The organism is Enterococcus infantis, assembly GCF_049166715.1.
Lineage (GTDB): Bacteria > Bacillota > Bacilli > Lactobacillales > Enterococcaceae > Enterococcus_C > Enterococcus_C leclercqii.
The window spans coordinates 230,686-288,356 of record NZ_JBMHFB010000001.1 but is presented as its reverse complement, the minus strand read 5'-3'; the positions used below and the strand labels follow the sequence as shown (position 1 = coordinate 288,356).

Annotated in this window: 59 protein-coding genes and 1 pseudogene (1 of these 60 running past the window's edge); 52 read left to right on the top strand and 8 right to left on the bottom strand. The window is 41.6% G+C overall.

Features of this window, described 5'->3' with window-relative positions; genetic code table 11:
• On the top strand, window positions 1-1,050 hold the 3' portion of the coding sequence (locus ACOMA8_RS01295; RefSeq protein WP_421367765.1) for an acyltransferase family protein. It extends 867 nt beyond the left edge of the window; the window shows 1,050 of its 1,917 coding nt (coding positions 868-1,917); its start codon lies beyond the left edge, outside the window; the stop codon is at window positions 1,048-1,050.
• A gap of 125 nt (window positions 1,051-1,175) precedes the next feature.
• On the opposite strand, the gene ACOMA8_RS01290 is transcribed toward ACOMA8_RS01295, so the two are convergent.
• Together ACOMA8_RS01290 and ACOMA8_RS01285 are read right to left on the bottom strand one after the other, a co-directional pair.
• Window positions 1,176-1,697, bottom strand: a complete 522-nt coding sequence (locus tag ACOMA8_RS01290) for a GNAT family N-acetyltransferase (RefSeq protein WP_421367762.1) — start codon at window positions 1,695-1,697, stop codon at window positions 1,176-1,178.
• A gap of 36 nt (window positions 1,698-1,733) precedes the next feature.
• Entirely contained in the window at window positions 1,734-2,594 is an 861-nt protein-coding gene (locus ACOMA8_RS01285; protein WP_421367760.1) for an NAD(P)H-hydrate dehydratase, read from the bottom strand.
• 314 nt (window positions 2,595-2,908) lie between these two features.
• On the opposite strand from ACOMA8_RS01285, the gene pepV reads away from it, so the two are divergent.
• Both pepV and ACOMA8_RS01275 read left to right on the top strand, forming a co-directional pair.
• Window positions 2,909-4,324 (top strand): dipeptidase PepV, encoded by a 1,416-nt coding sequence (gene pepV, locus ACOMA8_RS01280; protein WP_421367758.1) that lies wholly within the window; start codon window positions 2,909-2,911, stop codon window positions 4,322-4,324.
• 153 nt (window positions 4,325-4,477) lie between these two features.
• A complete protein-coding gene (locus ACOMA8_RS01275; RefSeq protein WP_421367755.1) occupies window positions 4,478-5,758 on the top strand; it encodes a YncE family protein in 1,281 nt (426 codons plus the stop codon).
• Window positions 5,759-5,984: 226 nt separating this feature from the next.
• On the opposite strand, the gene ACOMA8_RS01270 is transcribed toward ACOMA8_RS01275, so the two are convergent.
• Window positions 5,985-6,326 carry a hypothetical protein gene (locus ACOMA8_RS01270; protein WP_421367753.1) on the bottom strand — a complete coding sequence of 114 codons (342 nt, stop codon included), beginning with the start codon at window positions 6,324-6,326 and terminating at the stop codon, window positions 5,985-5,987.
• Between the two features lie 206 nt (window positions 6,327-6,532).
• Here ACOMA8_RS01270 and pepA point away from each other — a divergent pair, with 206 nt between their 5' ends.
• From pepA to ACOMA8_RS01255, 3 genes are read left to right on the top strand one after another with little or no spacing between them, the layout of a single operon-like run.
• Window positions 6,533-7,612: a glutamyl aminopeptidase gene (gene pepA, locus ACOMA8_RS01265; protein WP_161898077.1), complete on the top strand. Its 1,080-nt coding sequence runs from the start codon at window positions 6,533-6,535 to the stop codon at window positions 7,610-7,612.
• 59 nt (window positions 7,613-7,671) lie between these two features.
• Complete coding sequence (locus tag ACOMA8_RS01260) at window positions 7,672-8,175, top strand: Lrp/AsnC family transcriptional regulator (protein ID WP_421367750.1); 504 nt, start codon at window positions 7,672-7,674, stop codon at window positions 8,173-8,175.
• Window positions 8,172-9,359, top strand: coding sequence for an aminotransferase class I/II-fold pyridoxal phosphate-dependent enzyme (locus tag ACOMA8_RS01255; RefSeq protein ID WP_421367747.1), 1,188 nt, complete (start codon window positions 8,172-8,174; stop codon window positions 9,357-9,359). Before ACOMA8_RS01260 ends, ACOMA8_RS01255 begins: the two co-directional genes overlap by 4 nt.
• 406 nt (window positions 9,360-9,765) lie before the next feature.
• On the opposite strand, the gene ACOMA8_RS01250 is transcribed toward ACOMA8_RS01255, so the two are convergent.
• On the bottom strand, window positions 9,766-10,332 hold the full coding sequence (locus ACOMA8_RS01250; RefSeq protein ID WP_421367744.1) for a GNAT family N-acetyltransferase: 567 nt from the start codon (window positions 10,330-10,332) through the stop codon (window positions 9,766-9,768).
• Window positions 10,333-10,447: 115 nt separating this feature from the next.
• On the opposite strand from ACOMA8_RS01250, the gene ACOMA8_RS01245 reads away from it, so the two are divergent.
• The 3 genes from ACOMA8_RS01245 to ytpR all read left to right on the top strand — a co-directional run bounded on the left by ACOMA8_RS01245 (window position 10,448) and on the right by ytpR (window position 12,113).
• A complete protein-coding gene (locus ACOMA8_RS01245) occupies window positions 10,448-10,795 on the top strand; it encodes a thioredoxin family protein (RefSeq protein WP_420022067.1) in 348 nt (115 codons plus the stop codon).
• 42 nt (window positions 10,796-10,837) lie between these two features.
• The gene (locus ACOMA8_RS01240) at window positions 10,838-11,293 is read left to right on the top strand and encodes a universal stress protein (RefSeq protein WP_421367741.1); all 456 of its coding nucleotides are present in this window, start codon (window positions 10,838-10,840) and stop codon (window positions 11,291-11,293) included.
• 205 nt (window positions 11,294-11,498) lie between these two features.
• Complete coding sequence (ytpR, locus tag ACOMA8_RS01235) at window positions 11,499-12,113, top strand: YtpR family tRNA-binding protein (RefSeq protein ID WP_161898087.1); 615 nt, start codon at window positions 11,499-11,501, stop codon at window positions 12,111-12,113.
• 243 nt (window positions 12,114-12,356) lie between these two features.
• On the opposite strand, the gene ACOMA8_RS01230 is transcribed toward ytpR, so the two are convergent.
• A complete protein-coding gene (locus tag ACOMA8_RS01230; protein ID WP_421367737.1) occupies window positions 12,357-13,655 on the bottom strand; it encodes a S1C family serine protease in 1,299 nt (432 codons plus the stop codon).
• A gap of 982 nt (window positions 13,656-14,637) precedes the next feature.
• Here ACOMA8_RS01230 and ACOMA8_RS01225 point away from each other — a divergent pair.
• From ACOMA8_RS01225 to hxlB (ACOMA8_RS01195), 7 genes are read left to right on the top strand one after another with little or no spacing between them, the layout of a single operon-like run.
• Complete coding sequence (locus ACOMA8_RS01225) at window positions 14,638-16,581, top strand: BglG family transcription antiterminator (RefSeq protein ID WP_421367735.1); 1,944 nt, start codon at window positions 14,638-14,640, stop codon at window positions 16,579-16,581.
• A 1-nt stretch (window position 16,582) separates the two neighbouring features.
• A complete protein-coding gene (locus ACOMA8_RS01220; RefSeq protein ID WP_161898090.1) occupies window positions 16,583-17,038 on the top strand; it encodes a PTS sugar transporter subunit IIA in 456 nt (151 codons plus the stop codon).
• Between the two features lie 24 nt (window positions 17,039-17,062).
• On the top strand, window positions 17,063-18,415 hold the full coding sequence (locus tag ACOMA8_RS01215) for a PTS galactitol transporter subunit IIC (RefSeq protein ID WP_421367732.1): 1,353 nt from the start codon (window positions 17,063-17,065) through the stop codon (window positions 18,413-18,415).
• Between the two features lie 23 nt (window positions 18,416-18,438).
• Window positions 18,439-18,726 carry a PTS sugar transporter subunit IIB gene (locus ACOMA8_RS01210; RefSeq protein ID WP_161898092.1) on the top strand — a complete coding sequence of 96 codons (288 nt, stop codon included), beginning with the start codon at window positions 18,439-18,441 and terminating at the stop codon, window positions 18,724-18,726.
• A complete protein-coding gene (locus tag ACOMA8_RS01205; protein WP_161898093.1) occupies window positions 18,727-19,239 on the top strand; it encodes a YjbQ family protein in 513 nt (170 codons plus the stop codon). It begins immediately after the preceding gene.
• Window positions 19,240-19,242: 3 nt separating this feature from the next.
• On the top strand, window positions 19,243-19,920 hold the full coding sequence (rpe, locus tag ACOMA8_RS01200) for a ribulose-phosphate 3-epimerase (RefSeq protein WP_421367729.1): 678 nt from the start codon (window positions 19,243-19,245) through the stop codon (window positions 19,918-19,920).
• A gap of 11 nt (window positions 19,921-19,931) precedes the next feature.
• The gene (gene hxlB, locus ACOMA8_RS01195; protein WP_421367727.1) at window positions 19,932-20,483 is read left to right on the top strand and encodes a 6-phospho-3-hexuloisomerase; all 552 of its coding nucleotides are present in this window, start codon (window positions 19,932-19,934) and stop codon (window positions 20,481-20,483) included.
• Window positions 20,484-20,950: 467 nt separating this feature from the next.
• Here hxlB (ACOMA8_RS01195) and ACOMA8_RS01190 read toward each other — a convergent pair whose 3' ends face one another.
• Window positions 20,951-21,703, bottom strand: a complete 753-nt coding sequence (locus tag ACOMA8_RS01190) for a DeoR/GlpR family DNA-binding transcription regulator (protein WP_161898096.1) — start codon at window positions 21,701-21,703, stop codon at window positions 20,951-20,953.
• Window positions 21,704-21,949: 246 nt separating this feature from the next.
• On the opposite strand from ACOMA8_RS01190, the gene ACOMA8_RS01185 reads away from it, so the two are divergent.
• From ACOMA8_RS01185 to truA, 34 genes and pseudogenes are all read left to right on the top strand, one after another.
• Complete coding sequence (locus tag ACOMA8_RS01185) at window positions 21,950-22,474, top strand: RpiB/LacA/LacB family sugar-phosphate isomerase (protein WP_161898097.1); 525 nt, start codon at window positions 21,950-21,952, stop codon at window positions 22,472-22,474.
• Window positions 22,475-22,497: 23 nt separating this feature from the next.
• Window positions 22,498-23,862, top strand: a complete 1,365-nt coding sequence (locus ACOMA8_RS01180) for a PTS galactitol transporter subunit IIC (protein ID WP_421367724.1) — start codon at window positions 22,498-22,500, stop codon at window positions 23,860-23,862.
• Window positions 23,863-23,885: 23 nt separating this feature from the next.
• On the top strand, window positions 23,886-24,170 hold the full coding sequence (locus ACOMA8_RS01175) for a PTS sugar transporter subunit IIB (protein ID WP_161898099.1): 285 nt from the start codon (window positions 23,886-23,888) through the stop codon (window positions 24,168-24,170).
• Between the two features lie 15 nt (window positions 24,171-24,185).
• A complete protein-coding gene (locus tag ACOMA8_RS01170) occupies window positions 24,186-24,632 on the top strand; it encodes a PTS sugar transporter subunit IIA (protein WP_161898100.1) in 447 nt (148 codons plus the stop codon).
• 430 nt (window positions 24,633-25,062) lie between these two features.
• Complete coding sequence (locus ACOMA8_RS01165; protein ID WP_421367719.1) at window positions 25,063-27,111, top strand: BglG family transcription antiterminator; 2,049 nt, start codon at window positions 25,063-25,065, stop codon at window positions 27,109-27,111.
• Between the two features lie 3 nt (window positions 27,112-27,114).
• Window positions 27,115-27,576, top strand: coding sequence for a PTS sugar transporter subunit IIA (locus ACOMA8_RS01160; RefSeq protein WP_161898102.1), 462 nt, complete (start codon window positions 27,115-27,117; stop codon window positions 27,574-27,576).
• 28 nt (window positions 27,577-27,604) lie between these two features.
• Window positions 27,605-27,907, top strand: coding sequence for a PTS sugar transporter subunit IIB (locus tag ACOMA8_RS01155; protein WP_161898103.1), 303 nt, complete (start codon window positions 27,605-27,607; stop codon window positions 27,905-27,907).
• A 162-nt stretch (window positions 27,908-28,069) separates the two neighbouring features.
• Window positions 28,070-29,323 (top strand): PTS transporter subunit IIC, encoded by a 1,254-nt coding sequence (locus ACOMA8_RS01150; protein WP_161898104.1) that lies wholly within the window; start codon window positions 28,070-28,072, stop codon window positions 29,321-29,323.
• A gap of 91 nt (window positions 29,324-29,414) precedes the next feature.
• Window positions 29,415-30,059 (top strand): ribulose-phosphate 3-epimerase, encoded by a 645-nt coding sequence (gene rpe / locus ACOMA8_RS01145; RefSeq protein WP_161898105.1) that lies wholly within the window; start codon window positions 29,415-29,417, stop codon window positions 30,057-30,059.
• Between the two features lie 39 nt (window positions 30,060-30,098).
• Window positions 30,099-30,851 (top strand): SDR family NAD(P)-dependent oxidoreductase, encoded by a 753-nt coding sequence (locus ACOMA8_RS01140; protein WP_161898106.1) that lies wholly within the window; start codon window positions 30,099-30,101, stop codon window positions 30,849-30,851.
• 27 nt (window positions 30,852-30,878) lie between these two features.
• Window positions 30,879-31,433, top strand: coding sequence for a 6-phospho-3-hexuloisomerase (hxlB, locus tag ACOMA8_RS01135; RefSeq protein WP_421367713.1), 555 nt, complete (start codon window positions 30,879-30,881; stop codon window positions 31,431-31,433).
• 86 nt (window positions 31,434-31,519) lie between these two features.
• Window positions 31,520-32,185: an HAD family hydrolase gene (locus tag ACOMA8_RS01130; RefSeq protein ID WP_161898108.1), complete on the top strand. Its 666-nt coding sequence runs from the start codon at window positions 31,520-31,522 to the stop codon at window positions 32,183-32,185.
• A gap of 736 nt (window positions 32,186-32,921) precedes the next feature.
• On the top strand, window positions 32,922-33,335 hold the full coding sequence (locus ACOMA8_RS01125; RefSeq protein WP_161898109.1) for a MarR family winged helix-turn-helix transcriptional regulator: 414 nt from the start codon (window positions 32,922-32,924) through the stop codon (window positions 33,333-33,335).
• An 18-nt stretch (window positions 33,336-33,353) separates the two neighbouring features.
• Window positions 33,354-33,992 (top strand): nitroreductase family protein, encoded by a 639-nt coding sequence (locus ACOMA8_RS01120; RefSeq protein WP_161898110.1) that lies wholly within the window; start codon window positions 33,354-33,356, stop codon window positions 33,990-33,992.
• 256 nt (window positions 33,993-34,248) lie between these two features.
• Window positions 34,249-34,728 carry a 23S rRNA (pseudouridine(1915)-N(3))-methyltransferase RlmH gene (gene rlmH, locus ACOMA8_RS01115; RefSeq protein ID WP_161898111.1) on the top strand — a complete coding sequence of 160 codons (480 nt, stop codon included), beginning with the start codon at window positions 34,249-34,251 and terminating at the stop codon, window positions 34,726-34,728.
• Between the two features lie 123 nt (window positions 34,729-34,851).
• Window positions 34,852-35,304, top strand: coding sequence for a nucleoside deaminase (locus ACOMA8_RS01110; RefSeq protein WP_421367709.1), 453 nt, complete (start codon window positions 34,852-34,854; stop codon window positions 35,302-35,304).
• Between the two features lie 66 nt (window positions 35,305-35,370).
• A pseudogene (locus ACOMA8_RS01105) lies at window positions 35,371-35,574 on the top strand (DUF960 family protein); the annotation flags it as partial.
• 25 nt (window positions 35,575-35,599) lie between these two features.
• A complete protein-coding gene (locus ACOMA8_RS01100; protein ID WP_421367707.1) occupies window positions 35,600-35,860 on the top strand; it encodes a JAB domain-containing protein in 261 nt (86 codons plus the stop codon).
• Between the two features lie 19 nt (window positions 35,861-35,879).
• Entirely contained in the window at window positions 35,880-36,158 is a 279-nt protein-coding gene (locus tag ACOMA8_RS01095) for a 4'-phosphopantetheinyl transferase (protein WP_421367705.1), read from the top strand.
• Window positions 36,159-36,349: 191 nt separating this feature from the next.
• A complete protein-coding gene (locus tag ACOMA8_RS01090; protein ID WP_421367703.1) occupies window positions 36,350-36,907 on the top strand; it encodes a DUF1643 domain-containing protein in 558 nt (185 codons plus the stop codon).
• 69 nt (window positions 36,908-36,976) lie between these two features.
• On the top strand, window positions 36,977-37,339 hold the full coding sequence (locus tag ACOMA8_RS01085; RefSeq protein ID WP_421367701.1) for a Mor transcription activator family protein: 363 nt from the start codon (window positions 36,977-36,979) through the stop codon (window positions 37,337-37,339).
• 27 nt (window positions 37,340-37,366) lie between these two features.
• The gene (locus ACOMA8_RS01080; RefSeq protein WP_421367698.1) at window positions 37,367-37,663 is read left to right on the top strand and encodes a hypothetical protein; all 297 of its coding nucleotides are present in this window, start codon (window positions 37,367-37,369) and stop codon (window positions 37,661-37,663) included.
• Window positions 37,664-37,848: 185 nt separating this feature from the next.
• Window positions 37,849-38,799, top strand: a complete 951-nt coding sequence (locus ACOMA8_RS01075; protein WP_421367696.1) for a hypothetical protein — start codon at window positions 37,849-37,851, stop codon at window positions 38,797-38,799.
• A 962-nt stretch (window positions 38,800-39,761) separates the two neighbouring features.
• The gene (locus ACOMA8_RS01070; protein ID WP_421367694.1) at window positions 39,762-40,676 is read left to right on the top strand and encodes a replication initiation factor domain-containing protein; all 915 of its coding nucleotides are present in this window, start codon (window positions 39,762-39,764) and stop codon (window positions 40,674-40,676) included.
• 49 nt (window positions 40,677-40,725) lie between these two features.
• On the top strand, window positions 40,726-41,361 hold the full coding sequence (locus tag ACOMA8_RS01065; RefSeq protein ID WP_421367691.1) for a hypothetical protein: 636 nt from the start codon (window positions 40,726-40,728) through the stop codon (window positions 41,359-41,361).
• Between the two features lie 68 nt (window positions 41,362-41,429).
• Window positions 41,430-41,708, top strand: coding sequence for a hypothetical protein (locus ACOMA8_RS01060; RefSeq protein WP_421367689.1), 279 nt, complete (start codon window positions 41,430-41,432; stop codon window positions 41,706-41,708).
• A gap of 44 nt (window positions 41,709-41,752) precedes the next feature.
• Window positions 41,753-41,881 (top strand): hypothetical protein, encoded by a 129-nt coding sequence (locus ACOMA8_RS01055; protein ID WP_421367687.1) that lies wholly within the window; start codon window positions 41,753-41,755, stop codon window positions 41,879-41,881.
• Window positions 41,882-42,104: 223 nt separating this feature from the next.
• Entirely contained in the window at window positions 42,105-43,484 is a 1,380-nt protein-coding gene (locus ACOMA8_RS01050) for a recombinase family protein (protein ID WP_421367685.1), read from the top strand.
• Window positions 43,481-45,166, top strand: coding sequence for a recombinase family protein (locus ACOMA8_RS01045; protein ID WP_421367681.1), 1,686 nt, complete (start codon window positions 43,481-43,483; stop codon window positions 45,164-45,166). The genes ACOMA8_RS01050 and ACOMA8_RS01045 overlap by 4 nt, the downstream gene beginning before the upstream one ends.
• 375 nt (window positions 45,167-45,541) lie before the next feature.
• Entirely contained in the window at window positions 45,542-46,642 is a 1,101-nt protein-coding gene (locus ACOMA8_RS01040; protein WP_421367679.1) for an AAA family ATPase, read from the top strand.
• Window position 46,643: 1 nt separating this feature from the next.
• Entirely contained in the window at window positions 46,644-48,893 is a 2,250-nt protein-coding gene (locus tag ACOMA8_RS01035; protein WP_421367677.1) for a S8 family peptidase, read from the top strand.
• Window positions 48,894-49,571: 678 nt separating this feature from the next.
• Entirely contained in the window at window positions 49,572-50,078 is a 507-nt protein-coding gene (locus ACOMA8_RS01030) for a YehS family protein (RefSeq protein WP_161898112.1), read from the top strand.
• 505 nt (window positions 50,079-50,583) lie between these two features.
• Entirely contained in the window at window positions 50,584-51,573 is a 990-nt protein-coding gene (locus ACOMA8_RS01025) for an alcohol dehydrogenase catalytic domain-containing protein (RefSeq protein ID WP_421367675.1), read from the top strand.
• A 338-nt stretch (window positions 51,574-51,911) separates the two neighbouring features.
• Window positions 51,912-52,658, top strand: coding sequence for a tRNA pseudouridine(38-40) synthase TruA (gene truA, locus ACOMA8_RS01020; protein WP_161898114.1), 747 nt, complete (start codon window positions 51,912-51,914; stop codon window positions 52,656-52,658).
• A 375-nt stretch (window positions 52,659-53,033) separates the two neighbouring features.
• Here the strand turns inward: truA and pulA are convergent, their stop codons facing one another.
• Both pulA and ACOMA8_RS01010 read right to left on the bottom strand, forming a co-directional pair.
• Entirely contained in the window at window positions 53,034-55,028 is a 1,995-nt protein-coding gene (gene pulA, locus ACOMA8_RS01015; protein WP_421367671.1) for a type I pullulanase, read from the bottom strand.
• Window positions 55,029-55,056: 28 nt separating this feature from the next.
• Window positions 55,057-56,253 (bottom strand): iron-containing alcohol dehydrogenase, encoded by a 1,197-nt coding sequence (locus ACOMA8_RS01010; RefSeq protein ID WP_421367668.1) that lies wholly within the window; start codon window positions 56,251-56,253, stop codon window positions 55,057-55,059.
• Window positions 56,254-56,502: 249 nt separating this feature from the next.
• Between ACOMA8_RS01010 and ACOMA8_RS01005 the strand changes: the two genes are divergently transcribed.
• Window positions 56,503-57,174: an HI_0552 family protein gene (locus tag ACOMA8_RS01005; RefSeq protein WP_421367665.1), complete on the top strand. Its 672-nt coding sequence runs from the start codon at window positions 56,503-56,505 to the stop codon at window positions 57,172-57,174.
• 114 nt (window positions 57,175-57,288) lie between these two features.
• Window positions 57,289-57,663, top strand: a complete 375-nt coding sequence (locus ACOMA8_RS01000) for a pyridoxamine 5'-phosphate oxidase family protein (RefSeq protein WP_421367663.1) — start codon at window positions 57,289-57,291, stop codon at window positions 57,661-57,663.
• Window positions 57,664-57,671 lie beyond the last annotated feature (8 nt).

Sequence of the window (57,671 nt, the reverse complement as noted above, 5' to 3'; positions counted from 1 at the left end):
TTGAACAAGTGGCTGACTAATCCGGTATTCACTTATATCGGTAAGCGCAGCTATGGAATCTATCTGTACCAATATCCAGTCATGATCTTCTATGAAGCAAAAGTGAAAAACATCGCCGATCATCTCTGGCTGCATACACTAATCGAGATTATTCTGATTTTAGTCTGTGCGGAGATCTCCTATCGTTTGATTGATCGACCACTGCGGAATTTTGATTACTCGAAAACTTGGTCCACAGTCAAAGGCTGGTTTAAAAAACCAATTCTCTCTCGGCAAAAACCGTTTTTGATTCCAGGACTGTTATTAGTGTTAGTAGCTTTGACCGGCTTTGTCATCGCCCCTTCCAATCATGTAACTGCGGAACAAAAGCAAATGCAAGAACAAATTTTGAAAAATCGCGAAGTCTCTGAAGCAACGAAAAAAGAAGCGCAAAAAGCCAAAGAAACAGCAGACAGCGGTACTTCCGGGACTGCTGAAACAACTGATTCCAGCAGTGAAGAACTCGATCCACAACTGCAAGCGCAGCGAAAAGAGATGGAGAGCACTTACGGGTTATCAGAAGAACAAGTGGCAGCTGCTTATAAGCTGAAATTCACCGCATTTGGAGATTCCGTCATGCTGGGAGCAGCGCAAAACATGAAGGATCTCTTTCCTAAAGCTGTCGTTGATGCCAACGTCAATCGCCAAGTCTACAGCAGTGTGGACTTGGTAAAACAACTGGATACGCAGGGGCTTTTGAATGATCCGGTCATCGTTGGCCTGGGAACCAATGGTGATTTCAATGACTCTCAGTTTGCTGACTTTATGGCTGCGTTAGGAGATCGTAAAGTTTACTGGGTCAATGTTCATGCGCCGTCTGTACGAACCCAAAATGTCGTCAACAGTTCGCTGACAAATTTAGCGAAGAAATATGATAATTTGACGATTATCGATTGGCATACCTATGCTTCTAATGGCAATGCCAGCTGGTTTTATGATGATGGTGTCCATTTGACTCCAGAAGGAAGAATCGCGTATACCAAGTTATTGTTTGAAACGCTGACGAAATAATTACTGACAAAAAAACACCCTCTGCTGCCAAAAGACAGTCAAAAACTGTTTTTTGGTGCAAAAGGTGTTTTTTGATTTCTTAAAAGAAAGCATACTATGCTGTACCCCTCTTTGTACTCCAAAAATTACAAATTTTTGATTAAGAGCAGGTCGGTTTGAAGATCCGCACCCAGCTGAAACGTATGGCTACCGACTTGTCGAAACCCTAATTTGCGATAAAAGGCACGGGCATTTTGATTATGTTCCCAAACTCCAAGCCACAAGTGATTCTTGCCACTTTGGCGGGCAGTATCTAGAGCAAACTCCAGAAGGTATCGGCCCAACCCCTGCTTTTGAAAGCCTTGGCGAATGTAGATGCGTTCTACTTCCAAGGCATTGTCAGCCAGGACTTCGGTTTGGGCATTTCCCGCATTTAGCTTGAGGTAGCCGGCAGGTGTCCCTGCTTCTGTCAATAAGAGGTAGAAGGTGACGCCGGGTGTGGTCAGTTCTGTTTGTAATTTCTGGGGAGCATAGGCGACAGCTAGATACGCGGCCATATTTTCTGGTGTATTTTGCGGGGCGAAGGTATCGGTAAAAGTTTCGATGCCGATACTTCGGAGAATCTCCAGATCGGCTTCGGTGCATTTGCGAATGAGTGCATCAGACAATGTTTTTCCTCCTGTGAATAGTAAAGTTGACCAGCGTTAGTTTGTTTCAGAAGCAAAGCGGGCCATGTAACGAGGCAAGGCTGCGCTGATTGCTGTCGGCAGCACGACGTATTGCTTTTGTGCAAAATCATCGGCAATCAGGCTGTGGAGGGCAACGGCCGCAGCCACTGTGGTACCATTGCGGGGAAATTGCGCCAAAAAGCCGGTAATCATCCCTGCCAACGTATCTCCACTGCCGCCGGTGGCCATTGCCGGCGAACCATAGGGATTTTTAAAGGACAGACCGTCAGCCGTATAGATTTGAGTATGGTGACTTTTGATGACGACGGTTGCTGCTAATTTTGCGGCTGCTGCCCGATTTGCAGCTTCGTTCTGATCGGCAATCAAAATCCCGGACAAACGCTGCCATTCCATTTGATGAGGTGTAAAGACCACCGTTTCTGGCGAGTGGAGCTTGTAAGAAAGAGTCGTCAGAGTATAGCTTTCTGCCAAAAGTGTGATAGCCGAGCCGTCGATGACCAACCACTGATCTGGGCGCCGTTTTTCCAAGAAAAAATCTAAGAGCTTACGGGCTTTTTCGGAAGTACCTAAACCCGGTCCTACCAACAGCACATCGGCGGTTTCTATCGCAGCTTCAGTTGTGGCAAAATCCTGCCAATCGACTGCCATCGCTTCGGGACGCCGAGCCAGCAGTGGACTGTGATTTTCTTTGGCGGTGATGACAGTGGTGAGCCCGGCGCCTGCACAAATACAAGCCTCGGCAGCCATCAAAATGGCCCCTGCATAACGAGGCTCACCTCCAGCCAAAACGGCTCGACCAAAAGTACCTTTATACGAGTCGTTGGGACGCTTACGAATAACCTCTCGCAGCAATTCTTCCGTGATTTCCTGTAACATGAACAGCCACCTTCGATCCAGTTTTTTTAAGTATACCACGTAAACCAGGTTGTAAGAAAATGCTGCCCCAAAGTAAAGTAAAGAGCAGCACAGCCCTAGCAGTGACACATCATCTTTGCGAAGAGAAAGAAAGCTTGTCAAAAGGGGTATGTTTTTATTTCTCTCTATGTAATGATACGGTTCGGTGTCATTTTATGAAAAACAATGGTATCATAAAAGGCGGAAAAACACTGATCATCGTTGGTTTGACCGGCTCAGCAGCATAAAAAATTGCAAGAGTGGATCAGGCTGAACGAATTATTGGAGGGAACTTCATGACAACTATCGATTGGAAAAAAGAAGTAGCATCACGCAAAGACGATCTGCTAAATGACTTGGTAGAATTGTTAAAGGTTAAAAGTGAACGAGAAGATGACAAAGCCACAGCCGATGCACCTTTTGGCCCTGGTCCTAAAAATGCGCTGATTCACATGCTGGGTTACGGTGAACGGGACGGCTTTACTGTCAAAAATGTCGACAACTATGCCGGTCACATTGAATACGGAGAAGGCGACGAAACTCTGGGGATTTTCTGCCATATGGACGTGGTACCTGCCGGCGACGGTTGGGACACAGATCCTTATCAACCGGTAATCAAAGACAACAAGATTTATGCTCGTGGTTCCTCTGATGACAAAGGACCAAGTGTCGCTGCTTATTACGGTTTGAAAATCATCAAAGAATTGGGCCTGCCTTTGTCTAAAAAGATCCGCTTTGTTGTCGGTTCTGATGAAGAGTCTGGTTGGGGAGACATGGATTATTACTTCCAACATGAAGAAAAACCAAATTTCGGTTTCTCGCCAGATGCGGAGTTTCCCATCATCAATGGTGAAAAAGGCAATGTGACTGTCACTTTACACTTTGAAAATACTAATGACGGCGATTTTGAATTGCAAAGCTTTGACGCCGGCTTGCGAGTGAACATGGTGCCGGGAAATGCCACAGCAGTTTTCAAAGCTGCCGGTGATATCAGCTTAGAAGAGTTGGCAACTGCGTATACTGATTTTCTAAATGAAAATGGTCTGGCCGGTGAACTTGAAGCAGAAGGGGACCTGGTTAAAGTTGACCTGATTGGTAAGAGTGCCCACGGAGCCAGCCCTCAAAGCGGAGTCAATGCGGGTACTTTCTTGGCATTGTTCCTGGATCGCTATCCTTTTGGTGGCGGCGCAAAGAGCTTTTTGCACACAGCGGCGACTTACGTTCATGTGGATCATTACGGTGAAAAACTCGGCGTGGCTCACACTGATCCGCGCATGGGACAATTGACCATGAACGCTGGCTTGCTGAAATTCGGCGAAGATTTCGAGGACAATTATATTACCTTGAACTTCCGCTATCCGACTGGTGTAACAGCTGACGGCTTGGTGGAAAAAATCACTGAAACCGTCGGAGCAGACGGTGCCAAAGTGGATCGGGAAGAGCGGGATTCTGCTCCTCACTACGTACCGATGGAAGACCCATTGGTAGAAACTTTATTGGCAGTTTACGAAGACCACACCGGCGAAAAAGGTTATGAACAAGTAATCGGTGGCGGAACTTTTGGCCGCTTATTGGAACGTGGCGTAGCCTATGGGGCAATGTTCCCAGGTTATACCGACACCATGCACCAAGCCAATGAATTCATGAGCTTGGACGATCTGTTCAATGCCGCCGTAATTTATGCGGATGCTATCTACCGCTTGGCAAAATAACAAACAGCAAATCATAAGACCCGTTTGCCACCGTTTATTCGGGGCAGACAGGTCTTTTTTGTTCAGATTGATTGATGCAAACCTTGATTTACCGGCAATCGCTGCCAGTCATGCTACAATCAAAGCAGAAAACTTCAAAAAGGAGGAAGGACTGTGAAAAAGCGGAAAATCATCGGCATGGCTGTTGTGGGTATTTTAGCGATAGTATTGCTGGCCGTTTTGAGTGTTCGTCAACTGCGGACCAAAGCCTTTGAAAAGATTGCCGAAAGCCGACAGCTGGTAACAACGGTGGCAACGAAAAAGAATATTTCACAGCAATTGTCAGTCCTTGAAGATTATCCTGAGGTGGCTGTTGCTGTAGCTGCTTTACCAGAAGCTACCGATTACGATATGTTTGCGATTCCCGGCTTGTATCAGGCGGTTTCGTTGAACACTGAAACCGGGAAACTGGCTCGTTGTCATGAGATGACGCCGCAGGGAGTGACTGTCAATGATAATTACCTGTTCATCTCAGCCTATTGCCATGACCATCAGCACAATTCTGTGATCTACCAGTTGGACCGTAAAACCAAAATGTTACTCAAGACGATACCTGTTGCAGGGCAGCCGCATCTGGGGGGCATTTGGTACGATAAGGCAGATCAACAGCTGTTTTTAGCTACCGAAGAAGATCGGCGGGCGGCTGCGTCAACCCTCTCGCTGGCAACTATCCAGGATTACGAACTATATTCAGACCCCACCCCAGATCCGATAAAGTATACAGCCACGACTCAGCTGCAAAATGTGCGACGGACCTCCTTTTTGACCGGCTTGCCACCATTTTTGGTGGTTGGCTATTTTGATCGCGGACATCGGGGAACTCTTGCGATGTACCCCATTGATGACCAAGGACAGATCAGTTCATTGAAGGAGACCGCTGGCGGGACCTATGAGATAAGTGACGAAAAAACGGCGCAATCCAAGTCAGCCACTCAAGGGAATGCCACTCAAGGGACTGCCACTCAAGAAGCTACTACTCAGGAAACGACTACCCAAGAGAGCCATTTTCAAGAAGCGGGGGCTACTAGCGATTTTCGAAAGGATTTTGACCCTCAAAAAGCAGAGACAGCTGACACTAGCGGAGTGGTTAAAAAAGTTCAGGGGGTCGCCTATTATCAGGAGTACATGCTCCTGTCACAGTCCTTTGGTCATCACGATTCATCGCTGTTGCTATTTGATTTACAGGATACTGTCGGCGGGTTCACCGAAAAATCGGCAAAAATGAAGATTACCTTTCCGCCATATTTGGAACAGATTGCAGTCGACGGCGATCGATTGTTGGCAGTGTTTGAAAGTGGTGCCGCGGCCTATCGTCATAAGACCTCGCGGCAGATGGAATATGCATTACAACTCGACCTGAAAACCCTCTTAAAATCCGTGAAACAGTCAAAATAAACAGGAACAGGCTGTGACAATAGTTGAGTCACCGTCCTGTGAGGCGAACAATACCAAACGTGAGCCACAAGCAAAAGAGAAGTCACCTCCATTAAAAATAGTGGAAGTGACTTCTCTTTTCATTGCTAAAAATTTCAAACGCTGACTAACAGGCGTTTTCTTACTTAGATGATGAAACCTGCGCCAATTACTTCTTAAAACAAGTTCTGTCACAGTCCATCTGTTTTTAGTCTTTCAAGCGTTGGATATCCAAAACGGTACCAGTGTTGGCATCAGCCAAAAATTCGTAACTCACCAGTTTGCCGTCTTCCAATCGGGTAATTCCGCCGGTGTAGCCTTCGGAATGGACCGCAAATTTTCGCAAAGGTTGTTTTTCAAAATTAATCCAAGAACCTTCAATCGGACCTTCTTTCAAAAATGCGTCTTTGACTACATTCAATACCGCATCAGCACCCAGATGCTGCCGCTTTTTCACCCATAAGGCAGATGCGACACCACCGGCGAGACCGACACTCAGTCCCAATGCTAGTCCGCCTTTGAACAGACTCAATTGATTGTCGTTTTCCATCAGTGTCTCCTCCTTTAGGGAATCCTTCTTTTGCCGACTGATTCATTCTACTCAGCCATGCCACTATTCTACTGATAATTTTACCATAGTTTCGGAAAAATCGAACATCTTAAATACTCATTATCCGGTTAGTGGGGTATAATGGTACACGTAAATTCGGAAAAGACAGGTTTATCTGTTTTTTCCATAAAGAAGGAGCTTTACCCATGGAAGAAAAAACGTACCAACGAATCAAAACCCTGACAGAAATGCAGGCGACTTCCGGATTTGAAGGACCAATCCGGGAATTTATGCGAAACGAACTGACTCCCTTAGTGGATGATGTTCAACAAGACGGCTTAGGCGGAATCTTTGGCATCCGTAACCACGAAGATGCAGATGCCCCCCGTGTCATGGTAGCAGCTCACATGGATGAAGTCGGCTTTATGCTGACTGAAATCACTCCTCGTGGCTTGTTCAAAGTTGTTCCTTTAGGCGGTTGGAATCCGTATGTTGTTTCAGCCCAACGCTTCACATTGATCACAGCTTCTGGTAAAAATTATCCAGTGATTTCTTCTTCAGTGCCACCACATCTGTTGCGTGGAACTGGCGGCGGACAAACCAATGTCACCGTGGACAGCATTCTCTTTGATGCCGGCTTTGAATCTCAAGCAGAGGCCTTGGAATATGGCGTGCGCCCAGGAGATACAATTGTGCCACAGGTCGAAACTGTTAAAACTGCCAATGGCAAAAATATCATCTCTAAAGCTTGGGATAACCGCTACGGCTGTACAGTGGTTTTAGAAGCATTGGAAGCACTGAAAAATGAAAAACTGGGACATACTCTGATTGCCGGTGCCAATGTTCAAGAAGAAGTCGGCCTGCGGGGTTCAAAAGCCTCAACGACTAAATTCAAACCAGATCTTTTCTTTGCTGTGGATTGCTCGGCAGCAGATGATTTGACTACCACCACCGGTACGTTTGGACATCTCGGTGAAGGAACCTTGATGCGGATTTATGATCCAGGTCTGATCATGCTTCCTCGTTTGCGGGAATACTTGTTGGATACGGCTGAAAGCAACAACATTCCGTATCAATACTTTGTTTCCAAAGGTGGCACAGACGCTGGTGCAGCCCACACATCAAATGAAGGTATCCCTAGTACTGTCATCGGTGTTTGCGGACGCTACATCCACACGCACCAAACTATGTTTAATATTGCTGACTTTGATGCTGCTCGGGAAATGTTGATCCAAACACTGAAAGGTTTGGATAAATCAACAGTGGCCACTATCGTCAACGGTTGATTTTGTAACTTTTCCGGCTGCGGCCTACCCGTCGCAGCCGGTTTCTTTTTAGAAAAGGAGTGATCCCCATCGAACAGAAAAAACAAAAAGAACTGTTGCGCCTAATCGAAGAAAACTGTCGCTTGACCCCCACTGAATTGGCGGTCTTGGTTGATGAACCAGAGGCAGTCATCCAAGAAACTATTCGCTTTTTAGAGCAGGAAAAAATCATCTGCGGCTATCGTGGCCTCATCAACTGGGAAAAATTCGAAGATGATTGGGTGGAAGCCATCGTTGAGATTCGCGTCACAGCCCAAGGCACAGCCGGGTATCAATCCGTTGCCGAAGAAATCAAGCGGTTTCCGCAAGTGGAGACCGTCTATTTTCTCAGTGGACCCTATGATTTTCTGGTTATGCTGCGAGGCAAAAATATCAAAGAAATCTCCAATTTCATCTCCAATCATCTGGCACCTATTGATGTCGTGCAAAGTACCCGCACCCACTTTACTCTGAAGAAGTACAAAGACTGGGGCCTGGTGTTGGACGACCATGACCAGGACGAACGAATTAAGGTGAGCCCATGACTAGCGGTACAGAGCGATTCTTAGCTGACAATATCCAGTCGCTGGCGCCCAGCGGTATCCGTAAATTTTTTGATATCGTTTCAGAGCGGCCGGATGCGATTTCCCTTGGTGTGGGGGAACCGGATTTTGATACTCCTTGGAAAATGACCACAGAAGGGATCCGTTCTTTGCGAGAAGGGCGCACCTTTTATACCGCCAATGCTGGATTGATTGAACTGCGGCAAGCTATCAGCGCTTATTTGACTGAGCGAGTGGGAAACACCTACGACCCTAAAAATGAAATTATCGTGACTGTTGGTGGCAGTGAAGCCATTGATTTAGCCTTTCGCGTCCTGTTGAATCCTGGTGATGAAGTAATTATTCCTCAACCGGCTTTTGTCAGCTACGAGCCTTGTACCATCATGGCCGGTGGTGTACCAGTCACAGTTGACTTGAAAGCAGACAACGGCTTTGTTTTGACTCCAGAATTGTTAGAAGCGGCAATCACTCCCAAAACCAAAGTCTTGCTTTTGTCTTACCCTAATAATCCTACCGGTGCGACACTGACCTTTGAAGAAGCCGCCGCTATCGCCAAAGTGGTAGTTAAGCATGACTTGGTGGTGGTTTCAGATGAGATTTACACAGAGCTTTTATATGAAGGAGAACACGTTTCCGTTGCGTCATTGCCAGAGATGGCAGAGCGGACGATTTTGATCAACGGCTTTTCCAAAACCTTTGCTATGACCGGGTGGCGCATCGGTTATCTGGCTGCTCCACGGGTATTGACCGAGCAGATGCTGAAGCTGCACCAATACATTATCATGACCGCCCCCACTGTCAGCCAATATGCTGCGCTGGAAGGTCTGTCAGGCAACTGGCGGGAAATCGTTGAACCAATGCGGGAATCCTATCAGCAGCGGCGCAACTACCTTCATCATGCATTGACAAAAATGGGCATCCCCTGTTACAAAGCCAAAGGGGCCTTTTACCTCTTCCCTGACATTTCTCAGTTTGGCATGACGTCAGAAGAATTCGCTTTGAAACTTTTGGAAGAAGAAAAACTGGCCTGCGTCCCCGGCTCGGCCTTTGGTGCTGCTGGAGAAGGATATCTGCGCTTATCCTACGCCTATTCATTGGAAGAATTGAAAGAAGCAGTGGAGCGACTGGAACGATTTGTTGCGAGACTGGCTGCTGAAACTGAATAACTGAACGAATGCTGTCGAAGACCTTGATGATCAGATGATCATCAAGGTCTTGAGTTTGTACAATTATCAACATGCGCCCACTACAATCCGAATGGATGAGCGTGTCGATTTTTCGTTTAAAAGAAGATTGAAAAAAATGAGTAAGATGAATTTTGATTTTTATGCTTGTAAAGTGAACAAAATGTTTGTTGTAGGAGTAAACGATTGCTACTTATGAGCCAAATACTTTTTATAACAGAAAGTTATTTATTGCCTGGACCAATCGAGTTTCTGAGAGTTCGAAATACCTTGGACAGGTGATAAAGGAATGGTAATTTCCGCACTACTTGGTCTCATCGTGCTAAGAGACGGTGCTAAGATTGTTGTTCTAATATCTCTTTTGAATAGTGTTAATAGGTGCGTGGATTTACTGGCTCAGTGTATCTAAAAATTGATTTTTGGTGTTTGCCGAGCGCAATTCCTTCACCATATACAATACCAGCTCGTCATCGTTGCAGCACTCGCTGTAAGGAATGGCGGGCTGGTTTTGATACCATACCCCACTACCATCAGGAATGAAGCCGCGTTTGACATACATTCGCTGGGCAGGGCCGTAACCGGCGTGAAGGCCAACACCTAATGAAAGCTTATCTGCTGCTAAGGCAGTGACTGCCAAAGTTTCCACCGCATCAAAAAGTGCGCTACCAATGCCGTGTTCTTGATAGGCTTCCAGTACGTTGAAGTCCACTACTTCTGGCAAGACAGCGCGAAAAGGGCCCTCTGCAGCTAAAGGAACTAAGGTTACATAGCCGCAAGGGACGCCATTTACTTCGGCTACACGGACGTAGCGGGTCTTTTCTGTTTGTTCCTGCAAATATTTTTCAAAGAGCTCGGATGGCTTTGTCCAGCCCTGTTCTGCAAATAACTTTGGAAATAAAGTACAATCTGCTTCATTGATAGGGCGAATCTGTAGGTTCTTTTCTCGATAGGTCATGAGTATTGCCTCCGCTGTTTTTTTATTTTATTGGTGATTACGTGATGTCCATCGTTTTGAGTATATCATGCCGGTCTTTTGTCTCCCAGAAAAAAAGGTGTATAATCGAGTTAGAATACAGGAGAAAGTAGGAAAATATATGATTATACCGAATAGTTTGGAAGAGTTGGCAGGCTACGTGAATAAAGGCCGTAATGTCTTTTTCTTCACTGCAGGATGGTGTGGGGACTGTCATTTTATCAAACCATTTATGCCAGAGATTGCAGCTGATTTCCCCGAATTTACGTTTATCGAAGTCGATCGTGACAAGTATATCGACGTGGCCGCTGAATGGAGCATTTTTGGTATTCCCAGCTTTGTCGTTACCGAGGATGGCAAAGAATTGGGGCGTCTGGTGAACAAAGACCGTAAAACAAAAGAAGAAATTGAAGCATTTTTGAAAAGTTTGCCGGCAAATGCCTAGACTGGGACATCCGACAGTTCGTTATAGAAAGGAGCAGGTACAATGGAGTCACAGCAATATCGTAATATTTTAGTGGGAATTGACGGGTCAGAACAGGGACTGCAGGCTTTCGAAAAAGCTGTAGAAGTGGCTCGGCGAAATGCGGGGAAAGTCTATGTCGCCAACGTCATTGATCAGCAGATTACAGCTATCATGGGCTACAGTGGACTTAACCAAAATATCATCGATCAAGAAACCGAAAGTGCCAAAAAGTTAATCGAAGAATGTAAAAAATACGGTCGTGACCATGATTTTTCCGATATTGAGGGGGTTATTGCCTATGGTTCAGCCAAAGAAGCAATGGCGCACCAGCTACCGAAGAAGTATGGCATTGATCTAGTCATGGTTGGACAATCAGGCTTGAATGCTGTCGAGCGATTTATGACCGGCAGTGTTGCTAGCTATGTGATTCGACAAGCGCCTTGCGATGTACTAGTAGTGACTTATCAACAAAAATAAGTGTTGGGACAATCGTTAATCCCCATTAGTTCGCAGCCAAAGTGCCCGCAGGATTCTCGCTTTTTAAAGAAATCTTGCGGGTTGTTTTTTTTGAGATGAACTTGCCAGCTTTTTCTGATATGATACAAGTTGTGTGATTTTCAATAACATAAGAGGCCAGTGAAAAAGCTGCCTCGTGAAAGAATAATTCAGGAGGGTCATCATCATGATCTATTCATACAATCCCAAACACGTAGGTGATACGCTAATCGTTGTCACTGCTGATGATCAAGGATTGGATCAAACCGTTGAACGTAAATTCAATATCGCAGAAATTAAAAATAGTAAAGGAACAGTTGTGGGATATAATTTCTTTCATCTTTCAGAGTACTTAACGATTACTGATGAAGGACAAATTTATCCAACTCCAGAACAAATTGAAGTTCTTAATCAACAATTGCACTTATCTGGTTTTCACGAAGCTGTGCTACCAACAAATGAATCTTCAAAATTTGTTGTCGGGTATGTGAAAACTTGTGTGGAGCATCCTGACAGTGATCATCTTCATGTGACGGAGACGGAAGTAGATAATGGCGAAGTGCTGCAGATCGTCTGTGGTGCACCGAACATTGCGGCTGGGCAAAAAGTCGTTGTCGCAAAGCCAGGGGCAATGATGCCTGATGGAATGCTGATTTGGCCGGGAGTTTTACGAGGTGTGGAAAGTTATGGCATGATTTGTTCAGCACGCGAGCTGCATTTGCCAAATGCACCTGAGAAAAAAGGAATCTTGGTATTGCCGCAAGAAGCGACAGTTGGGGAAGCTTTTGCGGTAGGAAAATAGAAAATGAGGCTTCTCTGGAATTTAATATATTGATTCTAGAGGAGTTTTTTTGTGCAACTGAAGGAGTGACACAGGAGTTAAGACAAAAGCTGGCAGGCAAATCCGTTGAAGATAGTGGAGATATATTGTACCAATGTCAATTCCGTGCAGGATAGCAAAAAGTACCGCTCATTGTCAAGATCCAGACAGTGAGCGGTACTTTTTTATAGTTGGAGTAGTATTCAATTACCAAATAAGTTTTAGCTAACGGTTACTATTTGAGTTTTGTTGTTGCAAGACAGTGCTGTCGATTGTCAATTCAACTTTGGAGGTTTCTTCTTTGTCCCCGCGGTAGTAAGTCACAGTGATGCTGTCACCGACATTCTTGGTGTACAAGACAGACTGCAAATCAGTCGTGCTGGTGATTTCTTTGTCGTCGACTTTTGTGATGACATCGTATTGTTTCAAACCAGCTTTTTCAGCAGGTGTTGCAGTTACAACATTAGTAATCACAACGCCGCTCTTAACAGTAGCAGGAACACCCAAAATCTGTTCTTGTTGTTGGGAAGTCACTGAGCTCAAGTCTACCATGTTGATGCCCAATGCCGGACGTGTTACTTTGCCGTCTTTTTCCAGTTGGTTGATGATTTTTACGACATCGTTACTAGGAATCGCAAAACCCATCCCTTCAACCGAGATATTAGAGCTTTCAGTCTGAGTTGTTGCAATCTTGCTGGAGTTGATTCCGACGACTTGACCAGATACGTTTACCAATGGCCCGCCAGAGTTCCCTGGATTGATAGCTGCATCTGTTTGAATGGCGCTGATATTTACGCCGGTGCTGCTATCGGCAATTGGCCGGTTGACTGAGGAAATGATCCCAGAGGTGACGGAGTTTGCATATTGAGAGCCTAAAGGAGAACCAATCGCAATCGCAGGTTCGCCAACTTTCAAGGCATTGGAATCACCAAAAGTGGCCACATCTTTAACATCGTCAGAAGAGATTTTGATAACGGCCAAGTCAGTCACTGAGTCAGTTCCAACCAGTTCGCCTTTGACTTTAGTGCCGTCTTTCATGACAACTTCCAAGCCATTGGAGCCTTCAACTACGTGATTGTTAGTGACAACATAGGCATCTTTACCATCTTTTTTGTAGATGACACCAGAGCCTTCACTTGCTTCTACCAAGTCGCTGTCTTCAGAATCACTAGATCCCTGTGTATTTTCATCTTGAGATTGTCCAAACATATCCCCCCAAGGATTGCTGCTGGACTGTTGTTGCCGTTGCAAATTAATAACAGAAACCACCGCTCCTTGAACTTTTTCTACAGCCTTGGTGATATCGGAATCGACGTCGACTTTGACATTTGAAACTTGCGTTGTTTTTGTATCCGATGTGTTGCTGCTAGAATTGGCGTTGTTGCTAGTTGCCGGAGCTAAGCCGGAACCATTGGCCAGATAGAAGCCACCAATTACCAGAAAGCCGCCAACGACCCCACCCAGCAGACCAGTTAAAAACTTTTTAGCGGTCCCGCCGCCGTTATTTTTGTTTCGTTGTTCCATTATGATTTCCTCCTCAGATATCCGCCCTCTTTTATGATCGATAGACCAACAAAAAAGGGGGAACTTCATTATTCTTCAAGACTTTATTCAGGAATGATTGCTATGATATAAGTATAGTCTCAAATCCTGCTTTTAGTCTAACGAGAGACTTTGAAAAAAATATGAACGAACCGTGGCTAAAATCATAGTGAATCGTGAAAAATTGCCCGGCGCTTCCATAAATTTGATAAGAGAATGTCTATTTTTCTTACTGTAGGAGATTTATCAATCAAAGATTGTTGGTTGCAGCCGCTAATTCGAGAGAATAAAAGCATTGGAAAATAGATTTGCACAGCTCAGCTAATTTAATTCTATTACTATAGAAGCTAAATGTTTTCCGCAGCAAAAGATCCGGCAAATTTATTGAAAAACAGCACTTCACGAGCAGGCGTTTCTGTGGCAGCCTTCAGAGAAAGACTCGGTCTTGGGGAAAAGTATCCACAAACTTATCCACAGGTTGTGAATAATGTGTACAATTCTGTGGAGAACTATTGTTCGTATAGAAAATAGCGCCAGAAAAGCAACTTTTTTCAATAGAACTGTAGTCGAAAAGAAAACTGTGTGGATAATCCTTGTGACAAACTGCAATCCAGTTATTCACAGCTGAGGAAAACTCTTCTGAGGATGCGACGATAGAGTAAAATACGGAGTTTTTGCAGCCAAAAAGCACCCTATTGCACATCTGATTTGTGATGCCTTATAAGGGAGGTGACCACAAATCAGTTAATTTTACCTTTTTCCGAAAAAAGAATAAATTTCCATTGTAATTTTTATGTTTTTGATAATTGACATAGCTGATATTCTCAATAAACAAGTTGTAATTTTTCCTGGTGTCGGGAAAGTTCCACATTGATTATGGAACCTTATGTAATTGTGAGGGCTTTCATGCCATGCTACAATTTGTATGTAAAGAAGAACGTTAGCTAACAGAAAGGTGACTACCATGAACGAACGGCAAATCAAACTTGCGCGCTTGCTGATTGAACATGATACATTTTTACCGGCTTCTTTTTACAGTAAACAGTTGTCTGTTTCAACTAAGACGGTGTTTCAAGATCTGGAAATGTTGAATCTGCTTATGAAGCCCTATGATATCTCTATTGAAAGATTACCTTCCGTAGGGATTCGAATTTCTGGAGAACATGAGGCGAAGCTGAATTTCATGATTGAATTGGAAAATGAGTTGTCGCAAGACGCTTTTTCTCCAGTCAATCGCCGGATTGAAATCATTAAAAAAGTCTGTTTTGAAGAAGAAGTTCCGACGTTAGATCAACTTTCAGAGCTCTTCTTAGTCAGCAAAACATCACTTTATGGTGATTTGAAGCTTTTAAATCAGATCATCGCTCGAACCAACAGTGAAATTCAGTCAAACAATGACGGCTTAAAAATTTTGGGAAAAGAGTCTGAAATCCAAAATGCCGCCAATCAGTTGGTCAGTTATTTCCTGAATGTTCTGGAAGATCGGTCCTTTCGCAAAAAGATGAGTCATTTCTTTGATGAAGCATTGATTGCTCCGATCTTTGATTTCTTACTTACAGATTTCAAAGAATTGACTGAGGAAGTTTCAGAGTACTACATCCAATCGCTGATTATGAGCGTGTTGATTCAATGCCGGCGCCTTGAGTTGGCCAAACATTTACCCACTGAAGAAGATTACCTCTTCAGCAGTATCCGGTACATGGAGGCCTATGTGGTGGCCAATGAACTGGCAGAAAAGCTTGGCAAAACACTGGACATCGTTTTTGAAGAAGCAGATAAGGAGTATCTATCGCGGCAATTGTTTGCCCATCGTGTCACTACTGATTTGAAAAGCGGCGATGATTCTTATGCAGAAATTGTTCAACGATTGATTGCTCGCATGAGTGCCATTGAAAAAATTGATCTGACAAGTGATCAGCGGTTGTTTAATTCGCTACTTTACCATATTCCAGCGATGATTCTACGTTTGAAAAAAGGAATAAAGATTGAAAATCCGCTGCTATCCAGTATTCGTGACCAGTATTCTGAATTATTCAGCATCGTCTGGTATGCACTAGTCATTTTGGAACAGGAGTATGATGTGATCTTAAATGACGATGAGATTTCACTAATTCTCATTCATTTTCAGATTGCTTTGGAGCGCCAATCCAAGACGAACAACATCATTATTGTTTGTCAATACGGAATCTCTTCGGCACAATTCATCTACTCGAAGGTTCGTAAATTTATTCCAGCTCATGATAACGTGGAGATTTCCACAATTGACAAGTTTGAAAAAAGCGACAAAGAGAATATCGATTTAATCATCAGCTCCATCGATATTCCCCAATCGAAAATTCCTTTTGTGAAAGTAACACCACTGGTCAACAATCAGGATTACATCAAGCTGATGGAGGCCTATACCAAGTATCTAATCCAAGGGGAGCCCTTTGAAATCAGTCATTCGCTCTCTGAAAAAGTACCTTCTCAGATTTTGGGCAACTATTTGTCAACGGACCTGATCAGCTTACAAAACCAGTATGATGACAAAGAAAGTTGCTTAGATGCGATAATTGGCGAACTGGAAAGAAGAAAGCTAGTCAATAAGAACTTCCGAAAATCGGTTTTTGACAGAGAGAAGATTGGCAATACAAATTTGGATAGTGGGGTAGCATTGCCCCATGCGGATCCGGCTACCATTATTGTTTCACATATTTATTTTGTGACCTTGGCTAAGCCTGTCAACTGGGGAGATGGCAATGTCAAATTGATCGTGATGGTGAACTTGGGGGAAGCTGATTTACAGAAGATCCGTGAAGTAGTTGAGGAATTATATCAGTTTATTGATGAAAAGAAGAAGGTCGACGAGTTAGTTAAGATAACCGACAAAACGTCACTATTGCAAATCTTTAATAATGGAGGAACATGACATGTTTTTTGATCAAGAGTTAGGGTTGTTTCAGATAAGTCCTGTAAGTCAGACAGAGTTGTTCGAAGAAATGTTTCAAAAATTGTATCAAGCAGGCTGTGTCAAAGAAAGCTATTTGGAAGGAATCACTAGCCGGGAAGCGGAATACCCCACCGGCTTGGAATTCAACGGTGTAGGATTTGCAATCCCCCATACGGATTCAGCTCATGTGAACAAATCCCAAATCTGCTTTGCTTCGTTACAAGAACCAGTGGTCTTTCAAGACATGACGGATAAAAGTCGGGAGATTGAAGTGAAATTGGTCTTCATGTTAGCGATGGCTAGTCCTCATGAACAGGTAGAGACATTACAAAATTTAATGACACTTTTTACAGATGAGGACAAGGTACAACAGTTGCAAAAATTGACGACACAGGCAGAATTGATGACACTTTTGAATGCGTCAGGCGTACAGTAACTACAATCGAGGGGGAAAAAGAAAATGGATATGTTTATGAATGGGATTGAATGGTTTATCGGATTGGGATCAACAGTTTTCTTACCGGTAATCATTTTTGTAATCGGATTGTTCTTTGGCTTGAAGCCTAGTAAAGCGTTCATTTCCGGGATCACCGTCGGAATTGGTAATATCGGGCTTGGCTTGGTATTGGATTTGTTGTCTAGCGGCTTAGGCAGTGCCATTCAACAAATGGGTGAAAAATATGGCACCTCACTGAATGTGTTGGATATCGGCGTTGGGGTCGGCGGACCGCTGGCTTACTCAACATCTTTGGGCATTTTGATGATTCCTATCTCGCTGATTCTGAATTTCATCCTAGTTATCTTGGGTCTGACAAAGACGCTGAACGTGGATATTTGGAACTTCTGGTTTCCGATCTTCTTGGGGATGTTGGTACAAACAGTTACCGGAAACTTCTGGTTTGGTCTGATTGGTGCTATCGTAGCAGTCATGCTCCAATGGTTTTTGGCAGATGCCGCACAAAAAGAAGTCAGCGAATTTTTCGGCTATCCAGGGATTGCAATCACACACATGATGGCTTTATCAGGGGTCTTGTTCGCCAAACCACTGAACTGGGTCTTTGATCGGATTCCAGGTTTTAACAAAATTGATGCAGATGCTGAAAGCTTGACTAAAAAGTTTGGCGTATTCGGAGATACAGTAGTAATCGGGTTATTGATTGGGATTGTAGTCGGAATTTTGGCAGGGTACGATGCAGCTGGTATCGGTACGTTGGGGATGACGACTGCCGCAGTGATGAAAGTTATGCCAAAAATGGTAGCCATGTTTATGGAAGGTTTGTTGCCTATCGCGGAAGCTGCCAAAGAATTTACCGATAAAAAACTCAATGGTCGTGTCGTAAATATCGGGATGGATGCTGCGTTGACAGTGGGTCATCCGACAGTCATGTCTACATCATTGCTGCTAGTACCTATCTCATTATTGTTGGCAGTGATCTTGCCAGGAAATCAAGTCTTGCCTTTCGGGGACTTGGCATTCTTCACCTTTGCAATTTGCTTGATGATCCCATTCTTTAAAGGAAACATCGTTCGCTCGTTGGTAGGTTGTTCCTTGTATCTGGTGATGACTTTCTACATGTCTACTTGGTTGGCACCAATCGTAACCGATGTCTTCAAACTGGCAAACTTTGATGTAGGCACTTCAGGAATGGTAACCATGTTGTTGAGCGGGTTGTGGCCGGCAGGTTTGTTCGTCCTTTTAGCTGAGAAGGTTGGTGTGATCGGCATCATCGGCTTTGGCGCTATCGTTTTGGCAGGTATGGTGTACAACAATAAGATCAAAAAGAATAAAATCGTAACTACAGAAGCAGCATAATTAAAAGAAAGAGGGAACTACTCATGAAAAAATTATTAGTTATTTGTGGAGCTGGACATGCAACATCAACTATCGCCGTTTCAAAAATCAATAAATGGTTGGCAGAAGAAAATCTGACCGACCAAGTAAAAATCTATCAATCCAAAATTGCAGATGAATTGAATAAAATGGATGACTATGATGCAGTGGTCAGCACGACGATCGTTCCAGACTCCGTCAAAGCCAAAGTAATCAACGGCTTGCCACTTTTGACAGGTGTGGGAGCCGATCAGCTCTTCGGTTCACTAAAAGACAGACTGGAATTGAATTAAATGATTAAACACGATGAACTAAAATTGCAAACCGTCGCGGGGCGAGCTTCTTATCATGATCTGCGGGACAGCTTATTGGCTGTCGCCGCAGAGGCAGGGGTGAAAGACGGTGTGATGGTTCTTACTACGCCTCATACTACCTGCTCGTTTTTCTATGAAGAAACGATGCATGATCGGAATTATTTCGGCGATGATCTACTGCATGTGGATATCAATGAAGCGATGGAAAAAATCGCACCGATGATGACGACTGAAGGACAGTACCACAGTCCTGGTCCAGAGCATATCAAGTTTGGGACCTCTTTAAGCGATCCGAACTATCCTGCTGAAAAATGGGTGATGTTGAACACGGATGCCCATCTAAAAGCCTCAATCTATGGTACGAATTCCCAAACATTGATTCTAAAAAATGGTGAGCTGCAAATCGGCTCATTGGGCCGAGTCTACTTTGTCGACTGGGACCGGTTACGAGAACGAGAACGAACAATTAATATTTTAGTGATGGGGGAATAACTGTTGAAAAATGAATGGATTATCGCGCCGTCACTATTCAGTTCAAAAATCAGCCGCCTGGAAGAAACACTGGCAATCATGAAGCAGACCAATCTTCACTGGCTGCACGTTGATGTGATGGATGGTTGTTTTGTTCCGGATTTGGCTTCTGGACCCAGCATCGTCAAAGAATTAAAAGAGGTCTCCGACTGTTTATTGGATGTTCATTTAATGGTTTCTCGACCAGAAAAAGTCGTGGCACGTTTTTTGGAAGCTGGGGCAGACTCCCTTACCTATCACGTAGAGGCTACCGATCAAGGAATGCACATCATTCAACAAGTCAAAGCAGCCGGTAAAAAAGTTGGTGTAGCAATCAATCCGGCTACGCCTGTCTCAGCAATCCAAACAGTCCTTGCCGAAGTCGACCTTGTATTGGTGATGACTATCAATCCAGGCACTCCCGGTAAACAGGATTTTATCGCCAGTACAAAGGAAAAAATCAAGGAACTCCAGCAATTCCGTGAAACGCATAATCACCAATATATTATTGAAGTCGATGGCAAAATTGATGACAAGACAATTGTGGAATGCGCAGAAGTGGGGACGGAAATGTTTGTTTCCGGTGGGTATATCTTTGGCGAATCTGGTAAAGAGGGCGAAAAGATTAAGGCCTTGCAAACTGCTTTGACTAAAGCAAAATAAGGAGCGTTAAGATGGAAAACTATACATTGCAAATATTAGCCGAGCTCAAGGCAAATGGGAGCCGGATTGACGTAGAACAAACGACTGCTCTAGTAGCGGCAATTAAAAAAGCCCGCCACATTTTCTTGGCAGGGGCTGGTCGCTCCGGTATTGCCATTCAGGCGTTTGCCAATCGTCTGATGCACTTGGGTTTTTCCGTCAGTTTGGTGGGAGAAATTTCTTCTCCCCATTCGCAAGCAGGAGATCTGTTAATTATTTGTTCAGGATCAGGAGAAACCGGCAGTTTGGTGAGTTTGGCTGAAAAAGCGGCTAAAAGCGATGTCAAAATCGCATTAATCACTATGAAACCAGAGTCTACCATTGGCCATTTGGTAACGACAACCCTTGTCTTACCTGGGAGTACCAAAGATGAGCAGAGTAACACTGACGCTTTTTCTCAACCGATGGGAACGGCCTTCGAACAACTGGCTTTTTTGACGTTTGATGGCTTGGTTCTTCATTTGATGGATGATTTGGGAGAAACTTCGGAAACGATGTTTGCCCGTCATGCGGACTTTGAATAAGTATGCGGGTAAACGGGTGAGTAATTTGTTGACACCAGCAAGTATTCCCCCTAAGTAAAAACATGTGTTTCGGTTAATAGATAATCGTATCCCGTTGAAGTGATATGGAGCTGAGTAATCAGTCTTCATACCACTTTTTTAGGGACCTCAATTTTTAGAATAAAACTTGGGACATCACTTGAATGCTAGGAGAATATGAAAAATTATTAGTGAAAGTAAAAGAAGACTTCAGCATCCTTTTTTAGGAACTGAAGTCTTTTTTAGTCTTTTGCAGGTACTAATAGGGGTTTTGTTTTATCCTCGATGATTAAAATCTACTTTTTGATTGTTCGAGAAATAAAAATATAAACCAGCTGTGAATGTGCGTTACCTTTCGGAATGGATTGGTTAACGGCACGTTTTCGAGACTTATTTGTATCCTGAAACGATCCAGTTGTTTTTTATTTCGCAGACTGATTTGTTCTTTCTTAACATAGAAGCACTTGCGTCTCTTTACGCAACTTTTCAACATCGTTCGGATGGGCTTCTTTATTTGTGATTAAAGCAGTGATATCAGACCAACGACAAATCTGATGCAGGCTTTTGCGGTTGAATTTAGAATGATCCGCAAGAATATAGCGAACTTCGGATTGTTGAAGAATCATCTGGTCGATATAAGCGTCCGAAGAGGAAGGACTAGTAGGGCCAGAAAGATTACTAAAGCCATCCGTTCCCAAAAAACAAAAATTTGCTGAAATTTGCTTAATCTGATTTGCAGTCCAGCCCCCAAAAAGCGATGAACTTTTGGCGCGCAGCTGGCCACCAAAGAGAAATACCTTATTGTCGGAATGCAGCAGAACACTGGCTACGGGTAAAGAATCAGTAAAAATTGTAAAGCCCGCTTGATCAGAAAGCAATTTTGCGAGTTCTAACGTTGAGCTGCCAGTCCCGATGATTAAAGAGCTTTGCTCAGGAATCAGGTCTAACGCAGCCCGGGCAATCTTTCTTTTTGAATCAATATTTTCCTTTTCACGGACTTGAAAGGCATTCTCAATCGTTGCTTGTTTTAAAATGGCGCCACCGTGACTTTTAATGGCGTGTCCTTTCTTTTCTAAATAAGCCAAGTCCTTTCGAATCGTTTCATACGAGACCTCGTATTTTGCGGCTAATTCACTGACATGCACGGTTCCATTAGCAATGAGCTCTTCTATAATCAGCTCTCTGCGTTCTTCCATCAACATTTGATTTCACTCCAGTAAAAACTCTTTTATAGTATAAATAGAATTATACTCGTAAAACCAACTAAAACCAATGTAAAGGCTTCAAAATAAAGAATTAATCATGAATTTTGCACTTTTTATTGGTTTTAATTGGCTAAAAACTAATGAAATACAAAAAAAACAACTAAAGCCTATTGACACCAATTAAAACCAATAGTATTATAGGGGTGTAAAGAAAACGCATTCAGGTGCAGAGAGGTGGAAAATATGAAACCCAAAACTAAAATCGCAATTGCTTGTGATGATCTTGGCTTTGAAATGAAAGAAGCAATCAAACAGTATTTAATCGAAGAAAAGGATGCAGAAATTGTCTATGATCCAGTGCAAAAACCGGAGGATGGTGTCAATACAGCTGCAGTTCTATCTGATGAAATGGCAATCACAATTCAGAAGGATATCTGTCGTTTAGGAATTTATATCTGTGGAACGGGAATTGGTTTTACTTGTCAAGCCAATAAGCATTGGGGGATTCGTGCAACTGCAGTTACCAATCCGTATTCTGCGAAGCGTGCTAGGTTGAGTAATAATGTACAGATTATTGGTTTAGGTTGTCGAGTCAATAGCTTGGAATATGCAAAGATGATTGTTGATGCATGGTATGATGAACCGTTTGATTTTGCAACTGCACGGGAGAACTCGAAGAAGAATTTGCATGAATGTGAGAAAAATGACAACTTGTTATTGAAAAAACCGGATCACGTTGCGTGGAATATGGGGTTTCGACCTGACTGAGAGCTTAAGGAGGAGTAAAAATTATGGAATTCATTACACAATTTATTAACGATTTAGGTAATTTTATTTTTATCCCGGTTATCTTTTTGGTCTTTATGTTGATTTTGGGGCGGCCATTAGCTGAAGCCATTCAATCTGCTATGAAAGTTGGAATTGGTTTTATTGCATTGTCAATGGTCATTGGGTTTATGTTGGAAAAGATGGAACCTGCTATTACCGGATTAGCGAGCAAAACCGGTTCATCCTTAGATGCGATTGATGTCGGCGGTGCTGCCACAGCCGTTATGGGATTCGGTTCTAGTATGGGTGCAATTATTATTCCTTTGTGTGTGGGAATAAATCTATTGCTATTGGTACTGAAAGTCACTGATTGTGTAAATGTAGACGTATTCAATTTACATCAGAACGCCTCAATGGGTGCAATCGTAGCAGTGTACTCAGGCAACTTTCTATACGGTGTTTTGACTGCAGGTCTATTTCATGTTTGGGCATTGATTGCAGCTGATTTAGGAGCTAAGAACAATGAAAAATTCTTCGGCCTGCCTCAAGGTGTTTCGATTTCTCACCCAGTAGCCAATACGTATCTGCTATTTGCCTATCCTTTTAATTGGTTGTTTGACCATATACCAGGTTTGAAGAACTTAAATGTAACTGCAGAAACAATTCAAAAACGATTTGGTGTTCTGGGAGATCCAACAATTGTAGGCTTCTTGTTAGGAACATTGTTAGGATTGACGGGTTATGATTGGGCCAGTCCTTATCATACAATCATCTCTAGTGTACAATTAGGTATGTACCTTGCGGCTGTAATGCTATTGTTGCCTAAGATGACCTCAATCATGATGGAAGGGTTAGTCCCACTTTCAAATGCAGCACGAAAAAAATTGGTTAAACGCTTTCCAAATCGTGATATCACGGTTGGGATGGATACCGCACTAATCGTTGGGAATCCTTCCGTCATTTCATCCGCACTACTACTGATTCCGGCGATGGTTGTTTTGGCAGTCATTTTACCAGGAAACCGTGTGATGCCACTTGGAGATTTATCACAATTTGTTTTCTTTATTGCATGTATGGTGCCGGTCTTTAAGGGAAATATCATTCGTACTTGGTTATCATCAGTTATCTTGTTTGGTGGAGGTCTCTACATTGCATCATGGATGACTCCCGCGACAAATGAATTGTTCCAAAAATTCGGAGCGGGTGCTCAGGAAAATGTCATGTATTCGTCCCTCAATCCGTCTGCAAATCCATTTACCGGATTGTTTGCAGCTGCCAGTCACGTTGGAATCTTCGGCTATTTGTTAATTGGCGCCCTTTTGATCTCAGTCGGCTATTTGTTGAAAAAGAAAGAACGTACTCAAATCGAAACAGATGCAGTCATCTAATCTAAAGAGAGAAGGAACTGAAAATGGATAAAAAAATCTTAGTAGTATGTGGTAATGGAATTGCGTCATCTTCAATCATGGTTTCAATTTTGCAAGATTTCTTAAAAGAAAACGGGTGGCATGCAGACGTAGACAAAGCTTCTTTAATGGATTGCACGACGGATCGATTTAACAGCTATGACTTGATTGTATCTTCAACCAAGATTGATAATCCAGGGGTTAGCACTCCGGTCATTGTTGGTGCAGGTCTGCTGACGGGCATTGGAGAAGATGAAATCTTAGAGCAAGTAGGGGCTTTGGTAAAGTAAATGGAAGTGAGAACTGTGAATATTAATTTTACTGATGCCGGTGAGGATATCTCCACATACCATGAAGCAATCCGCTTTGCTGGCAATATCTTGATAAAACAAGGGTTGATTGAGCCTCAATACATTGATGCATGCATTGATCGGGAAGTCGATTTTCCTACTGGCTTGCTGTTAGAAGGTGGTCTAGGCGTAGCGATGCCTCATGGAAATTCTAATTTTGTCAATGACGATAGTATCAGTGTTGTACGAACCCTGCGTCCAATTACATTTGGACGTATGGAGGATAAAAGCTTAACAGTTGACTGTCATCTGATTTTTAACTTAGCTCTTGCCTCTGGGGAAAACCATTTAACTATTTTGCGAAAACTAATCCGCTTGTTTCAAGATACTGAATTTATTGAGGCCTGTAGAACATTGCCGGCTGACAAAGCTGCTGACTTGGTCAAGAAAAAGTTGTCTTAGATGAAAACGAGGTATGGTAGTAGTTGAGTCACCATTCTCTAAAGCAAACACTACCAAATGAGAAATCCAAAAGCCGACGATCTTCCATTAATAATCATTGGAAGATCGTCGGCTTTTTATTGCTAAAAATTTCAAAGGCTGGCTTCCCCGGATTTCATCAAGCGAAGTTAACGTTGTGCACTTTTTTCCAGATTCTGAAAACACTAGGACTCTGTTGCAGCGAAAAAAAGAAAAGCAAATAAAGAAGTATTTGACGAAGGTCCACCAATTGATAAAAGCAGGCTGTAGCAAACTCACAGTAAAGGCAAAGGCTGGTGAAAGAGGCTAAGTTTTCATCACAACCAGGAGTCCAGGCGACACAGGATTTGGTAAGAAACTGTGTGGCATCAGCAACTGAAAGCGCTTATTATAAATGCAGGAGGTAAAAGACATGAGCGATCGCAATCAACAAATTCTCCGACAACTTGTCATTCACCAAACGATTTCAGAAGCGGCTTTGATGAAAAAATTCGACATTTCAGCACGGCAGTTGGAATACAGTATCGAAGCAATCAATGACCGTTTATCAGAAAAAAAACTTCCTCCTGTTGAAAAAGTGCAGGGACGTTATATTTCCAACCAGGGATTGGCTAGTTACCTTACCCGATATCAGACAATGGAAGACATCTTGTTTTCAGTTAATGATCGAATTGATTTGATCATCATTCTAATTTTGACTCGGTCAGAAGAGCTATCCTTGAATCACTTTGTTTTTGATCTAGGCGTCAGCAAAAATACTGCCGTAAGTGACATAAAAAAGGCGAAAGAATTTTTACAGCAAAAGGATATGACGATTTCCTTTTCTCGTAAGGACGGCTATTTCATTGAAGGAAATGAATGGGACAAACGATATATCTTGATGCAAGCAATCATGAGGATCTATCGAAACTATGGGGCCAAAATCGCTGCTGAAGTCATGAGTTCAAGTCAAGAATTTGTTTTGCAAATGACCGAATTTATTCAAAAGGCAGAACACGACTTGCAAATTAAATACAATGATGAAATCTTTCAACCTTTGATTCGTTTTCTTTCGGCAGTATTGTTACGAATTCAGCGTGGACGGAATCTTTCAATTGTGAATTTTTCAAAGCCTACCGACATTGAAAACACGAAAGAATTTTCCTTATTGAATCAATCTGCGCCACTTTTTCCAGTGAAAATCACTCATGCTGAGCTGCTCTACCTCACGTTACAATTATTGAGTGCGAATGGACAAAACAAAAGTGGTATTTCTGAAGTCGATATGCCGTTATTATCTGCTTCACTTTGGGAATTTTTGAATGAATTTGAAAACAAGACTTTCCTGATTATTGCGGATAAAAAAGGCTTGCTGACAAAGCTCTTGAATCATTTTAAGCCGGCATACTATCGAATAAAGTACCACCTGTCGAACGAAAATGTTTTGTATGACCGTATTTTGGATGAATACAAGGTATTGCATGATTTTGTCCGACAATCCATTGGACCTTTGGAAGCATTTTTTGATGAGGCGATTGATGATCAAGAGATTGCTTACATCACACTATTTGTCGGCGGACATTTAATTGCTAACGAACCCACAGATTTCGAAGCAAAAATTGTCAAAGCTGTGATTGTTTGTCCAAACGGCATCTCTATGTCTAAGTTGATTGAGAAGAAACTAAAGGAAACCTTCCCTGAATTTTTCTTCTATCCAACGAGTTCCATCAGAGCTTACAAAAAGTTCATTTTACCCCACGACATCGTATTTTCAACGATACCATTGAATACAGATAAAAAAGTTTATGTGATTGAGGAGATTATCTCTAACTCACAACAGCTGCAGTTAAGAAATCGTGTGATTCGTGATGTTTATCATTTGGATTTCGATCAAATTCGGCTGCCGGATCTTTTGAAAGTGATTCGCCAGCATGCTGAAATCTGTGATGAGAAGCAACTTGAGGAAGACTTGCAAAGCTTACTTTTAAAAGATTTAGCACCTTCTGAGAGTTTTGAGCAGGCGGTGACTTCCAATGAAATCTTACGGGTATTGTCAGAGGATTTCATCACCATCGGTCAACATGAGATGGGCTGGGAAGAGGCCTTTGAAGCTGCTTCTGAGCCGCTCTTGCAAAATGAGCTGATTTCACCAGAGTTTAAGCAGTTGGTTCTTCAGGAGTACAGCGAACAGCCAGGTTACATCTTATTGAAACAGCGTGTATTACTCCCGCATTTGGATCCGACCCGTGCAAAACAAAAGCTGGGAATCAGCCTTTTACTTAATCCATACGGGATACACTACGGGAAAAAGAAAGTGTATCTAATGGCTGTTCTGACTACACCGGATAAGACCAGTCATCTCAATCTGTTATACGGTATCAATCGGGTTGCCAGTAATAGTGAAGCTGTCACTGCTCTTTCCGCGTTGACGGAAAAGCAGGAAATCATCCAATGTTTACAAAAAAGTTTTAGGGGGAACTGAGACATGTTAAAGGAATATATCAAGCCGGAATTGGTTTTCTTGAATCTTGAAGTACAAGATCGGAAAAGTCTCTTTCAAAAGATTGCTGCTGATTTTATGGAAAAAGGAATGGTAAAAGAAGGTTTCTACGATTATCTCATGAATCGAGAGGACAATTTTCCAACAGGATTGGAAATGGATAAGCACAATGTTGCTATTCCTCATGGGGATCCAGAATTTATCAATGAGCCATTTATTTCTGTGATTACCTTGAACAAGCCAATCAAAATGGCGAAAATGGATGATCCAGATACTGAAATCGACGTAGACCTCTTCTTTGTCTTAGGGCTGGACGATGGTGGCCAGCATTTGGAAATTCTTCGTAGTCTCATAGGATTATTCCAACAAGAAACATTTATTAACAGAATGATGGCAGCGACTTCAGCTCAAACCGTTTTAGATGAAATTGCAACGGCCAGCAAATAAAAACAGAACGTTCAAGGAGGAAATTACAATGGTAAAAAAATTAAATATCTTAGTAGCATGTGGTAGTGGAGTGGCAACTTCAACTTTAGCAGCAGCAGAGGTCAAATCCGTTTTGGAAGAATATGGATTGACCAGCTATCAAATCAGCAAAGCGAGTATGACAGAATTACCCTCACTAGCTTCAACAGCGGACATCGTGTTGACAACAAATAATTACAAAGGGGATCTCGGGGTTCCCCATATGAGTATTATCGGTTTTGTGACGGGAATCAATGAGGCAAAACTGCGCAAGAACCTTGGGGAAAAGCTGGTTGAGATTGCAAACGCATAAAAGAGGGAAGCAGGCTCTAAACTAAAAATCGGTGATGTACAGGTTTTTCTGGCAAGCTAGCTGTTCTTTCAATCGTCGTCGAATTCGACGTCTTCACCTGATTCGTCACGAGTCGCTAGATCATCGATTTTTAATCTTATACATTCGATTAGGGGGAGAAACATGGAAACATTGACAAATATCGTACAAACGATTACAGGTATGGGCGCTTCAGCAGTACTACCAATTATCATCACGTTATTGGGGCTATTTTTCCGAATGAAGCTTGGGGAAGCTTTGAAATCGGGGTTAACTGTTGGTGTCGGTTTTATCGGTTTGACCTTGGTTGTAAATTTATTGAACGACTCATTGACGCCTGCAGTTGATTATTATGGCGAAATCGGCTCTGGCTTTACCATTATGGACATTGGTTGGCCGGCTGTCGGAGCAGCATCATGGATGGCACCTTTTGCAGCCTTGGCAATTCCTATTGGTCTATTTTTGAATATCCTTATGGTGCGCTTAAAATGGACCAAAACATTGAATGTTGATATTTGGAATTACATGCATTTCTTAGTCCCGGGGGCGCTGGCTTACTATATCTTTAACAATTTCTTTATCGGACTGGGAGTCACAATTGTTCTTTCTGTTGCAGCACTGATTATCGGGGACAAAATTGCACCAAAATGGCAAGAGTACTACGGATTAGAAGATACAACCTGTACAACAATCATCCACACGGGTTGGACATTGCCGGTAGCAAACCTGCTAAACAAGATTATCGATTTTATTCCTGGTTTAAACAAGTTGGATGTCAGCTTGGAAGGCGTTAACAAACGAATTGGTGTTTTAGGAGAGCCAGTTGTTATTGGCGCAATCGTCGGTTTAATTTTGGGATTGCTGACTAAACAGCCGGTCACAACTGTTGTTCCGATGGCTATGGGCATTGCCGGGGTTATGGTTTTGATGCCTCGCGTAGTAGGGGTATTGATGGATGGTCTATCCCCAATCGGAAAATATGCCAAAGACTACATGACCAAACAAATGGGTGAAGAGTCCGACTTGAATATCGGGATGGATTTGGCATTGGGTTTAGGGGATCCGACTACGATTACAACCACAGTTATTTCAATTCCGTTGATCATGCTGGCAGCATTGGTTCTTCCAGGAATCAAGATGTTTCCAGTTGGGCTTTTGATGTCAGTCACCTATATCTCAGTTATGACGGTGTTATCCAGTAAAGGGAATCTTTTACGCTCCATTATAACCACGGTAATCTTTGGTGTAATTGTCATGTATCTCGGTGGTTATGTGGCACCGGGAGCAACCGAGTTTCTGACTCGGGCCGGTGTGGAGCTAAAAGGGCAGGGAACCGATTTTGTATTAACTGGCCCATGGAGCGTCCTGACTTACTTCATCAGTACGTTGTTCAAATAAACTAGTGGAAAAATGAGGAAGGCAGTGGTCTGCGGCTAGTGTCACAGATTGCTGCAAACTCATACAAATAGAAGAAAAGGGGAAATAGAAAATGGCTGAAATCTTACCTTCAATTTTTGGAGCAGACATCTTGAGTCTGGAGGAAGAAATCAAATTTTTAGAAGATGAAAAGACAAATATCCTGCACGTGGACATGATGGATGGCAATTTTGTATCGAACATTGCCTTCGGACCGAATCAAATTGCAGCGATGAAAAAAGAATCTAAAATGATTTTTGATGTTCATATGATGGTTGCTAATCCCAAAGACCATCTGGATGACGTCATTGCGACAGGTGCTGAGATGATCTCTGTTCATTATGAATCTACACCACACATCCATAATATGATGCAGCGGATCCGTAAAGCTGGCCGCAAAGCCGGTGTCGTGATCAATCCGGCTACGCCAGAATCAGTATTGGAATATTTGCTGGATGATATCGATTATATTCTAGTGATGACTATTAATCCTGGAACTCCAGGTCAAAGCTTCTTGGAAAAAAGCCTAGAAAAAGTAGCAAATGTGAAGAAAATGATTGGCAAGCGAGACATTCAAATTGAAGTCGATGGCGGCGTAAATGATGTAATTGCCGGTCAGGTTGCAAAAGCAGGCGCAGACTTGATTGTTGTTGGTGGTTTTTTATTCAGTAATGATCCAGCCGAGCAGTATGAGAAACTTCGCCAAGCAATTCAGTAAAAATCAATTAATCGTTATAAAGAAAGGGTTGAACACAAGATGGGGAATTTTGAGGGAAAAGTCGCACTGGTTACAGGCGGTGCACATGGTATTGGAAAAGGGATTGCTAAACAATTTGCCGATAAAGGGGCACATACGATTATCGTCGATTACAATGAAGAAAACGGTGTGAAGACGGCTGAAGAATTGACTTTTGGCAATGTGAAATCACTATTCGTCAAAACAGATGTTTCTGATCCAAAAGCATTGGAAAATGTGCGAGAAAAGGTATTTGCCGAGTTCGGACGCATTGATATTCTGGTATTGAATGCGGGAGTGGCCTTTGCTAATAAAGTTAACAACATCTCATTTGAAGAATGGAACAAAACGCTGGCTATCAATCTAACCGGGTTATTCAATACCGTCAAAGCGTTTTACGATGACTTTTTGGACAATAAAGGTTCGATCGTCTATATCAGCTCCGGTTCAGCACTAAGTGGTACTGGTGGCGGCGTATCTTATCCAGCTTCTAAAGCGGGTGGAGAAGGCTTGATCCGAGGCTTGGCAAAAGAATTGGGACCTAAAGGCGTGAATGTGAATGCCATTGCCCCCCGCTTGATCGACACTGGGGAAATGATGCGGGTAAACTATCCGACGCAGGCAGATTTGGATGCAGTTTTGGAAAAAATCCCTGTTCGTCGTTTGGGAACCATCGATGATGTAGCCAACTTAGCCGTGTTCTTAGCAGATCCGGACAACTCTTACATTCAAGGGCAAACAATTTTGATGGATGGCGGACGGACCATCGCTTAGATCACAATTCAAAAAGGGAGCATCAAGATGAAAAATTATACGTTAGATATACTAAATGAACTGAGAAGTAACGCCGAAAAAATCGATACGGCAGAGATTAGTGAATTTCTTGAGCAAATTAAACAAGCCAATCATATTTTCTTATCTGGAGCTGGCCGTTCTGGCATAGCTATTCAGGCATTTGCCAATCGCTTGATGCACTTAGGCTTTGATGTCTCTCTAGTAGGAGAAATTAGTTCACCTCATTCTAAAGAAGGAGATTTGCTGATTATTTGTTCTGGATCCGGTGAGACAGGAAGTTTGAAGTCTCTTGCAGAGAAGGCAATTGCAAGTGGTGTAAAAATTGCACTGGTGACGATGAAAAAAGAATCAACTATCGGCAAAGCAGCAAATGCCGTGCTGGTTTTGCCAGGAACGACAAAAGATGAAAATGAACGGGCTGCGGATCAATTTTCACAACCGATGGGCTCTGCATTTGAACAATTGGCGTTTCTAACTTTTGATAGTCTAGTACTGAACTTAATGGATGAAACTGGTGAGACCTCTGAAACGATGTTCACTCGTCACGCGGATTTCGAATAATATGTGTATAGTGTCTCTGATTGGTCAGAGACACTTTCTCTGGCAATGAATTGTGAAATGAATCACCAAGAGGAAGGTGGAAAAATATGGAAGCAGTAATCTTTGACATGGATGGTGTTTTAATTGATACCGAGCCTGTTTCTAAAGCAGCGTTTAAAGCGGCTTTTGAGAAAAATGGCCTTTTCTTTGATGAGGATATCTATCAAAGTTTGATGGGACGAAGTTTGGCGGACATTATGGAAGATTTCACGGCCAACTGGGATGCAAAAGTCGCAGAAAAGGTTATTGCTGATCGAAACGACTACTTTTTCTCTTACTATGAGAAAAGAGATGTTGATATAAAATGTGGCATCAGACGTTTGTTGCCGTATTTGAAAAATCACGGTTACAAGATTGCAGTAGCAACTTCCAGTACACAAGAAGTAGCAGAGAAGTTCCTGAAACAAGGTGGAATCTATAACTATTTCGATGCCTATGTGTTTGGTTCAGATGTCGTACATTCAAAGCCTAACCCGGAAATCTTTTTGAAAGCTGCCCAAAAATTGGGAGTCAATCCTAGTTTTTCGTATGTTGTCGAAGATGCACAAGCGGGGCTGATTGCAGCTCATGTTGGTGGTTTTCAGCCCATTTTTATTCCTGAATCAGCGTTACGTTCGGAATTGAAGATGCCGTTTGTTTGTCGTCGCTTCCAGAGCGCTTCTGCTTTTCATCTTGCGCTGATTCAGAGCAAATTTGAGGCGTCTCCTCTTTAACAAAAATTTCGTGGTAAATGACTCATGTTAAGTTAAGAAACGTTTACCGGCTGGTCGCTCATGTAAATGTTTCAAGAGGGCTATTCATAAGGCAGCGTGAGAAATGAGAAGCAAGAAGCGAGTTCTTCTTCATGCAGCAATATGAAAGTCGTCTGCTTGACAGGTTGAAGTTATTTATCAAGAGTTCAATCGTTTGTGAACTCTTGACAAGATATCAAGCACCTATTCCCTTGGTATCTTGCATAAAAAAACCAATTTGCCAGATAGTAAAGTCGCAACAAGTTGGTGAGCAACTCAAGCTGAAAATAGTAAAAATTTTTATCAAAAGGGTGCCTATTTCCAGTTTGTAAAAAAAGTCTGCAAGATGAGGTGAGAGCATCTTGCAGACTTTTTTGTTTAAAGTTGTTTGAGAAGAAGCAGTCAGCTAAATCACTTATTTAGCAGCGGTTTATTTTAAATCTTGTAATCGATGACAAAAAATCGACTATAAGCTTGCTGAAAGATTTTTTACTGCCAAACTTAGATAAATAATGGTAATGGAATTCAGATAACTCCATTGATAGTACAACAATCTTATTTACAGAGACTGTTTGCACCTATTTGCTTTGGATCAGAGCTAAGCCAGAGACAGCAGATAGATAGCCGATAATTTCGAAAAAATGTTGCTTTTTTTTCGGATGGCAGTATAATTGACAAGTCAACAGTTGATGTATCAATCGTTTAAAGGAGACAGAACATGACGCTAAAAGAAGTTAGCCACATGATGTATTTATTGAAGCTGGGGGATCAAAAAGTCAGCACTGATTTTGAACAAAAAGTAGGATTCAGTCTGACGCGTTTTGAGATGCTTCAGGTAATCAAAGAACTGCAACCCTGCTTGCAAACACGATTACAAGAAAAGCTTCATATCGACAATGCGGCGGTTACCAGACATTTGAAGATTCTCGAAGACAAAGGCTTCGTGGATCGGCAGCGCAATCCCCAAAATGGTCGAGAAATCTTTGTGACTTTGACAACAGAAGCGCAAGAAAATTTGTCCACCTGCGAAAAGAAACATCCAGATTTGCGGCAAAGCTGTTTTCCATTTTTCTCAGAAGCGGAGTTTGAGCAACTTGCGCAACTGTTGACGAAATTAAACGAACATTTGTAAGAAAGAAGGAACTTGTACATGTCACATGGGTTTAAAAATAATGATTTTGCTGATATTCTCTTCAACCGTCGCTCGATTCGTTCTTATGATCCCACAGTGAAAATTAGTCGCGAGGAGATGCTGCAGATGCTGGCCGAAGCAACAAAAGCCCCATCATCTGTTAACATGCAGCCATGGCGCTTTGTTATCGTCGAAAGTGATGAAGCTAAAAATAAATTGAAACCATTGGTACGTACCAACCAGTTGCAAACCGAAACCTCTTCGGCGATGATCCTGATTTTTGGCGATATGGCTTGTTATGAGTTTGGAGAAACCATCTACGATCAAGCATTGGCTGAGGGGAAAATGCCCCAAGAAGTCCACGACCATCAAGTGGCAACCATCATTCCCTATTATCAAAAGATGAGTTCAGAACAGATGTATACGATTGTTCAACGAGACAGCATGCTGGCAGCAATGCAGCTTTTGCTGGTGGCTCGAGGGCATGGCTATGATACCAATGTCATCGGTGGATTTGAAAATGACCAATTGGCAGCCGCATTTGATCTGGATCCAACCCGTTATGTCCCAGCGACCATCGTTTCTATCGGCAAAGCTGCCGAAGCTGGCTACGACTCTGTCCGCTTAGATCCTGAACAGGTGACTTGGTTTAAATAAAACAAGAAGCGGGTATCTGAAGCAGCTCACTGCCAGTGCAAAATCATTTTTGCTAATTGACGGTATCGACGAGTTGCTAAAGTAAAAAAATGAAACCGATCATTTCAGAGGATGGCCAAGCCCACCAAATCTGAAATGATCGGTTTTTTTGTCGAGTACTAAAAAGCGACAGAGAAATTGTGGTAAACTCAAGACGACATGTCAATAAGCTAGAAATTAAGTAGCTAACGAGTAACCGTCTTGGGAGGAAATAAGTGTGCATATCAAGATTATTTCAGTGGGAAAGCTGAAGGAAAAATATCTCGTACAGGGAATCAATGAGTACGTGAAGCGACTAGGCGCCTATGCCAAAGTCCAGTTGGTGGAAGTTCCCGATGAAAAAGCACCAGAAAACTTAAGCGAGGCCCAAATGCAGCAAGTAAAGGAAAAAGAAGGCGAACGAATCCTCGCCAAAATCAAAGACGGCGAATATGTGTACGCACTGGCAATCGAAGGCAAAAACCCTTCAAGCGAAGCATTTGCCCACCAAATCGACCAACTCGGTATTCAAGGTAAAAGCCAGCTAACCTTTGTAATCGGCGGCTCGCTGGGCTTAAGTCCAGCGGTGATCCAGCGCAGCAATACCCAAATCAGCTTCGGAAAAATGACCTATCCCCACCAACTAATGCGTTTGATTTTGGTAGAACAAATCTATCGCGCCTTCCGGATTAATACTGGAGGACCATACCACAAGTGATGATATTTCTGAGTCGGCCTACACAAATAATCAGAAAATAACCCAAGACTAAACTTTCCGAAGCAATAAGTTCGGTTTAAAAGTATAACTTTCTATTGTGTAATTATGAAAGGAGGTTCCAAAATGGCGCAACATCCAAGTAGACAAATTATGTCCCAATTGATTAAACGTCAGTGGAATTTGCATTCAATTCAAGCAGCCATCGTGGATTCTAAAGGTGAAATCTTTTCGATTGGTGAAACTACTGTATCAGGTGATCATGATCCAACTGCTCATGCAGAAGTGAACGCCATTCGAAAAGCCTGTCAGCAACTTGGCGTTAGTGAGCTGCCAACGGGCTATTGGTTATACTCTACATTTGAACCATGTCCGCTTTGCAGTTCCACCGCAGTATGGACTGGAGTTGAGGGTATTGTCTTTGCTAATAACTCGAACTTCAGAGGAAAGGAACAAAACTGGTCCTTCATTTCATGTAGAGAAGTATTGGAAGCTGGTGCTTACATACATGAGGTTAAATTGGTTTCAGATTTCATGATTGATGATATAAAGGGATACTTTACTCGTCACGATGGGTAGTAGCCATTCTTATTAACATTACGTAAATACTGTAGAAAATTAGATAATCAAATATATATTATTTCTATGATCCGCAATCCTATGAATAGTAGGATTGTGGGTCTATTTTTGTTTTTCGGAGGGATAGCTATGTTTGAGAAAAAGAACCAGCGCTTTTTAACACAGGGCATCAAGGAAGGGGTACCGCTAGAAGTTCAATTGTTACTATGGCATTTGATTGATGGGTCGATCTGGAAAAAAGATTACCTACAAATCTTTGAATTGTATAAGGAAAATCATATTCAAAAGTTAATCATTGTTCATCGTCAAGAACAACCAGAGTATCGCCGTACCTCGGGAAATATTGAAACCCTTGCTTTTGTCGAATGCCGTTTCTTGTATCGTCTGCCACAATCATCCTTCGTCGGACCCAAGCCCATCTGTAAACGATATTCAATTTACCAAAAAACTACGATCTTGCTGCGAGCTGTTGAATATTGAGTTACTGGATCATTTAATCATTGGCTTTGAGGGGAGATACTTGTCATTACGGGCAGAAGGCTATTTCGAAAAATAGAATGTCAGGAGGAAATCGTATGGTTGAAGAGGTCATTGAACTATTGAAGCAACAAACTGGAATTATCACTAAGGCAGAAGACTGGGGAGAAGAAAGTGTCACGCTTGGTAACGAGGAAGTAGACCCAGATACTATCCCAGTTGGCATCGAGTTACCATCATTTGTTTTGGCCACTATGTATCTCTATAGGGAGAACCAACAAGAATTTGTGGTGTATTTTCTGGAGGATTCATTTACCCACCAGAGCATTGCCAAGGGGCTCTTGGTTGATGGAAAGCTAGTATGGTCAGCAGTATGAAGAAAGAGCAAAGAGAAGAAGAGTTGTTTAGGCTGCTGGTTGAGTCTATGGAAAAAGTCATTGAAGCAATAAAGGAAACACTAAGGGAGTGAATTTAACATGCGCTTTGAAATCAAATTGGCAATTCAAGTTGTGACGTTGGTCATCGTGGAAATTATCAAAAACAAATACAAAATCTAGGGGAAAATAAAATGATCGTCAAAAAAGGAGCAACAATCACCATTGAGAATTGGCTTAGTGACAATAACCAACACCGCTATCTACAAAAGCGAGTTTGGGGAGAAGGCAAGAATATCGCGATCGTGGTCACTGTACATCCGGGTACCGCAGATCCGATTATTACGGATTTAACGACAATGTTGATTCAAACAAAGGTTCATGAGTTAGGCCATGATGGGGTCTTTCTTGTGAATCTTTTTAGTGCCATTAATGTTACTTCCAAGAATAAACGTGCTTTAAAACAAGGCTTGGATGTTCATTCTTTTGAAGTATTAGAATCGGTCTTTGGCGATAAAGCTGTTAAATCCATCATATTTGGCATGGGTAGTATTGTCGCAAATAATCAGTTAGCTGTTAAAGCATTTCATGAAGTCTTTGGAAAAATTCCCCAAGCAAAGAGAAAGCTGGTCAAGTATTTGGTTACTGATGAAGGAAAACCGGCACATCCATTGTTTCCTAGTGTTCGGAGTGAATGGGTATTAAGTAAGGAGTTAAACTTGGACATCGAGAGTGATAATGTCAAGGAATAGGACCTTAGGTATGCCATGTGAAGAGAGTTACAATTAAAATGTTATGAGAAGTTTGGAGGTGTCTTAAAGGTGGAACCCGTTGATATTTACAGTTGGAACGCCATTTACCGAGAATTCGCAAAACTTATTGGAGTGGAATCAACGCTGGAAATTTTTGAAAACTACCATGGAACGCAGATTAATTTCCCTATGCGCCTTGTTTCAAGTGACCATATCAAGCAGGTTGTCCTTAATGAATACGATGGCACGAACTTAAAAGAGCTGGCTATGTTTTATGGATATAGTGAACGGCACCTCCGAAGATTACTAAAGGATGAGACTAAAGAAATTGATTTAGGTGGTGATCAAGTAAAAGAGCAATCTTTGCCCTATATTCAAGAGATTAAAAAGAAGCTTAGGGATTCAGACTTAGAGAATGGAAAAAACGACTAAAGAAAAACAATAAGGAGTGTGTTGGTTATGTTGGGTTTTATTGCGATTGTTGCGATATGTTTTGGAGGCTATAAGCTGTATAAGTATTTGAAGGAAAATACGGATATCAATGTCTCACCTAAAGGAATTATCATTGGAATTGGAGTAGTGTTGCTTGGCTTAATGAAGCTTGGCAATATCAGTCAAGAAAAAAGTTGGAAAGCGAACAGCACACAATATACTTGTAAAAAATGTGGGCGAACAATTCGTACAATTTTCAACCCGGCTGTTAGTGAAAAGGATCCTTGTTCCGGTGGCGGACAGCATCGCTGGATGAAATCGTAGTAACCAAAAGATCTGTGTGCTTTTTGCATGCAGTTTTTTCTTTTGTCAATCGTAAATTATTGAACTTCGATAAAATCATTTGGATCCAAAAAAGTGAAGTGCTACACTGTAAATAATGATGTAGGAAAGGAAAAAAATATGGGTTAGTTAAGTGAATGAATTTTTGTTAGCAAAGGAGGAAACACATGACGTTTAAAATCGATGATATTCGAAAAAGAGCATTTACAATAAATAGTCACAATAAAATGAAGAAGTTCAAAGGAACATCAGTTTTTGCTAAAACAATTAAGTTTTTTGAGGATACGTATTTGATTTATGTCGAAAACAATATAAATGAAGTTGAAAGGGTTTTTAGCGAACCCACAGATGATGAAACGTGTGTATTGTTATTCTTTCTATTTATTAAGAAAAAGCTTCAAATTTCTGATCCACTTGAATTTATAGGAAGTGACAATCAAGGAAGTAGTAACAGCCCACGTGTTAATGGAAAGGAAGCAATTATTTATACAACCGATGAGCAACGCCAATGGGGGGCTGAAATACAAGAAAATTTTTATTGGTTTATGAATAATATTTTAGACAATGCAACTTTGGACTTGTTTCTAGAAGCGTCTATTAGAAGATTCAATATTGAAGCTAGGGAATATGATTTTGATGGTCTGATTAAAAACGGTTACATTGGAGAGACTGCGAATGTTGATGGATTTTTCTATAACCAAATTAGAAGAATCGTGCAGAGGAATTTCAACGAGACTGGTAATAACGTAGATATTCTGGCAGTTAACAATATCGAAGTGATATTTCGAAGGGTTTTAAGTGCTATCACAACTCCTCACGCGAATATGGAGTATGTGAGACAGTTAGTACACGAGAATCTCAATAATCTAAGTCGAATTAGGGAAAGAATAGATTACGACAGAAACCTTGCGATAATCGAGGCTACGAATATTATAGAACACACTAGAGATAGTTTCTATGACACTGTATTAACTAATTCATCTGGTGTTATAGAGCTTTACTATGTCAAACAGCAATATGACATCATTAATCAGATGCAAAATGATTTAGACAAGTTGAAATCGGAATTCGCCAAAAAAATTAGAGACCCAGATTGGCTTAATTCAGTAATTAACTAATAAATTTTTCATTAACAATAGAAAAGAACGCTTAGGTTTATGCTGTGGGTGCATGAACTTAAACGTTCTTTTTTATTAAAATTAAAGCAAAAGCAAAAGCTGTAGACCCATTTTATAATCATCTCGTAGCGAGTTTTTGTTCCGTTAAAGTCAAGAAGGCGTAGTTTTTTTCCTGTCCATAGACCAACCGCTGTATCAATTTCTAATGACCAGGCTTTTCTCGACTATCCACCACATCAGACCGTTTTTCAATTAATTCACCTAACGATTTCTTGCTCTTATTGATTCACTCTTTCTTTAGACTACGTAACGGTTAATGGTTCAAAGAACTTGTGGATAGGAAGGCTCTCATAAGAAAAGCGATTCTAACGTTTTACAAGACCAATAAAGGTATCCGGATAATACTTTTATCTTGCATTGTAAAATTCGCTTTGTAGTTTGCTATTTATAATTAAAAAAATCAAAAAAAATGCTGTAAAAAAATCAGAATATTGTGTCTTTTTTTGCTCGCGTGACTCAAGTGCCGTAATATCTGAAATTTAAACAATAAATTTTCTAAAAGAGATAATTTTATGGTTTGTTTTTTGAAATTTGATATATGTTGGTCAGGTTTAGAAATAAATTTAGCTGTTTTCGGTATTTTCCGGAGAAAGTCCATCCCCTAAATCCATACTATTATGAATTTGTTCCAAAAAAACATTTGAAAGGATGGAAAATGATGAAAATACTACGGCCAAATTTGCTAACGAATATTTTGTATTTAGTTAGTAGATTAAATGTCAAGGGTTATTGCAAAGATGAAAGGGCTCGACTTTTAAGGGCAGCGACTGTAATTGGTATGAACTTTTGTACCATATTTGTGGTACTTAATGCTGAGAGACTGATGCATGAACAAGGTTGTGATTCCCGTACTCAACGAATTTTTGTACGGATACACAGCTATGCACGCGGAGGGACCACTGATGGATTCACAAGCTATCTCCGCAGATGAAGCCGGAAATATGCTGCCAAATCGGTTGGCATCAACGGATAGCGGAGTAGGAATGACTTCCCCGAGACCTACTAGTAATACTAGAGAGCTGGGGGGAAATGCTCTGTCACTAGACTACATCATGATTAGCTTCATAGAGGCAAATGCGGAAGAAATTTGTGATTACTTATTCGACTTTTTGTTTGAAGATTTCGACAATATGGATAGTAGTATGCGTGGATTTAGTCGCGTTTTGACCAATGGTTCATTGTTTTTACATTACGACAACAAGGGTTCCAAATCCGTCGTTGTATTGGAAATTCGCGGACGTGGTTGCCGATATCTTGAGCAACAGCCAGACCATTCGTGGCTAGAGTTTTTTCAGAGAATAGTAGAAGCACCCAACCATGTTCTGTTGGAGAGGTATGCAGTCAAAAGAATCGATGTAGCAATCGATAGCCATACTAGTGACACGTTGACTCCGGCGCGTGCTTTAAGCTACTTGAAGAAAAACCTGGTCACATCAAGGTTTCAAACCAGTCGGACGATCCACGAATATCGCATCAAAAGCAAGGAGTTGTCTGGAGATAGCTTCTATCTGGGCAAACGGTCCAGTGATTTGTCAATTCTCATCTATGACAAGCAGTTAGAGTCCGGGGTTGGTACTGTGTGGTATCGGACTGAGCTGCGATTCAGAAATTTATGGGGAATGAAAGCGATATCGACGTTAGTGGATACCAGTGTCAGTTTCTCAAAGTTCATAGCCGACACCCTTGGGGCCAATGTTCAATTTCGATCCTCGGTCCACAAGAGATCAGAGCTGAGAAGGCAACCTTTGGCAGCTTGGTACTCTAAGTATCTTGTTTACATCGAGAATCAGAGCCTTTATAAGTTGAATCGGTCCTGATGGTAATCTGGGATATGATTTACTGAAAACAAATGAAAAGGAGAGAAACATGATAGAAAACTTTAAAGGAAAACCAATTAAGCGAAAGCGAATTGTTTCATCCTCTGGGAGTTCCGTTATGTCGGACAATGAAACAATTAATGAAAATAACTTACCAACTGCAAGCGATAGCCATGTTACCGATAGTGCTTCTCTCAAAGAAAAACTAGAAAAAGTCAATTTGTCAGGTTATTACGAACAAGAGAGGAAAGCCAGGAATGTCCGATCATCAAAATATCGGACGGATACTACTTCTTTTCTAATCGATTTAGCACTAGAGAAGGCTAGTTTGGGTGTTGAGTGGTTTCTTATGCTTGAAACAAATCGTGAACTACGAACTAAACATGGACTTAAGAATTCTCAAATTTCTGGGCATCTTTATGCAAAGTTGAACCAAGGTTTTGTTGAAAATCGAGAATTGAATGATGAAGAGCTAGCAGTTTTTGATGAAGCGGGTATCTCTCCAGGGAATATGAAGGCTTGGCGAGTGACTGATGCCTTTAGAGAACGAATGAGGCTTATAAGAGAACAAATTGAAAAAGATGATGCTAACGAAGCCACCGTTAGTCAAGACTCTGTTAGTAGTGTGTCTGATATTAAAGAAGGTGAAACTGATGAAGCAAGCACAAGCAGCACTGACGAATGAGGACCTAGACTTTCAATCGTTAGTGAAGGAACTCGAAAAAATGGATATTCAAAGGAAGGAAAAAAATAATGATTAAATTAAATTGTGGACGGGCAAAACTTCTGCTAGCAATCTATCGATATTACGGTACCCAATGGTTTAAAACGGATGAACTAATTAAAATGTATAGGTTCTTCGGTCTAAGTGAAACCAGTATGGGAGCTGCTATTAGCTTTCTTGGAAAGGAAGGCTACTTGGAAAAAACGCGAGGTGCTTTTACTTCCAATGGGCGCATACAGAAGCAATGGCGGCTTACTAGCAAAGGGTTAGAAGAAGCTGAACATTTGATGCAACAATCCAATAATTAGTACGTTGTATGAAGTGAATGGCTTATTTGAGAGGCGGTGAGATAATGATGACTCACAAGAATGCAGTGGTGGAAAGGGTCAGTCAAGAAGAAACGGATTTTCCCCGCCACATGGTGGGCTTTCTGGTCCCCTTCGTTCACCACGAGGAAGTAAAAAACTCGGTTGGTGATTAAGTTTTAGGCGCCTTATACACCAAAATAGAAAAATGTTTACAGAAGGAGTTTAAGTGATGGACAAAGCCAAAGATTTTCACTTGGCAAGCGGTACTGAGATGAATCAGCAGTTTGAACCACTTGCAAAAGAAATAGCAAAGGAGATACTTCGGTTCTTGTACTGAGGTTTTCCAGTGAAGGAGAGCTTAATCGCTCTTCTTCTATTTTATTTGGAGGGAAAAAGATGAAAAACGTAGCTTATTGCCGTAGTTCAGGATGGCAACCCGGTAAAGTAGCCTTACAGTCACAGAAAAAAATCTGCCAAAGAGAAGCGGCAAAACGTGGTCAGTATATTGCAGAGGACCGAATTTTGCTCGAGTATGGTAAATCAGGTCGTGATTTGAATCGCCCAAAAATGAGTGTACTAATAGATTGGATTGAGACGGGCCAGTTAGGCAATGGTAGCCTTTTCATTTCTAGCTACGACCGTTTAACAAGGGATTTGGCAGACCTAAAGAAGTTGATGAACCTGTTCGATGAGCATACGATCAATGTGTATTCTGCTAAAGAAAAGATTCCACCTAATATGTCACCTTCAGTACGGGTCTTCTACATTCATTCACTGGGAGCGATTGCGCAAGCCTATTTGGAGACGTGCCGCCAACATGCACTGCTCGCCGCAGAAAACAGGCGTAAAGAGGGGAAGCCGCTGGGAACTGCTCCATATGGATATGTGATGTCCCATGGATGCTTAGAACTTGTCCCAGACGAAAGTAAGGTTGTACACAAGATATTCGACTTGTATTTATCGGGGTTAGGCTACAAGAGAATTTGTCAGTATTTTACAGAGCACGGAGTAAAAATTTATGGGAGGGACTTTCTTGAAACAGATTTGTACCGAATTTTGGGCAATCAAACTTATGCAGGGATACTTGGAAAGGGAGATAATACCTATGAAGGCGCCCATCAAGCCATTATTTCTCTTCAAAAATTCGAACGAGTGCAACAGTTGCGTCGAACAAAGCATCAACAGAAGGTTCACGTTGTAGAGTATCCGTTAAGGAAAAAAATTTGTTGCCCTTGTGGGTGGCATGTCAGTTGCCATACCAAAAAACAAAAAAGTGGGGAAATCGTGCGCTATTATGAATGTTCGAATCCAATCCATCGTAAAGGTGGGTATCCAGCGCAGCTACTTGCTGACGAGGTGGAAAGAAAAGCGTTGTCAGTGGTCAAGAGCTTCTTGTCAAATCAATCATTAATCAATCAAATTGTGGATCAGATCAAGCAGAAGCAAGCTGAAGAGCAACAGATTGAACTGAAAAGCCAAGAGGAACTGCGAGTAAAGCGGGCACAGCTTTTTGATAGGTATGAGAAAAGGAGCATGGATGCTGTGGAATTTTCCAATCAGCTCAAACAATTAAAGAAACTTGAACATACTCCATTACCTAAAGTAACTGTAAGGGCTGAAACAGTCCAATCGATTTTAATTACCGAAAAAACGATGCCGGATGCTTTCTTTTTTCAACTGATTAAGGAGGTCACTCTTTCGCGAGAAAATGAAATTGTTGGGATTTATTTAAAGAACATGATTGATAACAACTTAATGGAAGTGGTGAGGAAATGAACGAAATAACGGACGCATTTGACATTCTTAACCTAAACCGAAAACAACGTCGACAATTAGGAAGAAAAATAGCAGTTGGGTATTCTAGGGTATCTACTCAAAATCAGCTAGAGGAAGGCCTAAGTCTCGCAACGCAGGAGAACGAGATCAAGAAAAAAGCAAAAGAATTAGATCTTTTTTATAGGATGACTTATGTCGATGGTGGAATTTCGGGCAGTGATATTGAGCACCGGTCAGGAATGATTCAATTGCTTGAGGATGCAAAACAAGGGATATTTGATGCGGTGATTATTTATTCTATCTCTCGTGCTAGTCGGGATCTAGAAGACTTCTTATTAATAGTGAGTACGCTTGAAAGCTATGATATTGAGCTCATCAGTATTTCCGAAGTCATTGATACGAGCAATCCAGCAGGGACCATGTCAAGGAACCTATTAGCGATAGTAGCCCAGTTCGAACGAGAAAGAACTAGTGAATTAGTAAGCGAAGGAATGAAAACTTTAGCAAGCGAAGGTCGTTTTACAGGGGGGCGCATGTTAGGCTACCGTAGTGGAACGGATGATGAGGGACGAAAGATACTGATTATTGAGCCAGACGAAGCGAAAATCGTACGAACAATTTTTACAAAGTACGCGGCTGGTGAAGGGTATCGGGCTATTGCAAATTATCTGAATAGACACGGATTTAAGACCGTTACAGGAAAAAGTTTTAATTCGGGTGGTATTAAGACAATTTTGTCTAATCAGAAGTATGGAGGGATCATCGAGTACGGACGATATCATCAATGGGCCAAGAAGAGAAGGCGTGGTGCTAATCCAAATCCCATTATCCAAAAGGCAATTCATGAACCAATTATTGAAGAAGGATTGTATCAAAAAGTTAGAGAACGACTTGAACTTGAGAAAACCCAACCAAGTTGGACTCAACGAGGGGAAAACGTTCTTACTGGTATCTTGAAGTGTCCGGTATGTCATGGTCCAATGGCAGCATCTAATGTGACTAATACATTAAAGGATGGGACAAAAAAGCGAATTCGTTACTACTCATGTGCTAATTTTCGAAATAAGGGGGCCACGGTGTGTAGTGCCAACTCTATTAGAGCTGACTTTGCAGAGAAGTTTGTTTCTGATCGACTCCGTGAACTTGTGAGTTTCCCAGAATTTTTGGCAGTGTTAGTGAAAGAAATCAATCAAAAAATATTGGACGAAATTAGCCCACTGGAACAAGAACTAGCCACACTACAATTAACCATGCAAGAAATTGATGAGAAGCTAATAGCTTGGGAGCAATTTGAATTAATCGAAAAAGATTTAAATGAAGATGTTACTTTACGTAAAGATCAACTAAGGGAACAGATAATTTTTGCTAAACAGAGAGAACGTGAAATTCTTTCTGTGCTTGAACACCAAGAACAAAAAGTAGAAGTAGCAGATGTTCAGCAAATCTTACAGGCGCTTGATAGGATGTTGCAGAAGGCTTCAAAGCCAGTCATTAAGCAAATTTATCGTTCATTCATAGAAAAAATCGAGTTCGACCCGTTAAACAAAGAGCATATTAGAATCACCATGAAGTTTGATGAAGCGATTATTCATCAACTCAATCAAATCTATCAAGAGGCTGTATCCGGTGAAACGGATGCAGCCTTTTTTGTGTTGAAGCGACCATTTACGTTGATTGTCTAAGGAATCGCAATAGATTGAGTCTGAGCCATAACGAAACCCCGGCTATTTCAAATAGCTGGGGCAGTCGTTACGGAGGTGCGTAACGGCTGTGAAGATAATAAAGGCTAGATATTGTTCAAAGGAACAGGTTGAGAAACGCATTTGTTTAGACCAAAAGCTATTGTATTTCAAAGGGAACATGGATAGAGTATTCTTTAAATTTTTCAATTTGACTAGATATTGGATGTGGTTCTTTCAATAATTTATTATATATCGTATAATATTTGGGACAGGATTATTTATATAGAAAACTCCTTACTATAGGTTTTTTCGAGTAGAATTGTCCCATTGGTTAATTTTTTTATTAACTTGGGTCGTTATTTTGGAGGGACTTATATGAGAAAAAATGTACTAAATTATCTTCCTGATTTGGTGGAAGCAAGCTTTAGCAATGATAATAATTCGCTTGAAGCTGTAGTAGTTTCTATGATTAGAATGTTAGCTAAAGAAGAGGATACAAGGAAAATTGCAGAAAAGTTATCAACGATATTATCTAAGCATCAGGCGGGACTTTATCCTGATCAAAAGGTTACTAGATTTTATCAAGAGAATAAAGAATATGAAGAATTCGATTCATATGTTTATAGGAAAAAACCACAGAAATCGTTATCTGATCTGATTTTGAACAAAAGCACTTTAAATAAAATCGATGACATTATTATCACATATAGAAATAAAGATAAGTTAAAAGAACTTGGAATAAAATTAAATCAAAAGATCATTTTAAATGGGGTACCTGGCACAGGTAAATCTTCAATAGGAGAAGCATTAGCTTATGAATTAGGCTTAGAGTTTCTCTTAGTGAATATTCCAACGTTATTTTCTAGTTATTTAGGTGATTCGGGTAAGACGATATCCAACCTTTTTTCAGCACTAAGTAATCGAAATGCGGTTATAGTTTTTGATGAATTTGATAGCATAGCGATAAGCAGGTCATCATTAAATGAAGTTGGTGAAATGCGACGTATAGTTAATTCCGTATTAACTAGTTTAGATAATTGGGCTGGGGAAGGAATGATTGTGGCAACCACCAATGATAAAGATAATTTAGATAGTGCTGTTTGGCGTAGGTTTGATGAAAGAGTAGATATTGATTTACCTGAAAAGGAGAATAGAGTTAGGTTGTGGGATAAATATACTAATTCTTTATTGAATAGAGAAGAACTACGAATTCTAAGTGAGTTAAGTGAGGGCTTTTCTCCAGCTGAAATTGAGATATATTCTCAGCAAGGCCTTCGAATTAAAGTAATTAAAGATAAAAATCCATTTCTTACAATTTTGGATCAACTATCAATAACTATATCTAGTACGAAGTTAAAGACCGATGTTGTTCAATATTTGAAAACTCGCTACCCAGATTTATCTACAAGAGAAATTGGTGAAATTACTAAAATTTCAAAAAGTTCTGTTCAGAGATACGTTAAGGAGATGAAATAGTATGCAAGAAAATAAAAATTCCTTGATAATTAATGGGAAATCTTTGGCAAAAATTGGTCATAAGCCCGCAAGCGGTGGAGATAGTAGTTTAGAAGAACGTAAATTCAGAAGGAGCCTTGGCGAGGCTAGGAAACATATGACATCGCAACTTAAGCGAATGGTTGATAGAATAAATGAAGTTCCTTCTAAATATCGATTAAATAATCTCTATTTTAAAATTAACTATCCAAAGGAATTTTTAGCAAAATCTTATCAGGTTCGTTCAATATATAATGAAGCTGGTTTATCTCTAGTCGGTTCTTCTACATGGTTAGATGATAATGAAGACGAGGGGAGATCAGATTTTCTTTCTGGAACACAGGAAGAAATTGATAGTTTTCGAAAATTAATTGAGAATACTGATATAAAGATTCAACAAAAAGAGATTCGACGCATGGAAGAAATTTCATTACTTGAACCACTCTTCCTCATCGATAATAGTGAGATGGCTCAAGATCATTTAGACATATATGAAATGGTTTTTCATGCAATTGAGGATTTGGAAGAATTTAAAACTAAATTTGAAGAATTAACAAATCTGGGTCCGGATGAGTATTCATTGTTAGAAGCTGAAAATGGAATTGTTTTTATTACCGCTAAACTATCAAAAGAAAACAGAGAGAAAGTTGCGAAGTTTAATCCTCTCCGATCAGGCTACCCTGTAAACAATCGAGATTTTACATCAGCATCTTTTGCAAATGAACCTGTGGTGAATAGTTATAATTTGAAAAATATGCAAGAAGATGAAATTAATCAACTTCCATGGGTAGGATTAATCGATGGCGGTGTTTCTCTTAATAATCCATTTTTTAAAACAGTAGAGCAAATCCATGAAAGCAGATTTAAATCAAGTGGAGAGTATAAAGAACATGGGACATCGGTAGCTAGTGTAATATTATATGGCGACTTAAGTAAGGAAGAGGATAAAGAGATAGGTCCGAGTTTTAGGATACAAAGTATTCGCGCACTGCCATCAGATAAAGATATTGAATTTAATTTATTAACCGTTGATCAATTGATAGAAGAGGTTATCCCACTTTATAGAAATATTAAGGTGTGGAACTTATCTATAGGACCACAAGGGCCAATTCTTGATGAAGTTGTTTCATCTCTTACTAGAATTTTAGATAAAGTGTCATATGAAAATGATATTATGTTCGTTATTGCAGCGGGGAATACAGGGAATGAATCAGGTTTTTCACGCAGAATACAAATACCTGGTGATTCAGTTAATAACTTAACAGTTTCATCTTATTTTATGAATAAAGGTATAAAATCAACAAGCTCCTATAGCTCGATTGGGCCAGGAAGAGAGGGAGGTAAACTAAAGCCAGATATAGTAGATCACGGTGGTTTATTGCCAATCGATCCAGTTTATACAGTATCGACATATGAATACTTACTTAATAAAGTTCACGGAACTTCATTTGCGGCTCCACATATTACAAGAAAGATGGGAATGATTTTAAGTCAATACCCAACGTTAAATGTATGGGAAGCACGCGCACTTTTAGAACATTCTATGACATTAAGAATTTCTGAATCCAGAGAAGTAAAGTATGATGGAAAAGGAGAGCTTGATAACGGGGATATTCAACTGTTAACTTCAAACGAGGATGAAGTAAGAATTTTGTATTCGGGAACTATTTCTGCAAAGGGTTACGTACTTCTACCTATCCCAATACCCCAAAAAACAATATCAAAAAGAGCTACAATTACTTGGACAATTGTGACAAAGACAAAAGTAAATCCAGATAATACGGACAGATATACCGAATATGGTATTGAGGATGATTTTTTCCCAAATTCAGAGAAATTTAACTTTAGCATGGAAAGAAAAAAGAAAGTTATTGATATTTCAACAATCGAGGGTGCTGAAGAAGCAGAGGTCTTATTGAACAATGGCTATAAACGGAGCTCGTATCCAGCTAAGGAAGCACCGAAGTATATGTCTGAGTCTGACCGTCGAAGAGAATTATTAAAGTGGGATACTTCTAAAACACAGAGAGTGAATAAGATGGTTAAAAGTTTGAAAACTCCGTATATTCGACTTCATGGATTATCAAGATCAGATCATAGAGATCGAATTGAATATGCATTAGTTGTGACTGTCCAATTTCATGGTGACATAGATATTTACAATAATATAATGTCAGAGTATCCAGTGTTGCAATCAATTCAGATAAGAGAGCAAAGTCAACAAAGAATATAGTTACGCAGCCACTTCTATTTTATGAATGGGAGTGGCTATTTCGTTAGTTGGATGTCAACCACCAGTGGAGATTATGTAGTACTCGAAGCAAAAAACTACTGGAATGCAGATAGAGAATCGAAGGCTATGCTCACCCAAAGTCCGTTCTTGTCGTAAAATTCTGACGTTAATTGGAAACAACGAGAGTATTGAACCTAATCAAAGTTAAGGATAGCACCAACACCATTAGCGATTCCTTAGCGGTAAGCACTTATATTCACAGAGATGAACGCCTGTTATACTAACGATGTTGATTGAATAACTGCGCAAATTTATCTTTTCATAACACTATGGGCAAAATAAAAACTCAAATTGATTCAAGGTGAGTTATCATAAATGGTGATATTCAGAAATATTCATGATATATCATTCACTTCCGATACGCAGGACCGTATCATAAATGATGATATTTTTAAGTTGACCTACACAAACAGCAAAAGACTAAAAGAATATACTGAGTTTAAAGCTAAAGACTTGTAAGAAAGAAATACGTTTAAAAAAATCCTATTATAAGTGATAGCAATGGCTTATAATAGGATTTTTTATATCACTTCGGTCAGGTAGTGTATATCATATTTCCTACCAATCGGAAATACCTGTAATCGTAGCAGCATAACAACTAAAAGTTCGGAGGAACAAATGAACAACAACGACAGATTATTGCGGTTGCGTTATGCAATCGACTTGAAGGATAACGATTTGATCAAAGCTTTTGAGCTAGGGGGTGTCACGCTGACTAAAGATGAGGCGCGGGCAGTACTGACAAAAGTTCAAGACAAGCATGAGGACAATGCAGAAAATAATGTGTACGAAAAAGCTATCAACAATCAAGTTTTTGATGCCTTCCTAAATGGTCTGATTCTCTTAGCTCGGGGGCCGCAAAAAGATAAGCCGTCAGCAGCCGATACGCCACCAAAAAGTAAGGAAATTAAGCATATTAACAATGTGTTACTGAAAAAACTGAAGATTGCTTTGTCCATGACCACAGATGATATTTTGGATGTTTTTGCTGAGGCAGAGATTTACCCATCGAAAGGGGAGATTGGCGCGTTTTTAAGAAAAGAAGGGCAGCGAAATTTTAAGCCTTGTGGAGACAAATATATGCGTAATTTTCTTAAAGGGTTGGGAATTTATAATCGAAAATGACGGCCGCTAAATAGACAGGGGCTGTTAGAATCTAGTAGCTGAGGCCGTCTGATAACTTTTGCCTGCCACGAAAAAATAGAGGTCATCAGTGAAGACAGAAAATGATTTCAATCTTAGAGTTAGCAGCTGCCGTGTTTTTTTGACGGCAGTTTTTCTTTGTTTTGGATCTATTTGCGAAGGGCTTTTTGACTGGCTAGCCGCCAGCAGGAGGGGCTTTTTTGCGTAAATCAATAGGATAAGAAAAAAACAGCTGACATTCAGTAACAGAAGTTCAAATTACCGTTGTTTAAAAGAAGGCAGGAGTGATAGAATAAGTGGTAAAGGTAGCTGCAAAGGCAGCAAGACGCGTATTTGCTCTGGAATCAGCTGATGGTAGAACAATTTGTTTGGCTTTAAATGAAAACGCTTTATTTAAAAGTAGACAGCTGACTGGCAGCTTATGCATACACTTAAATGAGGTTTTACGAATGCGTTTATATAGACTATTGAAACGGAGATGACCAGCATGATCGACAACATCAGTTTTAGTACCACAGGGGAGGGTACATTTACACGACAATATACAGGAATTCATAAGCTTTGGCCTTATGACCTATTGGTGGAGGTTTCAGCGGTTTCAGTCAATCCGGTGGATCTGAAATTGGCGGCTAAAAATGCAAATGGCAAGCGTATCTTAGGCTACGATGCAGTGGGGACAGTAGTTGACATGGGCAGTTCGGTACGAGGCGTTGAAAAAGGAGACCGGGTCTTTTATGCAGGGACGACGGTGAGAGAAGGTGCCCATCAGAAATTGCAGTTAGTGGATCACCGCATTACAGCCCACGCTCCGACAAAGTTGACAGATGGGCAGGCTGCAGCGATGCCGTTGACTGCATTGACAGCATGGGAGCTGCTTTTTGAGCGAATGGGATTTGTTCCAAAAGAAGGGGTGAATAAAGGCCAGCTATTGATGATTAATGGTGCTGGCGGCGTGGGCTCGATTGCCTCACAAATTGCCAAGTGGGCAGGCTTTAAGGTAACTGCCACCAGTAGTCCTAAAAATTTTGAGTGGTTGCAGAAAAATGGTGTCAAAGAATGCGTCGATTATCATCAGGATTTGATTGTGGAAGCAGGGGCAAGAAAATTTGATGCTGTTGTCAGTTTCCATGATATTTCCGATTATTTTCCGGCTGTTGCAAAGGTGGTCAAGCCTTTTGGCAAGGTGGGGACAATCGTGGAAACGAAAAAAGACCTGCCAATGAATTTGCTGAAAAATACCAATGTTGATTTCTATTGGGAGTATATGTTTGCTAAAACCGAACAGCAGATGAAAATCGAGAGTCAAGGAGCAATATTGACGAGAATCGCTGAAATGCTGGATGCGGGGATTTTGCACACCACACTGACCAAAGAATTTACTGGCGGAATTTCCTGTGACACATTAGAAGCAGCCTTTGCACGAGTCGCCAAAGGGGCAATCGGCAAAACCGTTGTTTCCGGCGGAGTGAAGGAATGAAATCCTCAAAGCATAAGAAGTATATCCCAGATGGATAGTTTTTAGGTTGGACTGGAAAAATTGATAAACATGAGGACTTTTGACCCTGTATTCAGGTGAAGAGGTCCTTTTTCGCTGAAGTCTTTGAGAGATAATGGGACGTTCTCCTGGTGGACTTTTTAGATGAAAAAATTTCATGGCAATCAATGGTTGTGTAGCTAACTGCTGCCAATTTCGTGGGGAGGAGAGTTTTTCGTGAAGTGGGTCTGATTTCGGGTGCAATTTCCCCTGACAAAGGTATAATGGAGAAAGCATTTGGAAATGAGGCGGCAGGTCCGCCGGTAAGGGAGCGACACATGATGAGAAATATCAAATTGACGATTGAGTATGACGGTCGTCGTTACTTGGGATGGCAGCGTTTAGGAGACTCGGAAAAGACGATTCAAGGCAAGCTTGAGACTGCGTTGAAACAGCTCACGGGAGAAGAGATTGAAATCATCGGTTCTGGACGAACAGATGCAGGGACGCATGCCCGCGGCCAGGTGGCTAATTTTAAAACGGAAAATCAAATGGCGGTGGGCGATTTGGTGGCTTTTTTGAATCGTGCATTGCCTGGTGATATCGTAGTGAAACAAGCCGAAGAGATGCCAGAGCGGTTTCACGCGCGCTACAATGCTGTGGCCAAACGTTACAGCTACCAAGTCTGGAACAATCCGATTCCGACTGCGTTTGAGCGTCATCGCAGTTTCCATGTTCCTCAGCAGCTGGATCTGGCTAAGATGCAGACGGCTTGTGAAAAGCTGGTAGGAGAACATGACTTTTTAGGCTTTTCCGCATTGAAAAAAAGCAAAAAATCGACGGTTCGGCGAATTGATGAAATTACGATTGAAGGACAGCCGGGAGAGGGAATGCTGGTATTCACTTTTGTCGGTGACGGCTTTCTTCACAAAATGGTGCGGATTTTGACAGGTACGCTGGTTGAAATTGGCGCCGGACGATTGGAAATGTCGGCAATTGATGATGTCTTTGCCAGTAAGGTTCGAATGAATGCCGGTGAAACGGCACCAGCCCAAGGGTTATTTTTAGAGAAAGTCTTTTATAAATAAAGATACGGGCTGTGACATCAGTCATTTCAAAATGATAAATAGCGAAGGCTTCATCTAAGTAAGAAAAGTGATGCTAGTAAATCGTTAGGATAATCATTGTGCCAGAATCCGTAGAAAGAACATGACCATACGTATAAAAAGCGGTAAATGACACAGACTTCCCTTGATGAAATCAGGACAAGTCTATGTTTGAAGTTTTTAACAATGAAAAGCCAAGTTCCTGCCACTGTTTTTTAATGGAAGGAACTTGGCTTTTGTGGACTCACGTTGCCAGGGGCCGTTTCGGAGGACTCTGACAGAAACAGGATCGAAGCTCTAAATTTTTTTTAGATTGTGAGAAGCAGGCTCTGGGGATGACTTAATTAGTTCTGACAATCAGTTGTCGTCAGTGGTCTCAGCAGCTAAAATCAATAGGCTGCGGCCCGAGATGGTAATTTTATTGCCGGCAAGTGTTCCCAGCGGTGTTGTGCCGGCCTGCTTGTTATCAGCGACTATCGACCAAGTTTCAGGCAGCGTAGCGATACTACGAAGTTTCACCTTTTGGGGCTCTTTTGTTCTGTTGACAATCACTGCCAGTTGTTGCCAATCACCATTTGTGGCAGCTTCGTTAAAAATCGTATAGGCAATCAGGTTTTCTGTTTTGTCTTTGGCAAAGCGATAACTGCTGGCAGCGGTGGTATCGGCGGCGCGCAGAGGGGCAAATTTTTGCCGAATCTGCCACATTCCTTGATAAAACTCAACCAGATCAGCGAACTCTGTGAGGCGCGTCCAATCCAGCTGGTTGATAGCAAGTGGCGATACAAAGGAATTTTCATCTCCGAATTTAGTACGGGCAAATTCTTCTCCAGCTTGCAGGAACATGCCACCGAGACTGGTAAATTGAAGGGCAGCTGCAGCTTTATTCATCAGCACCAACTTTTCTTTACGATCAAAGGTTGTTTTTTTCTTTTTACTGGTGGAGATGCACAGTTTGTCCCAAAGTGTCAGGTTGTCGTGTGCAGCAATGTAGGTGATGACTTGTGAAGGATTCGTTGCCCAGGGAACTGGTTGCAGTGGGCTTTTGCTGCTGATTTTCAAATCACAGTTGGCCAAGATTGCTGCTTGCAGGTCACGATTGTGATAGGTGCGCTCTGTCTGTTTTTTTCCATTTTGCCCTTGCAGAAAAGCGCCATCTTTTTCTTCAAAAACGAAACCTTTCATGCTATCACGAAAATCATCGTTAAAAACGGCGATTCCCGGTGCCAGTTGACCAACATGGATTTTGTTGGCAGGCTGCTCTGGGGGCTTGATTTCATTGCTGCCGGCATCCCAAGGCTCACCGTACATTAGGACGTTTTCTAAACCGTTTTTATCCAGGGTTTGTCGAATCAAATTCATCGTTTTGCTATCTAACAAGCCCATCAAGTCAAAGCGAAAGCCGTCTAAGTGATATTCTTGCGCCCAATACAAAACAGAGTCCAGGATATATTTGCGCACCATTGGACGTTCGCTGGCAACTTCATTGCCGCAAGCAGAACCGTCTGCAAAATTACCATCAGCATCTTGTCGATAGAAATAATCGGGTTCTGTGAGGTTGAACCAGGAATCTACCGTGCGCGAGGTGTGGTTATACACTACGTCTAAAATCACGCCAATTCCTGCTTGGTGAAGTGCCTGCACCAGCTGTTTAAATTCTTTGATACGGCAGGCGGGATCAGCTGGATTGGTGGCATAGCGGCCTTCTGGAACATTGTAGTTTTTAGGATCGTAGCCCCAATTATAAGCAGTGCCGCTCTCGTCATTGTCAAAATCAAAAGCCGGCAGCAGATGAACATGGGTGATTCCGATTTTTTTCAAATGGGCGACACCGGTAGCAATCTCCGGCTGTTGAGGTAGATGAGTATTTGTCTGGGTAAAGGCGAGGTATTTGCCGCGATACTCGGGAACAACCCCGCTGTCTGGCTGACTGCTGAAGTCAGCGATATGAGTTTCCCAAATCAGCGCGTCTGTAATCCTTCCAGAAAAGGGTGGACGTTTATCTGCTTGCCAATCAGTCGGATCTGTGTCAGCTAGATCAAGAATGGCTCCGCGGTCACCGTTTAGACCGACCGCTTTGGCGTATAAATCGACGGTTTCTACCAGTTTTTCCCCACGAGTGATGCCATAAGTGTAGTAGCGACCTTTGAGATCTTCATTAATGCTGAGAGTCCAGAGATTACCAACAAGGCGCATGGGTATTGTTTCCAGTAATGTCTCTTCATTTTTGTCACCGGTTTTGTACAAACGGAGGTCTACTTTTTCAGCAGTAGGTGCCCAGAGTTTGAAGACTGATTGTTTTTTTGTATAGGCCACCCCCAAGTGTTTGGAAGTGGTCACTGCGTAATGAGTCATCTGTTTCCCTCCTTTTTTGATTGTTCCATCAGAAGCTGGTCATCTCTTCAAAACAAGCCCGAATGACTCGTTCCACAGCCTCTTCGTCCATTGGAACATAGATCTGCTGCATATTATTGTGAGCCAAGACTTGACGGCTCATTTCAGGCACCAGCTCATCTGTTTTGATACCGACTTGCGGTAGGGTCATAGGAATCTCCATTTGTGTTTTGAAGAAGTTGTAGGTCAGCTCGACGCCTTTTCTAGCTTGGGTTTCAATGTCTAATAGCGGATCGACTTTCCAGACATTCCGGGCATACGTCGCAAGTTTTTCGTGACTGGTAGGGTCAAAATCAAGACAGAACTTCATCCAGCGGGGAGTCAAGATTGCCAAACCAATTCCATGAGTGATGTCATAATAAGCGGACAATTCATGCTCGATGGGGTGACAAGTCCAACCGCCGGAGCGCCCTTTACTTACTAAGCCATTTAAAGCCAATGTTGAAGTCCACAATAGATTGGCCCGGGCATCATAGTTTTCGGGTGTTTTCAAGGCAATGGGACCGTTTTTGATTACTACTCGCAGCAAACCTTCAGCAATTTCATCTTGAACGTCTGTCCCAGCAGTTCGACTGAAGTACTGCTCAAAGAGATGGCTCATAATATCAGCAGAACCGGCAGCAGTTTGCCATTTTGAAACGGTAAATGTATTTTCAGGATTCAAGAACGAAACTTTCGGAATCAGTTCCCAACCGCTAGTTCCAAGTTTTTCATTAGTATCAGGGTTTGAGATAACTGCGTTGCGATTCATTTCAGTCCCCGTCGCAGCAAGTGTCAAAATATCAACGATGGGTACGGCTTGTCCCATTTTGGAATTATCTACTACTAGATCCCAAGCATCTCCGTCGTAATAAACACCGCCAGCGATGACTTTGGCTGCATCAATCACTGAACCGCCGCCGACTGCCAAAATCACGTCTAACTGGTTTTCCCGAATCAGTTGGATACCTTCACGGACGCTGTCGATGCGGGGGTTGGGGGCGATTCCGGACAACTCTGTGATTTGAAAATCATGTTGGTCCAAAAGCTCAAGAATTTTGTCATAGAGGCCGTTTTTCTTGATGGAGCCACCACCATATGCCAATAAAACCTTTTTACCATAGGGAGCCAATGCTTCCGGTAAAGCTGCCAATTGATTAGTGCCAAAGCGGATATCTGTCGGGACATAAAATCTGAAGTTTTCCATTATCTGTCACTCGCTTTCTTAGTTTATGCCATTTTACCAGCGGTTGAATCACAAGGATTCTCCAACTATCAGTATACCGTGATACCAGTTTTGGAGAAAGCGATTGCCACCTGAGCTATCAGTTGCGGCCTTGAATTTGCAAAATCAGCTTTTGCGTGGGAGGGATGGTTGCGAAAGGGCGTGGAATAGTTGCATTTTAGAAGAATTTGGCGGAAAGTGAACATGACAACTTAAAAAGGAGTAGCAGAGATGGAACTGACAACCACAGATTTTAAGCTTTTTCAGCGTAGCAACTATACTTTTAAAGGATTGAAAGAAGTTTTGACTACTGAAGAAATCGACGACATAAAAGCCAATTATAAAACTCACTGGGAAAAGTGGAAAGCCATTCAGCTGGCGACTGCTGCGCTGTTGCCGCCGCAAATGGATCAGGGACGACCCAAAATTGAGAGCTGGACCAATGGTTGGAATTTGCGTAGCCATTTTTGGGCGGCGTATCGCAGTTCCTCACGGCAGCAGGAAAATGCTTGTCTGGCAGTGTTGTTGAATAAAAAGCAGTATCAGATTTATCTGATGTTCCAGCACTATCGCAGTGAAGAGCGCACCGGCAGCATCGACGATTACAATCGCCTATTGGAATTGCTGCCCCAATGGAGCCGGGAAATTGATCTGGCGGATTACTATATTTGGCCACAGACCGAAGACGAACTGACGGATCATTTGCCGCTGAAAACATACTTGGAGGACGAAGAACAGCGAAGAATCTTACAGCAAAGAATTGGCAAAAAAACCTTTCAAGTGGGCAAGCTATTTTTTGCTGAGAGAAGTTTGTCGGATATTGAAGGGGTGACTGCTGCAGCTTTGCAGGAGTTGGCACCTCTTTATCAAGCGCTTATGAAATCGCGGAAATCTGATCAGTAAGGGAGTTCCCCATACTTTTGTTAGAAAACATTTCCAAAAGAACAGATGTTTCCCTTTTTCTGTTACTGGTGCTATGGTCAACATGAAAAAACAAATGCAAAGGAAGTCCTGAAGATGTTGAATGAAAAATTTTTAGAGGTAATGTCTCACGAAGGTGTCGTAACGATTATCACTAGTAGTAAAGAAGCTCCCGGATTTCATGCAGTGAATACGTGGAACAGCTATGTGCACATTCAAGGGGACACGCTGTATATCCCAGCGGCTGGGATGCATTCCATTCAAGAAGACATGGCGGAAAACGATGAGCTGCTGTTGACAATGGGCTCCAAAGAAGTGATTGGCACTGTCGGACCAGGAGCTGGTTTTCATCTTCGGGGCAAGGGCTATTTCATCGAATCTGGCGAGATTTATGACAAGATGCATGAAGAAATGCCTTTTTTGACTCGTGTCCTGGCAGTTAAAGTAAGCGATTTGCAACAAAAAATCTGATTCTGGCA

What these genes read in the sequence shown, in the direction of transcription:
- ACOMA8_RS01035 (WP_421367677.1), top strand. Translation starts at nt 46,644, where the DNA reads ATGCAAGAAAATAAAAATTCCTTGATAATTAATGGGAAATCTTTGGCA.
- ACOMA8_RS01240 (WP_421367741.1), top strand. Translation starts at nt 10,838, where the DNA reads ATGGAGTCACAGCAATATCGTAATATTTTAGTGGGAATTGACGGGTCA.
- ACOMA8_RS01165 (WP_421367719.1), top strand. Translation starts at nt 25,063, where the DNA reads ATGAGCGATCGCAATCAACAAATTCTCCGACAACTTGTCATTCACCAA.
- pepA (WP_161898077.1), top strand. Translation starts at nt 6,533, where the DNA reads ATGGAAGAAAAAACGTACCAACGAATCAAAACCCTGACAGAAATGCAG.
- ACOMA8_RS01045 (WP_421367681.1), top strand. Translation starts at nt 43,481, where the DNA reads ATGAACGAAATAACGGACGCATTTGACATTCTTAACCTAAACCGAAAA.
- hxlB (WP_421367713.1), top strand. Translation starts at nt 30,879, where the DNA reads ATGAAAAATTATACGTTAGATATACTAAATGAACTGAGAAGTAACGCC.
- ACOMA8_RS01285 (WP_421367760.1), bottom strand. Translation starts at nt 2,594, where the DNA reads ATGTTACAGGAAATCACGGAAGAATTGCTGCGAGAGGTTATTCGTAAG.
- ACOMA8_RS01210 (WP_161898092.1), top strand. Translation starts at nt 18,439, where the DNA reads ATGAAAAAATTATTAGTTATTTGTGGAGCTGGACATGCAACATCAACT.
- ACOMA8_RS01190 (WP_161898096.1), bottom strand. Translation starts at nt 21,703, where the DNA reads ATGTTGATGGAAGAACGCAGAGAGCTGATTATAGAAGAGCTCATTGCT.
- ACOMA8_RS01255 (WP_421367747.1), top strand. Translation starts at nt 8,172, where the DNA reads ATGACTAGCGGTACAGAGCGATTCTTAGCTGACAATATCCAGTCGCTG.
- ACOMA8_RS01155 (WP_161898103.1), top strand. Translation starts at nt 27,605, where the DNA reads ATGGTAAAAAAATTAAATATCTTAGTAGCATGTGGTAGTGGAGTGGCA.
- ACOMA8_RS01270 (WP_421367753.1), bottom strand. Translation starts at nt 6,326, where the DNA reads ATGGAAAACGACAATCAATTGAGTCTGTTCAAAGGCGGACTAGCATTG.
- ACOMA8_RS01070 (WP_421367694.1), top strand. Translation starts at nt 39,762, where the DNA reads ATGGATTCACAAGCTATCTCCGCAGATGAAGCCGGAAATATGCTGCCA.
- ytpR (WP_161898087.1), top strand. Translation starts at nt 11,499, where the DNA reads ATGATCTATTCATACAATCCCAAACACGTAGGTGATACGCTAATCGTT.
- ACOMA8_RS01140 (WP_161898106.1), top strand. Translation starts at nt 30,099, where the DNA reads ATGGGGAATTTTGAGGGAAAAGTCGCACTGGTTACAGGCGGTGCACAT.
- ACOMA8_RS01080 (WP_421367698.1), top strand. Translation starts at nt 37,367, where the DNA reads ATGTTGGGTTTTATTGCGATTGTTGCGATATGTTTTGGAGGCTATAAG.
- ACOMA8_RS01090 (WP_421367703.1), top strand. Translation starts at nt 36,350, where the DNA reads ATGATCGTCAAAAAAGGAGCAACAATCACCATTGAGAATTGGCTTAGT.
- ACOMA8_RS01205 (WP_161898093.1), top strand. Translation starts at nt 18,727, where the DNA reads ATGATTAAACACGATGAACTAAAATTGCAAACCGTCGCGGGGCGAGCT.
- ACOMA8_RS01185 (WP_161898097.1), top strand. Translation starts at nt 21,950, where the DNA reads ATGAAACCCAAAACTAAAATCGCAATTGCTTGTGATGATCTTGGCTTT.
- ACOMA8_RS01050 (WP_421367685.1), top strand. Translation starts at nt 42,105, where the DNA reads ATGAAAAACGTAGCTTATTGCCGTAGTTCAGGATGGCAACCCGGTAAA.
- ACOMA8_RS01120 (WP_161898110.1), top strand. Translation starts at nt 33,354, where the DNA reads ATGTCACATGGGTTTAAAAATAATGATTTTGCTGATATTCTCTTCAAC.
- ACOMA8_RS01005 (WP_421367665.1), top strand. Translation starts at nt 56,503, where the DNA reads ATGGAACTGACAACCACAGATTTTAAGCTTTTTCAGCGTAGCAACTAT.
- ACOMA8_RS01025 (WP_421367675.1), top strand. Translation starts at nt 50,584, where the DNA reads ATGATCGACAACATCAGTTTTAGTACCACAGGGGAGGGTACATTTACA.
- truA (WP_161898114.1), top strand. Translation starts at nt 51,912, where the DNA reads ATGAGAAATATCAAATTGACGATTGAGTATGACGGTCGTCGTTACTTG.
- ACOMA8_RS01030 (WP_161898112.1), top strand. Translation starts at nt 49,572, where the DNA reads ATGAACAACAACGACAGATTATTGCGGTTGCGTTATGCAATCGACTTG.
- ACOMA8_RS01180 (WP_421367724.1), top strand. Translation starts at nt 22,498, where the DNA reads ATGGAATTCATTACACAATTTATTAACGATTTAGGTAATTTTATTTTT.
- rpe (WP_161898105.1), top strand. Translation starts at nt 29,415, where the DNA reads ATGGCTGAAATCTTACCTTCAATTTTTGGAGCAGACATCTTGAGTCTG.
- ACOMA8_RS01150 (WP_161898104.1), top strand. Translation starts at nt 28,070, where the DNA reads ATGGAAACATTGACAAATATCGTACAAACGATTACAGGTATGGGCGCT.
- ACOMA8_RS01230 (WP_421367737.1), bottom strand. Translation starts at nt 13,655, where the DNA reads ATGGAACAACGAAACAAAAATAACGGCGGCGGGACCGCTAAAAAGTTT.
- ACOMA8_RS01065 (WP_421367691.1), top strand. Translation starts at nt 40,726, where the DNA reads ATGATAGAAAACTTTAAAGGAAAACCAATTAAGCGAAAGCGAATTGTT.
- ACOMA8_RS01075 (WP_421367696.1), top strand. Translation starts at nt 37,849, where the DNA reads ATGACGTTTAAAATCGATGATATTCGAAAAAGAGCATTTACAATAAAT.
- ACOMA8_RS01250 (WP_421367744.1), bottom strand. Translation starts at nt 10,332, where the DNA reads ATGACCTATCGAGAAAAGAACCTACAGATTCGCCCTATCAATGAAGCA.
- ACOMA8_RS01175 (WP_161898099.1), top strand. Translation starts at nt 23,886, where the DNA reads ATGGATAAAAAAATCTTAGTAGTATGTGGTAATGGAATTGCGTCATCT.
- ACOMA8_RS01060 (WP_421367689.1), top strand. Translation starts at nt 41,430, where the DNA reads ATGATTAAATTAAATTGTGGACGGGCAAAACTTCTGCTAGCAATCTAT.
- ACOMA8_RS01000 (WP_421367663.1), top strand. Translation starts at nt 57,289, where the DNA reads ATGTTGAATGAAAAATTTTTAGAGGTAATGTCTCACGAAGGTGTCGTA.
- ACOMA8_RS01040 (WP_421367679.1), top strand. Translation starts at nt 45,542, where the DNA reads ATGAGAAAAAATGTACTAAATTATCTTCCTGATTTGGTGGAAGCAAGC.
- ACOMA8_RS01110 (WP_421367709.1), top strand. Translation starts at nt 34,852, where the DNA reads ATGGCGCAACATCCAAGTAGACAAATTATGTCCCAATTGATTAAACGT.
- ACOMA8_RS01010 (WP_421367668.1), bottom strand. Translation starts at nt 56,253, where the DNA reads ATGGAAAACTTCAGATTTTATGTCCCGACAGATATCCGCTTTGGCACT.
- ACOMA8_RS01225 (WP_421367735.1), top strand. Translation starts at nt 14,638, where the DNA reads ATGAACGAACGGCAAATCAAACTTGCGCGCTTGCTGATTGAACATGAT.
- pepV (WP_421367758.1), top strand. Translation starts at nt 2,909, where the DNA reads ATGACAACTATCGATTGGAAAAAAGAAGTAGCATCACGCAAAGACGAT.
- hxlB (WP_421367727.1), top strand. Translation starts at nt 19,932, where the DNA reads ATGGAAAACTATACATTGCAAATATTAGCCGAGCTCAAGGCAAATGGG.
- ACOMA8_RS01125 (WP_161898109.1), top strand. Translation starts at nt 32,922, where the DNA reads ATGACGCTAAAAGAAGTTAGCCACATGATGTATTTATTGAAGCTGGGG.
- pulA (WP_421367671.1), bottom strand. Translation starts at nt 55,028, where the DNA reads ATGACTCATTACGCAGTGACCACTTCCAAACACTTGGGGGTGGCCTAT.
- ACOMA8_RS01220 (WP_161898090.1), top strand. Translation starts at nt 16,583, where the DNA reads ATGTTTTTTGATCAAGAGTTAGGGTTGTTTCAGATAAGTCCTGTAAGT.
- ACOMA8_RS01130 (WP_161898108.1), top strand. Translation starts at nt 31,520, where the DNA reads ATGGAAGCAGTAATCTTTGACATGGATGGTGTTTTAATTGATACCGAG.
- ACOMA8_RS01215 (WP_421367732.1), top strand. Translation starts at nt 17,063, where the DNA reads ATGGATATGTTTATGAATGGGATTGAATGGTTTATCGGATTGGGATCA.
- ACOMA8_RS01055 (WP_421367687.1), top strand. Translation starts at nt 41,753, where the DNA reads ATGATGACTCACAAGAATGCAGTGGTGGAAAGGGTCAGTCAAGAAGAA.
- ACOMA8_RS01160 (WP_161898102.1), top strand. Translation starts at nt 27,115, where the DNA reads ATGTTAAAGGAATATATCAAGCCGGAATTGGTTTTCTTGAATCTTGAA.
- ACOMA8_RS01095 (WP_421367705.1), top strand. Translation starts at nt 35,880, where the DNA reads ATGGTTGAAGAGGTCATTGAACTATTGAAGCAACAAACTGGAATTATC.